The organism is Paenibacillus sp. J31P190 (genome assembly GCF_059692075.1).
Genome location: NZ_JCAUAS010000011.1, coordinates 1 through 55,269, shown reverse-complemented (window position 1 = coordinate 55,269; position 55,269 = coordinate 1). Strand labels below are relative to the sequence as shown.

63 protein-coding genes, 6 pseudogenes and 1 riboswitch (1 of these 70 only partly in view) are annotated in these 55,269 nt (G+C 43.5%); of the genes and pseudogenes, 46 read left to right on the top strand and 23 right to left on the bottom strand.

The features are described 5' to 3' along the window. Positions 1-273: the 5' portion of an SRPBCC domain-containing protein gene (locus tag AC58U0_RS19890; RefSeq protein ID WP_497380716.1), read on the bottom strand. It extends 24 nt beyond the left edge of the window; 273 of the gene's 297 nt are visible here — the first part of the coding sequence; it begins with the start codon at positions 271-273; its stop codon lies off the left edge, out of view. A 260-nt stretch (positions 274-533) separates the two neighbouring features. Between AC58U0_RS19890 and AC58U0_RS19885 the strand changes: the two genes are divergently transcribed. Genes AC58U0_RS19885 through AC58U0_RS19875 form a run of 3 tightly spaced genes read left to right on the top strand, consistent with a single transcriptional unit; the run spans position 534 to position 4,363 of the window. Then, positions 534-2,048, top strand: coding sequence for a spore germination protein (locus AC58U0_RS19885; RefSeq protein ID WP_497380715.1), 1,515 nt, complete (start codon positions 534-536; stop codon positions 2,046-2,048). Position 2,049: 1 nt separating this feature from the next. Then, on the top strand, positions 2,050-3,240 hold the full coding sequence (locus tag AC58U0_RS19880; RefSeq protein ID WP_497380714.1) for a Ger(x)C family spore germination protein: 1,191 nt from the start codon (positions 2,050-2,052) through the stop codon (positions 3,238-3,240). A gap of 31 nt (positions 3,241-3,271) precedes the next feature. Next, complete coding sequence (locus tag AC58U0_RS19875; RefSeq protein ID WP_497380713.1) at positions 3,272-4,363, top strand: GerAB/ArcD/ProY family transporter; 1,092 nt, start codon at positions 3,272-3,274, stop codon at positions 4,361-4,363. Positions 4,364-4,525: 162 nt separating this feature from the next. Here AC58U0_RS19875 and AC58U0_RS19870 read toward each other — a convergent pair whose 3' ends face one another. From AC58U0_RS19870 to AC58U0_RS19860, 3 genes are all read right to left on the bottom strand, one after another. Beyond that, the gene (locus AC58U0_RS19870; protein ID WP_497380712.1) at positions 4,526-4,894 is read right to left on the bottom strand and encodes a nuclear transport factor 2 family protein; all 369 of its coding nucleotides are present in this window, start codon (positions 4,892-4,894) and stop codon (positions 4,526-4,528) included. 103 nt (positions 4,895-4,997) lie between these two features. Next, a complete protein-coding gene (locus AC58U0_RS19865; RefSeq protein ID WP_497380711.1) occupies positions 4,998-5,339 on the bottom strand; it encodes an antibiotic biosynthesis monooxygenase family protein in 342 nt (113 codons plus the stop codon). A gap of 342 nt (positions 5,340-5,681) precedes the next feature. Next, the gene (locus AC58U0_RS19860; protein WP_497380710.1) at positions 5,682-6,029 is read right to left on the bottom strand and encodes a winged helix-turn-helix transcriptional regulator; all 348 of its coding nucleotides are present in this window, start codon (positions 6,027-6,029) and stop codon (positions 5,682-5,684) included. A gap of 236 nt (positions 6,030-6,265) precedes the next feature. On the opposite strand from AC58U0_RS19860, the pseudogene AC58U0_RS19855 reads away from it, so the two are divergent. The 5 genes and pseudogenes from AC58U0_RS19855 (at position 6,266) to AC58U0_RS19835 (ending at position 10,924) form a co-directional block, all read left to right on the top strand. Next, positions 6,266-6,626 (top strand): annotated as a pseudogene (locus AC58U0_RS19855) (NADPH-dependent FMN reductase family protein). A 79-nt stretch (positions 6,627-6,705) separates the two neighbouring features. Beyond that, positions 6,706-7,164 carry a cupin domain-containing protein gene (locus tag AC58U0_RS19850; RefSeq protein WP_497380709.1) on the top strand — a complete coding sequence of 153 codons (459 nt, stop codon included), beginning with the start codon at positions 6,706-6,708 and terminating at the stop codon, positions 7,162-7,164. 534 nt (positions 7,165-7,698) lie between these two features. Beyond that, positions 7,699-9,018, top strand: a complete 1,320-nt coding sequence (locus AC58U0_RS19845) for an MFS transporter (RefSeq protein ID WP_497380708.1) — start codon at positions 7,699-7,701, stop codon at positions 9,016-9,018. 58 nt (positions 9,019-9,076) lie between these two features. Then, entirely contained in the window at positions 9,077-10,279 is a 1,203-nt protein-coding gene (locus tag AC58U0_RS19840) for a macrolide family glycosyltransferase (RefSeq protein WP_497380707.1), read from the top strand. 198 nt (positions 10,280-10,477) lie between these two features. Beyond that, the gene (locus AC58U0_RS19835; RefSeq protein WP_497380706.1) at positions 10,478-10,924 is read left to right on the top strand and encodes a GNAT family N-acetyltransferase; all 447 of its coding nucleotides are present in this window, start codon (positions 10,478-10,480) and stop codon (positions 10,922-10,924) included. A 165-nt stretch (positions 10,925-11,089) separates the two neighbouring features. Here AC58U0_RS19835 and AC58U0_RS19830 read toward each other — a convergent pair whose 3' ends face one another. After that, entirely contained in the window at positions 11,090-11,968 is an 879-nt protein-coding gene (locus AC58U0_RS19830; RefSeq protein WP_497380705.1) for a sigma-70 family RNA polymerase sigma factor, read from the bottom strand. A gap of 249 nt (positions 11,969-12,217) precedes the next feature. Between AC58U0_RS19830 and AC58U0_RS19825 the strand changes: the two genes are divergently transcribed. The 7 genes from AC58U0_RS19825 (at position 12,218) to AC58U0_RS19795 (ending at position 16,016) form a co-directional block, all read left to right on the top strand. Further along, positions 12,218-12,643: a VOC family protein gene (locus AC58U0_RS19825; protein ID WP_497380704.1), complete on the top strand. Its 426-nt coding sequence runs from the start codon at positions 12,218-12,220 to the stop codon at positions 12,641-12,643. Positions 12,644-12,681: 38 nt separating this feature from the next. Next, positions 12,682-13,032: a DoxX family protein gene (locus AC58U0_RS19820; RefSeq protein WP_497380703.1), complete on the top strand. Its 351-nt coding sequence runs from the start codon at positions 12,682-12,684 to the stop codon at positions 13,030-13,032. A gap of 621 nt (positions 13,033-13,653) precedes the next feature. Further along, the gene (locus tag AC58U0_RS19815; protein ID WP_060649235.1) at positions 13,654-13,983 is read left to right on the top strand and encodes an ArsR/SmtB family transcription factor; all 330 of its coding nucleotides are present in this window, start codon (positions 13,654-13,656) and stop codon (positions 13,981-13,983) included. After that, on the top strand, positions 13,980-14,399 hold the full coding sequence (locus AC58U0_RS19810; RefSeq protein WP_497380701.1) for an SRPBCC family protein: 420 nt from the start codon (positions 13,980-13,982) through the stop codon (positions 14,397-14,399). Before AC58U0_RS19815 ends, AC58U0_RS19810 begins: the two co-directional genes overlap by 4 nt. Before the next feature lie 22 nt (positions 14,400-14,421). Next, on the top strand, positions 14,422-14,772 hold the full coding sequence (locus tag AC58U0_RS19805; protein ID WP_497380700.1) for a DoxX family protein: 351 nt from the start codon (positions 14,422-14,424) through the stop codon (positions 14,770-14,772). Between the two features lie 437 nt (positions 14,773-15,209). Continuing rightward, entirely contained in the window at positions 15,210-15,302 is a 93-nt protein-coding gene (locus AC58U0_RS19800) for a YjcZ family sporulation protein (protein ID WP_497380699.1), read from the top strand. A 231-nt stretch (positions 15,303-15,533) separates the two neighbouring features. Further along, positions 15,534-16,016, top strand: coding sequence for a hypothetical protein (locus AC58U0_RS19795; RefSeq protein WP_497380698.1), 483 nt, complete (start codon positions 15,534-15,536; stop codon positions 16,014-16,016). Between the two features lie 127 nt (positions 16,017-16,143). Here the strand turns inward: AC58U0_RS19795 and AC58U0_RS19790 are convergent, their stop codons facing one another. From AC58U0_RS19790 to AC58U0_RS19780, 3 genes are read right to left on the bottom strand one after another with little or no spacing between them, the layout of a single operon-like run. Next, positions 16,144-16,473, bottom strand: coding sequence for an ArsR/SmtB family transcription factor (locus tag AC58U0_RS19790; protein ID WP_497380697.1), 330 nt, complete (start codon positions 16,471-16,473; stop codon positions 16,144-16,146). Between the two features lie 46 nt (positions 16,474-16,519). Beyond that, positions 16,520-16,918 (bottom strand): DoxX family protein, encoded by a 399-nt coding sequence (locus AC58U0_RS19785; protein WP_497380696.1) that lies wholly within the window; start codon positions 16,916-16,918, stop codon positions 16,520-16,522. A gap of 42 nt (positions 16,919-16,960) precedes the next feature. Then, complete coding sequence (locus AC58U0_RS19780) at positions 16,961-17,446, bottom strand: SRPBCC family protein (RefSeq protein ID WP_497380694.1); 486 nt, start codon at positions 17,444-17,446, stop codon at positions 16,961-16,963. Positions 17,447-17,642: 196 nt separating this feature from the next. On the opposite strand from AC58U0_RS19780, the gene AC58U0_RS19775 reads away from it, so the two are divergent. Then, positions 17,643-18,356, top strand: coding sequence for a 2OG-Fe(II) oxygenase (locus AC58U0_RS19775; RefSeq protein WP_497380693.1), 714 nt, complete (start codon positions 17,643-17,645; stop codon positions 18,354-18,356). Between the two features lie 146 nt (positions 18,357-18,502). Here AC58U0_RS19775 and AC58U0_RS19770 read toward each other — a convergent pair whose 3' ends face one another. The 5 genes from AC58U0_RS19770 to AC58U0_RS19750 all read right to left on the bottom strand — a co-directional run bounded on the left by AC58U0_RS19770 (position 18,503) and on the right by AC58U0_RS19750 (position 22,526). After that, complete coding sequence (locus tag AC58U0_RS19770; protein WP_497380692.1) at positions 18,503-20,041, bottom strand: multicopper oxidase family protein; 1,539 nt, start codon at positions 20,039-20,041, stop codon at positions 18,503-18,505. A gap of 497 nt (positions 20,042-20,538) precedes the next feature. Next, positions 20,539-21,201, bottom strand: a complete 663-nt coding sequence (locus tag AC58U0_RS19765; RefSeq protein WP_497380691.1) for a PspA/IM30 family protein — start codon at positions 21,199-21,201, stop codon at positions 20,539-20,541. Continuing rightward, the gene (locus AC58U0_RS19760) at positions 21,188-21,493 is read right to left on the bottom strand and encodes a hypothetical protein (RefSeq protein WP_497380690.1); all 306 of its coding nucleotides are present in this window, start codon (positions 21,491-21,493) and stop codon (positions 21,188-21,190) included. The genes AC58U0_RS19765 and AC58U0_RS19760 overlap by 14 nt, the downstream gene beginning before the upstream one ends. A 250-nt stretch (positions 21,494-21,743) precedes the next feature. Further along, a complete protein-coding gene (locus AC58U0_RS19755) occupies positions 21,744-22,115 on the bottom strand; it encodes an aldo/keto reductase (RefSeq protein ID WP_497380689.1) in 372 nt (123 codons plus the stop codon). Positions 22,116-22,196: 81 nt separating this feature from the next. Next, on the bottom strand, positions 22,197-22,526 hold the full coding sequence (locus AC58U0_RS19750; protein ID WP_497380687.1) for a carboxymuconolactone decarboxylase family protein: 330 nt from the start codon (positions 22,524-22,526) through the stop codon (positions 22,197-22,199). Positions 22,527-22,998: 472 nt separating this feature from the next. On the opposite strand from AC58U0_RS19750, the gene AC58U0_RS19745 reads away from it, so the two are divergent. The 6 genes and pseudogenes from AC58U0_RS19745 (at position 22,999) to AC58U0_RS19720 (ending at position 27,388) form a co-directional block, all read left to right on the top strand. Beyond that, on the top strand, positions 22,999-23,328 hold the full coding sequence (locus AC58U0_RS19745) for a PadR family transcriptional regulator (RefSeq protein WP_497380686.1): 330 nt from the start codon (positions 22,999-23,001) through the stop codon (positions 23,326-23,328). Between the two features lie 16 nt (positions 23,329-23,344). Next, entirely contained in the window at positions 23,345-24,211 is an 867-nt protein-coding gene (locus AC58U0_RS19740) for a pentapeptide repeat-containing protein (RefSeq protein WP_497380865.1), read from the top strand. A 13-nt stretch (positions 24,212-24,224) separates the two neighbouring features. After that, complete coding sequence (locus AC58U0_RS19735; RefSeq protein WP_497380685.1) at positions 24,225-24,986, top strand: ABC transporter ATP-binding protein; 762 nt, start codon at positions 24,225-24,227, stop codon at positions 24,984-24,986. Beyond that, the gene (locus AC58U0_RS19730; protein ID WP_497380684.1) at positions 24,987-25,754 is read left to right on the top strand and encodes an ABC transporter permease; all 768 of its coding nucleotides are present in this window, start codon (positions 24,987-24,989) and stop codon (positions 25,752-25,754) included. It begins immediately after the preceding gene. A 293-nt stretch (positions 25,755-26,047) separates the two neighbouring features. Continuing rightward, the gene (locus tag AC58U0_RS19725) at positions 26,048-26,908 is read left to right on the top strand and encodes a hypothetical protein (protein ID WP_497380683.1); all 861 of its coding nucleotides are present in this window, start codon (positions 26,048-26,050) and stop codon (positions 26,906-26,908) included. Positions 26,909-27,009: 101 nt separating this feature from the next. Next, positions 27,010-27,388, top strand: a pseudogene (locus tag AC58U0_RS19720) (class I SAM-dependent methyltransferase). A gap of 209 nt (positions 27,389-27,597) precedes the next feature. On the opposite strand, the gene AC58U0_RS19715 reads toward AC58U0_RS19720, so the two are convergent. Next, a complete protein-coding gene (locus tag AC58U0_RS19715) occupies positions 27,598-27,801 on the bottom strand; it encodes a hypothetical protein (protein ID WP_497380682.1) in 204 nt (67 codons plus the stop codon). Between the two features lie 587 nt (positions 27,802-28,388). Here AC58U0_RS19715 and AC58U0_RS19710 point away from each other — a divergent pair. Then, positions 28,389-28,649 carry a dehydrogenase gene (locus tag AC58U0_RS19710; protein WP_497380681.1) on the top strand — a complete coding sequence of 87 codons (261 nt, stop codon included), beginning with the start codon at positions 28,389-28,391 and terminating at the stop codon, positions 28,647-28,649. A 322-nt stretch (positions 28,650-28,971) separates the two neighbouring features. On the opposite strand, the gene AC58U0_RS19705 is transcribed toward AC58U0_RS19710, so the two are convergent. Both AC58U0_RS19705 and AC58U0_RS19700 read right to left on the bottom strand, forming a co-directional pair. Further along, a complete protein-coding gene (locus AC58U0_RS19705; protein WP_497380680.1) occupies positions 28,972-29,679 on the bottom strand; it encodes a DNA alkylation repair protein in 708 nt (235 codons plus the stop codon). Positions 29,680-29,820: 141 nt separating this feature from the next. After that, positions 29,821-29,992 (bottom strand): annotated as a pseudogene (locus AC58U0_RS19700) (helix-turn-helix domain-containing protein); the annotation flags it as partial. Between the two features lie 122 nt (positions 29,993-30,114). Between AC58U0_RS19700 and AC58U0_RS19695 the strand changes: the two are divergent. From AC58U0_RS19695 to AC58U0_RS19675, 5 genes and pseudogenes are all read left to right on the top strand, one after another. Then, a pseudogene (locus AC58U0_RS19695) lies at positions 30,115-30,231 on the top strand (SDR family NAD(P)-dependent oxidoreductase); the annotation flags it as partial. 196 nt (positions 30,232-30,427) lie between these two features. Next, positions 30,428-30,601 carry a VOC family protein gene (locus AC58U0_RS19690; protein ID WP_497380679.1) on the top strand — a complete coding sequence of 58 codons (174 nt, stop codon included), beginning with the start codon at positions 30,428-30,430 and terminating at the stop codon, positions 30,599-30,601. Then, positions 30,601-30,804: a VOC family protein gene (locus tag AC58U0_RS19685; RefSeq protein ID WP_497380677.1), complete on the top strand. Its 204-nt coding sequence runs from the start codon at positions 30,601-30,603 to the stop codon at positions 30,802-30,804. Before AC58U0_RS19690 ends, AC58U0_RS19685 begins: the two co-directional genes overlap by 1 nt. A gap of 208 nt (positions 30,805-31,012) precedes the next feature. Beyond that, on the top strand, positions 31,013-32,488 hold the full coding sequence (locus AC58U0_RS19680) for an FAD-dependent oxidoreductase (protein WP_497380676.1): 1,476 nt from the start codon (positions 31,013-31,015) through the stop codon (positions 32,486-32,488). 67 nt (positions 32,489-32,555) lie between these two features. After that, positions 32,556-33,170, top strand: coding sequence for a TetR/AcrR family transcriptional regulator (locus AC58U0_RS19675; protein ID WP_497380675.1), 615 nt, complete (start codon positions 32,556-32,558; stop codon positions 33,168-33,170). Positions 33,171-33,354: 184 nt separating this feature from the next. On the opposite strand, the gene AC58U0_RS19670 is transcribed toward AC58U0_RS19675, so the two are convergent. Then, positions 33,355-33,495: a hypothetical protein gene (locus AC58U0_RS19670; RefSeq protein WP_497380674.1), complete on the bottom strand. Its 141-nt coding sequence runs from the start codon at positions 33,493-33,495 to the stop codon at positions 33,355-33,357. Between the two features lie 235 nt (positions 33,496-33,730). Continuing rightward, positions 33,731-34,291, bottom strand: coding sequence for a DJ-1/PfpI family protein (locus AC58U0_RS19665; RefSeq protein ID WP_057305204.1), 561 nt, complete (start codon positions 34,289-34,291; stop codon positions 33,731-33,733). Positions 34,292-34,487: 196 nt separating this feature from the next. Between AC58U0_RS19665 and AC58U0_RS19660 the strand changes: the two genes are divergently transcribed. The 5 genes from AC58U0_RS19660 (at position 34,488) to AC58U0_RS19640 (ending at position 38,158) form a co-directional block, all read left to right on the top strand. Beyond that, the gene (locus tag AC58U0_RS19660; RefSeq protein WP_057305205.1) at positions 34,488-34,715 is read left to right on the top strand and encodes a YolD-like family protein; all 228 of its coding nucleotides are present in this window, start codon (positions 34,488-34,490) and stop codon (positions 34,713-34,715) included. Between the two features lie 237 nt (positions 34,716-34,952). Further along, positions 34,953-35,825 (top strand): DMT family transporter, encoded by an 873-nt coding sequence (locus tag AC58U0_RS19655; RefSeq protein ID WP_497380673.1) that lies wholly within the window; start codon positions 34,953-34,955, stop codon positions 35,823-35,825. A gap of 56 nt (positions 35,826-35,881) precedes the next feature. Continuing rightward, on the top strand, positions 35,882-36,832 hold the full coding sequence (locus AC58U0_RS19650) for an ABC transporter ATP-binding protein (RefSeq protein ID WP_497380671.1): 951 nt from the start codon (positions 35,882-35,884) through the stop codon (positions 36,830-36,832). Continuing rightward, complete coding sequence (locus tag AC58U0_RS19645; RefSeq protein WP_497380670.1) at positions 36,829-37,929, top strand: ABC transporter permease; 1,101 nt, start codon at positions 36,829-36,831, stop codon at positions 37,927-37,929. Before AC58U0_RS19650 ends, AC58U0_RS19645 begins: the two co-directional genes overlap by 4 nt. Positions 37,930-37,954: 25 nt before the next feature. Continuing rightward, a complete protein-coding gene (locus tag AC58U0_RS19640; RefSeq protein WP_497380669.1) occupies positions 37,955-38,158 on the top strand; it encodes a hypothetical protein in 204 nt (67 codons plus the stop codon). Between the two features lie 83 nt (positions 38,159-38,241). Here AC58U0_RS19640 and AC58U0_RS19635 read toward each other — a convergent pair. Then, positions 38,242-38,370, bottom strand: a pseudogene (locus AC58U0_RS19635) (GNAT family N-acetyltransferase); the annotation flags it as partial. Positions 38,371-38,473: 103 nt separating this feature from the next. On the opposite strand from AC58U0_RS19635, the gene AC58U0_RS19630 reads away from it, so the two are divergent. After that, positions 38,474-39,082 carry a transglutaminase-like domain-containing protein gene (locus tag AC58U0_RS19630; RefSeq protein ID WP_497380668.1) on the top strand — a complete coding sequence of 203 codons (609 nt, stop codon included), beginning with the start codon at positions 38,474-38,476 and terminating at the stop codon, positions 39,080-39,082. A 236-nt stretch (positions 39,083-39,318) separates the two neighbouring features. Here the strand turns inward: AC58U0_RS19630 and AC58U0_RS19625 are convergent, their stop codons facing one another. Then, a complete protein-coding gene (locus AC58U0_RS19625; protein ID WP_497380864.1) occupies positions 39,319-39,528 on the bottom strand; it encodes a hypothetical protein in 210 nt (69 codons plus the stop codon). A 429-nt stretch (positions 39,529-39,957) separates the two neighbouring features. Here AC58U0_RS19625 and AC58U0_RS19620 point away from each other — a divergent pair, with 429 nt between their 5' ends. Beyond that, positions 39,958-40,965: a DUF3231 family protein gene (locus AC58U0_RS19620; protein ID WP_497380667.1), complete on the top strand. Its 1,008-nt coding sequence runs from the start codon at positions 39,958-39,960 to the stop codon at positions 40,963-40,965. A 261-nt stretch (positions 40,966-41,226) separates the two neighbouring features. Here AC58U0_RS19620 and AC58U0_RS19615 read toward each other — a convergent pair whose 3' ends face one another. Beyond that, positions 41,227-41,631: a CBS domain-containing protein gene (locus AC58U0_RS19615; protein WP_497380665.1), complete on the bottom strand. Its 405-nt coding sequence runs from the start codon at positions 41,629-41,631 to the stop codon at positions 41,227-41,229. 111 nt (positions 41,632-41,742) lie between these two features. Then, positions 41,743-41,910 carry a hypothetical protein gene (locus tag AC58U0_RS19610; protein ID WP_497380663.1) on the bottom strand — a complete coding sequence of 56 codons (168 nt, stop codon included), beginning with the start codon at positions 41,908-41,910 and terminating at the stop codon, positions 41,743-41,745. Positions 41,911-42,030: 120 nt separating this feature from the next. Between AC58U0_RS19610 and AC58U0_RS19605 the strand changes: the two are divergent. Continuing rightward, positions 42,031-42,183 (top strand): annotated as a pseudogene (locus tag AC58U0_RS19605) (isocitrate lyase/phosphoenolpyruvate mutase family protein); the annotation flags it as partial. A 202-nt stretch (positions 42,184-42,385) separates the two neighbouring features. Here AC58U0_RS19605 and AC58U0_RS19600 read toward each other — a convergent pair. Next, entirely contained in the window at positions 42,386-43,069 is a 684-nt protein-coding gene (locus AC58U0_RS19600; RefSeq protein WP_497380662.1) for an AlkZ-related protein, read from the bottom strand. A 198-nt stretch (positions 43,070-43,267) separates the two neighbouring features. Beyond that, a riboswitch (Lysine riboswitch) is annotated at positions 43,268-43,456 on the top strand. A 165-nt stretch (positions 43,457-43,621) separates the two neighbouring features. Here AC58U0_RS19600 and AC58U0_RS19595 point away from each other — a divergent pair. The 10 genes from AC58U0_RS19595 to AC58U0_RS19550 all read left to right on the top strand — a co-directional run bounded on the left by AC58U0_RS19595 (position 43,622) and on the right by AC58U0_RS19550 (position 54,981). Further along, positions 43,622-45,013 (top strand): amino acid permease, encoded by a 1,392-nt coding sequence (locus tag AC58U0_RS19595; protein WP_497380862.1) that lies wholly within the window; start codon positions 43,622-43,624, stop codon positions 45,011-45,013. Positions 45,014-45,229: 216 nt separating this feature from the next. Then, complete coding sequence (locus AC58U0_RS19590) at positions 45,230-45,676, top strand: hypothetical protein (RefSeq protein WP_497380660.1); 447 nt, start codon at positions 45,230-45,232, stop codon at positions 45,674-45,676. Between the two features lies 1 nt (position 45,677). Further along, positions 45,678-45,893 (top strand): helix-turn-helix transcriptional regulator, encoded by a 216-nt coding sequence (locus AC58U0_RS19585; RefSeq protein ID WP_171641852.1) that lies wholly within the window; start codon positions 45,678-45,680, stop codon positions 45,891-45,893. A gap of 12 nt (positions 45,894-45,905) precedes the next feature. Continuing rightward, positions 45,906-46,628: a DUF4386 domain-containing protein gene (locus AC58U0_RS19580; RefSeq protein ID WP_497380659.1), complete on the top strand. Its 723-nt coding sequence runs from the start codon at positions 45,906-45,908 to the stop codon at positions 46,626-46,628. Positions 46,629-46,891: 263 nt separating this feature from the next. Continuing rightward, complete coding sequence (locus AC58U0_RS19575; RefSeq protein WP_497380658.1) at positions 46,892-48,595, top strand: amylo-alpha-1,6-glucosidase; 1,704 nt, start codon at positions 46,892-46,894, stop codon at positions 48,593-48,595. 163 nt (positions 48,596-48,758) lie between these two features. Further along, positions 48,759-50,549: a cache domain-containing sensor histidine kinase gene (locus AC58U0_RS19570; protein WP_497380657.1), complete on the top strand. Its 1,791-nt coding sequence runs from the start codon at positions 48,759-48,761 to the stop codon at positions 50,547-50,549. Then, positions 50,527-51,750, top strand: coding sequence for a response regulator transcription factor (locus AC58U0_RS19565; protein ID WP_497380656.1), 1,224 nt, complete (start codon positions 50,527-50,529; stop codon positions 51,748-51,750). Before AC58U0_RS19570 ends, AC58U0_RS19565 begins: the two co-directional genes overlap by 23 nt. 118 nt (positions 51,751-51,868) lie before the next feature. Next, positions 51,869-53,149 carry an ABC transporter substrate-binding protein gene (locus AC58U0_RS19560; RefSeq protein WP_497380655.1) on the top strand — a complete coding sequence of 427 codons (1,281 nt, stop codon included), beginning with the start codon at positions 51,869-51,871 and terminating at the stop codon, positions 53,147-53,149. A 69-nt stretch (positions 53,150-53,218) separates the two neighbouring features. Further along, a complete protein-coding gene (locus AC58U0_RS19555) occupies positions 53,219-54,172 on the top strand; it encodes a carbohydrate ABC transporter permease (RefSeq protein ID WP_497380860.1) in 954 nt (317 codons plus the stop codon). After that, the gene (locus tag AC58U0_RS19550; RefSeq protein WP_497380653.1) at positions 54,169-54,981 is read left to right on the top strand and encodes a carbohydrate ABC transporter permease; all 813 of its coding nucleotides are present in this window, start codon (positions 54,169-54,171) and stop codon (positions 54,979-54,981) included. Before AC58U0_RS19555 ends, AC58U0_RS19550 begins: the two co-directional genes overlap by 4 nt. Positions 54,982-55,269: the final 288 nt, after the last annotated feature.

Genomic DNA, 55,269 nt, shown 5'->3' with positions numbered 1-55,269 from the left:
GTTTGCAGGGGTGTCATCTGTGCCGGAGAGACCGCTCCAGTAGTCATACGAGAGAACTTTGGCAGCTTCCAACTCCAATAGATGTCCTTTATCTTCGAAAACTTTACCATCCCAACTGAAGGAAAAGGAAATCGGATGGCCGATCTTCCAATCAGTCTTGATGGTGACTCCCAGCCATTGTTTAATAAAATAAGGGTCAGTTAAGACATTCCAAACAGTCTCTGCTGCTGCAACAATTTCTCTTTGTTTGTCAATGGATAACATGTTGCTCATAATCTCAAACCTTTCTTTATTAAATTTAGGTCAATATAATCGTTCCAATATGAAATATTACAGCATGAGGAAGGGGAAGTATCGTAAAAAGCGACAGGAGGTAAAATAATGGACTTTTAAGGTAGTGGCTTGATTTTAACTACCCAGAATCCGTAATGGCAAGAGAGGACTTTTCAATAGATCATTCAGTCCTACATACATGAAACAATAGGAAACTGGGTAATTTAGGAATACTATTATTTTGTTAGGGAGGGGGATACATGCTGTCGTTTCTATGGCAAAGTCTTTGGAAGGGAACTGAACTAAAAACGGAGAAAACCTTTGAAGAAAGTTCGCATCAGGACAATAAGGATCTGTTGGGTCAGAATTTAAAGGAAAACGAGCAAACGCTAAGGGGAGTATTTAAATATTGTTCGGATGTGGTGTTTCGTTTGATCCCCAATGATGACCAGCCCGAAATTATGATTATATACGTGGATGGTCTAGTGGACACAAAAGTGTTGGAGCAATCCATATTAAGACCCATAATGCTAAAAGATAGTTCGGTAGCACAAGGGATACAATGGAACTTTGGAAAATTAATCGAAGAACACCTTATCTTCATTGGACAAACTAAGATCGTTAAAAATGTTCAAGAGGTAGTTAATGAAGTATTTAAAGCCCATGTTGCAATATTAGCTGAAGGTGAAGGCAAGGCATTGTTAGCTGATGCTAGTGGTTTCGATAAACGTGCCATAGATGAGTCAAAAGTAGAGAACGTTATCCAGGGTCCAAGGGACAGCTTCACTGAGACTTTGCGTACCAATACTATGCTTTTAAGACGAAGAATTCCCAGCTCTCGATTAAAAATGGAATCTTTCACGATCGGAGAATTAACTCGGACAGATATAGCCCTAGCTTATGTTGAAGGACTTGCGGCCCCTGCTTTGTTAGAAGAAGTACGGCAAAGACTCCATCGTGTTCGACTACAGGGGATTTTGGATTCCTCCTACATTGAAGAATATATTCAGGACAACCCAAGGTCACCTTTCCCTCAAGTTCAGAAAACGGATCGCCCGGACACAACGGTAGCAAGTCTTCTGGAAGGTAAAGTTGCGGTCCTAGTCGATTGCACCCCAGCCGTGCTGATTCTTCCTGCAACGTTATGGGTTGGTATACAGTCTGCGGATGACTATTATGAACGATTCGATTTTGTCGTTGCCAGAAAAGTTGTGAGATACGCCATGATGGTCATTTCTCTGATCCTCCCAGCGTTATATGTTTCCTTATCAACTTACAATCCGGATTTGTTACCTGGATCGCTTTATATTAGCATTGGAACGGCTCGCGAAAAGTCCCCTTTTCCGACAGTCATTGAAGTAGTTATCATGGACTTCGTGTTTGAAGGTTTGCAGGAAGCGGGTATTCGTATGCCATCTCAGCTTGGTCCAATAGTTAGCATCGTTGGAGCACTCGTAGTCGGCGAAGCCGCTGTGAGAGCCAACATCATATCTGCGCCAATAGTTATTGTCATAGCGTTAACTGGAATAGCCTCATACGGAATTCCTCGTTATGGGTTTTCAATTCCGTTTCGGCTTCTTCGTTTTGTTCTTGTTATTTTAGCGGGGATATATGGATTATATGGGCTCTCTATAGGTTTGATAGCTATTCTAATCCATTTAGTGACCCTGGAATCGTTCGGAACACGCTATCTTTCACCGATTGCACCGCTCAATTTTAAACATTTGAAAGATGTCTTCCTTCGAACAACACGTTGGCCGCGGAGGAATTCCTAATATGATGAAAAGCATAAATCTAAAGATTTGCCTGGCATACGCCATCGTGTTTGTTATATTACTGTCTGTTACTACAGGGTGCTGGGATATGGTTGAGCCCAATCAACGTTCCGTTTGGGTTGGAACAGGACTTGATTGGGCTCCTGAAGGGCACCTCCAACTCAGCGCGCAAATTGCCATACCTAAAGCTGCAGGGGAAGCTGGAGGCGGTGGAGGAGGCGGTAAGGACGAAACTTATTTAGTGAAATCGGCAACAGGCAAAAATTTAGAAGATACTTTTCAAAGAATACAAGCAAAATTGTCGCGAAAAGTATTCCTTGGACAACGGGATGTGATCTTCATTGGGGAAGAATTGGCCATGCACGGTTTTAAGAAGATGCTTGATGAATTTGGCCGCAACCCGATTAGTAATATTCGAGCAAAACTATTTTTTATTAAAGGTGCAAGTGCTTATAGTTTTCTCAAAGAAAGAGCGGAACTTGAGCAATTTTCATCTATTGAAGCCATACGTCAAATCCATTTCAATGGAATTAAAGACAAAATGACCACGATGCTCTATTTCAAGGAGGTCATGAAACGTGACGGAATGAGACCCATTTTACAAGTCATCAGTTCCAAAAACGGTGCAAATAATAGGCAAAAGTCGAAAGCAGAAGGAGAAATCTCAACCACCCGTGAAATTGCATTATTCAATAAATCATTACATTCAGTTGGTTTTTTGCAGGAAGAGGAAGCCATCGCGGCGCTTTGGGCGTCTGGGTACCTCGAGACTCAGATGATAACGGAAAATATGACTAGAGGAGGCGGTCTTGCTACCTTTGATTTACATCATCTAGGGCGTCATATTGAATCTACGCTAATAGGAGATACCATAAAAGTAAGCCTTAACTTGAGTGGTAAGGGGCTACTGGATGAAAACGATACCAATCTGGATTTAATAAAAAAATCGGACATCCAGGCATTGGAGGAAGAATTCAACGAGAAAACCAAACAACGAGTTGCCAATGTGATTAAAATGGTTCAGAAGAAGTATGGCACCGATGTTTTTGGGTTTGGTGAAGACATTCATCGCAGATTCCCGGATCAATGGAAACACATGAAAGATGACTGGGATAAGCGTTTTCCCGAGGTAGAAGTTACAGTTAACAGCGATATTTCCTTACGCCATATTGGTGAAAAACGCTCCAAATAACGTTCTTTTATGTAATGAAGGGAGTTATTTCGTGAAGATCTCGGGCAATCAGTTGTTTTGGATCATGTTTTGCTTTCAAGTGCATTATGCACTGACTCCGGCTCTACTTTATGGAAAACAAGACGCATGGATCATTTGTGTGTTAGGTGGAATTGGAGCGGTGTTCCTTACAATTATAATAGTAAAGGTTAGTTTGATGTCGCAAGATGAATCCTTCGTTGTATATTGTCAGAAGTTGTTAGGTAAATGGTTGGGAAAGGGCATTGTCCTTATCTATTTACTTGTCTGGTTCATGCTAACCGTCGTAACTCTTAGAGAATGGGCGGATTATGTCTTTCTCAAATTGTTACCCAAAACACCAATATTTATGGTAGTGTTACCCATCATTCTTCTTGTGATTTACGTAAACCTGAAAGGGGGAATTACTGCTATTGGCTTTTGCAGTCAAATCATAGGGCCTTTATATTTCCTCATCAGCTTCATACCGTTTTTCCTGATGTTTGGAATTATAGATTGGACGAATCTGCAGCCGGTCTATTCAGATACGGGGTGGCAAAATTTAATGAGAGGAACTATACCCACTCTAGCTAACATCATGGGAGGAACCATGATTCCGTTAATGGTAACTGGATTAAATTCTGAACCTAAGAAAGTGACAAAAGGGGCTTTATGGGCAATAGGATTATCGTCTTTATGGGTCATACTTGCTTCAGTGGCCACCGTATTGGTGTTAGGCGCTCATCAAGCACCAGAGCTGTTCATTCCCTGGGTTGACACTATTCGATCAATCTCCATCCTTAATTTCATTCAAAATGTGGATGCCTTTGCTGTATGTATTTACGCCTTCGCCCATTTTATATCCATATCTGCAAGTTTGTTCGGGACAAGTTATGGATTTGCTCAATGGTTCAATGTGAAGAACTGGAAGAGGGCTGTATGGCTTGTTGCTATTTCTGCATTCCTATGTGTTCTCTTAACGTCCGACATCGGCCACATCACAAACGCATACAGAAAATCGGTCTGGATATCCTGGGTATTGCCTTTTAATATGGTTGGCGTTCCTCTCTTATTATTGCTAGTTGGTAGCATTAAGAAATGGCGAGTTCATAGCGGCAAGTCATAAAAGAGAATAAGTGAGCGATTGCTAGCGAACCCTTTTAACATTTCAATAATTAATCTAAGCGCACAATAAAGAAGAGTCGCCTTTGAGACGGGCGGCTCTTCTAAAATCATGGGGATTATTAATAAATAAACTCCTGTAATCCGGTTCTTGAATGAAGAGGATTTATTCGCCGGGAGTTTCAATAAATACAGTCATGGAATGGATCAAACCATTTTCAACGAGCATGAAATCCTGCCCGGTGATAGTTTTTGGCTGGTCAGACGGTCCGTAATACCAACTAGTTCTAGCATGGCCATGGTGCTCATCTAAAGATCCAGGAATTATAGTGAAACCAAACCCCGGAAATTTCCCTTGTACTTCATCGATCAAATCCATGAGAGCATCGTGGCCAACGAATACATCTGCATAGAAAGGGTCATACACGCGGCAGTTCTCCGAGTATACCTCGGCGATTGCCTTTCTTCTTTTTTCGGGGCTTGTTTCACTCCAGATTTCGATGTGTTTTTGTATTAACTCATGTATTGTGCTCATTCGTAATATCTCCCGACATCAAAATTCACAAAGTGAAGCAGTATCATTTTCGCGGAGCTGTTGTGCAGGCGGTGTAGGTTAGAATGCATATTTTGTTGTTTAATTAACGAGTCACATTTGTTAGTTTGCTTCCCCATTCACCGATAGGTTCAAGCCAGCTTACTATTCTATCATCAATTAAGCTTGTAAGTGCCCCTTCGTACTCAGTACGATAAGACTTGGGAAGCTCTTCTTCTATCCAACTATCTCTAGTGCCTTGCCAAATCTCATAGATGACAAGATCATGGGGATTATCTAGATCATCAGAGACAATTGCATTTACAAAAGTAGGTTCATTTCTAAAATTGTTAATCATTGCAAAGAGACTGTCGCGGAATGTCTCTTTCTTACCGGGTTTTATTTTAAAACGGATATTGAGAATGACTTGATTTAAATTTGTGGACATAATCACACACTCCTTGGATTTGTATATTTTTTTTCATGCTTTCGTAGCTACAAGTGCCATTATGGATCAAAAGTAACAATAAAAAAAGTACATACTTTTTGGTGATATAGTAACTGAAAAGTGATATTTGAGGCCTAATATATGCAAAATCTTAATTGGAAAATTTTACGGGCAAACTGAGGCACAACAATGTTTACTAGTTGTCTTTAATATTATTATTTGGAAATGTAAGAAGGAGTATACCTAGGTTATATGACCATGTATGAAATGAAAATCCCAAAGGATGTCATCGTAAAAATGACATCCTTTGGGAAAGCAGTACATGGATATATTATTATTTTCTTAATCTATATACAAAATTTGATACTCACCTTGAGCAAACGTTTTCTCTGCATAATTTCCTCCCCAACTGCAGAGCTCTCTCAGGATTGGTTCAAGCGATTGACCAAGTTCTGTAGTTGAATATTCAACTTTAGGAGGCACTTGATTGTACATCTTCCTACGTATGAGTCCGTCAGTTTCTAGTTCTCGAAGTGTTTGAATGAGCATTTTTTGAGAAATACTGTGCACAAGTTTTTTTAATTCACTTGTTCGTTTAGGGCCTTTTATCAAATAATACAAAATAAGTCCCTTCCATTTCCCTCCGATTATCTCCAAAGAAACCTCTAGGTCACAATAATAAGTTTTCATGTTTGATAACCATCTCCCGATTTCAATTATCACTTTTCCGTTACTATATAACAAAAAGGTGCGTACTTTTCAAAATGTTACTTTTGATTCATAATAGCATTTGTTCGCGGACAAGAATAGTACAAGCTTTAATCATATAATTTCAAATACTAGTTAACCACGAGGAGAGAAGATCATTCATGTCGATCGTATTATACGTAACTGCACATCCACTAGATGATCGTGTATCCTAAAGTTTGGCTGTAGGGCACGAGTTTATTCAGGCATACCGTGAAGCAAATCCTAAAGATGAAGTTATTCATCTAGATCTATATAAAATGGATATACCGCAAATTGACGCTGAAGTACTCAAAGGCTGGGGACTATTGCGAGGTGGTGCTTGTAGGATTAGCATCTGACAAAAAGCTGTTGCATATTCAGGCTTCCGGTAGCGTACTCTCTGAAGGGCCTGCGGCAGGCTTCGAATTTAGCCATCGCTACCTGACAGCTATTTCGACATTCAATGGTATTCCTTCAATTAAGGAGAACGCCATTCAACAAGCAATTAACTGGCCCAAAGCTTCTAAATTGACACATTTGGCGGCGTGCAGCGTATGACTGCGGCAACTAGCATTGTGCATTCTGAGATGAATCCGGTGAAGATAAAAATTTATGTTTAAATAGGAGGTTAATATTTATGTCAACATTTTTGGATGTAATGGGACCACGTATTCAACTCTTAACGGAGTTATCAGAAAATAGGGATTATTCCATTATGAAGGCTGAAGTTCCACCAGGTGTTATTGTTCCTGTTCACAGTCATGGAGATCGCGAAACCTTTGTTGTTCTCTCAGGTGAACTCGAAGCTTTCACGGAAGACAGTTGGAAAGCTGTTAAGGCTGGTGATACTGTTGATATTCCGGGAAATGTAAAGCACGCTTGGAGAAATTCCTCTAACGAAATAGTAACATTGTTAGTCGTATCGACTGTGAGAATGGGAGAATTTTTTAATGAAATTGGCCGTCCCGTTGATACTGTACCACCGGGCCCTCCGGCGCCAGATGTTTTACAACATTTTGTTGAAGTAGCTTTAGCTTATGGCTATTGGCTGGGTACCCCCGACGATAATGCTTCGATTGGTATCTCGCTGGGCTAATACTTTTCAACTGGAAAAGAAAAGAGCTTTTGCAAAATGTTCGGCGCTGATAAGCACCTACTATTGGTTATTGTGTCAGCTATTAAAACGAAGGAAGCCTGCTCTAAAAAGCGGGTTTCCTTTTTTTGTCCCCGTTCTCGATTCTCCATGGCCAATGTAAAGTCTAGCAGCAACCGAAATAGACGTCGAGGTTGAAGAAAGCTTTAACCGGACGGAGCGGATTATTGCCGAACCTCCACCGACAAAGAGAAGCTTCATCGCATAGCCGATTTCTCTATGGTGATGTTTGATGTCTCATTGGAGCCCCACCAACGGCGAACTTTGTCACGCTAACGGAGAATAATAGTTCAAATTAAAGGGCAGTTTAATTGAATGAATTAACAAAGTAAGGGAATTGCGTTTCACGATCGAACTATAGCATCTTAGGTTGACTATTATACATCTTGTATATAAAGCGCTTCCAATTGATTAAAACCTTGTTATAATGAGCTCATTAGTGATCTAACACCGACAATTCAGGAGGAGAATATAACTATGACTCAATCCATTGAGCGCGCAAAGACACGAAGCATCACAGGCAACATCTTCAAAGGATCGGTTGGAAATCTGATAGAATGGTACGACTGGTATGTCTATACTGCTTTCGCAGTGTATTTCTCGTCCCAGTTCTTCCCCAAGGGAGATCCGACTAGCCAACTGCTAAACACAGCTGCGATCTTCGCCGTCGGCTTTTTAATGCGCCCGATAGGGAGCCTGCTGCTAGGCCGCTATGCTGATCGTAATGGCCGGCGTGCAGCGCTGACGCTTTCCATCTCCGTCATGGCCGGTGGTTCCCTGATCATTGCCTGCACCCCGAGTTATGGTACCATTGGCGTGCTGGCTCCTATTATTCTGGTTCTTGCTCGTCTGCTCCAAGGGTTGTCGCTAGGTGGAGAGTATGGAACCTCGGCAACGTACTTGTCCGAGATGGCCAGCAGTGGCCGCCGAGGCTTTTACTCGAGCTTCCAGTACGTCACACTTATTGCCGGACAGCTGGTGGCACTGGGGGTGCAGATCATCCTCCAGCAAGTACTCAGTGAACCTGATCTGAAGTCTTGGGGCTGGCGTATTCCTTTCGTCATCGGAGCATTGGGAGCTTTGGCCGTATTATGGCTGCGCCGCACGATGGATGAATCGGAACAGTTTTCAAAAATGAGTTCTGAAAGCCGGGCTAACGCTGGAACGGTTCGGGCTTTGATGAAGCACCCTAAGGCGGTGCTGACAGTAATTGGACTAACACTCGGCGGAACCGTCGCCTTCTATACCTACACGACGTATTTACAGAAGTACATGGTAAATACTGTGGGGCTCCAAAAGGAGGTTGTCAGTTGGATCAACTTTATTGCCCTGCTGGTATTCGTCGTACTTCAGCCGCTTGCTGGCATGTTATCCGACCGGATTGGACGGCGCCCGTTATTGCTCTGTTTTGGAATCTTTGGAACATTGCTGACAGTGCCACTGTTCCTGATCCTGGAGGATGCGAAGAACCCTATAGGTGCTTTTTTGCTTATGCTGGTGGGTCTCATTATTGTCACTGGATATACTTCCATTAATGCAATCGTGAAAGCCGAACTCTTCCCGACAGAAATCCGTGCTCTTGGCGTGGGTTTTCCCTACGGACTCACCGTCGCGGTATTCGGTGGGACTGCGGAGTTCATTGCATTATGGTTCAAGAGCATTGGGGCTGAGTCGCTTTTCTACTATTACGTAGCTGCTTGCATTGCCATTAGTTTTTTCGTCTACTGGCGTATGGGGGAGTCTTCAAAAGTCTCCCAAATCGAAGCAGAACTCGACGCTAGTAAAAAGAAGAAATAATATTGATACTTGAACCAGAGGGAAATGTGGAAGAGGCATACCCTAAGGAGTGGTAGAAATGGCGCGTGTTTTATTTATTAATGGTGGATCAGAGGGACATATCAATCCAACTATTGGTGTTGTGCAAGAGCTTATTTCGCGTGGAGAAGAAGTAGTGTACTTTTCTATAGAAGCTTTTCGGGAGCGTATTGAGAAGACGGGAGCTTCAGTACGAACATTTGACGATCAAAAATTTATAAAAGCCTTTATCTCAGGTGGAAGAGATTATTTACTCGAAAGAATCAACGGTCTTTTACTTACGGCAGATATCGTCATACCTAGCGTTCTTGAACAGATCAAAGATGAGCATTTTGATTACATCATCCATGATTCCATGTTTGGTTGTGGAAGTTTACTTGCTCAAATTCTTAAGCTTCCTGCCATCAACTCTTGTACTTCTTTTGCACAGACAAAAGTTTCATTCGATAAGATGTTGGAACAATTTTCCGTAAAAGTCCCTACAGAAATAGTTAACCCTATAAACAATAAATTTCAAAGCCTGACAGTAATGGTGAAGGAAAAATATGGTGTGGAGATCCATTCTCCTTACGAAGTGTTTTGTAATCCTGCACTACTAACAATCGTTTATACAACAAGGGAGTTTCAACCTTATGGAGAAGCATTCGACCAAACTTATAAATTTGTAGGTCCATCCATCTCTCCACGATTAACGCAAGAAAACTTCGACTTTACTGCAATCAAGGGGAAAAACCCAATTTACATTTCACTGGGTACTGTCTTTAACCAAGCAATCGATTTCTATAAGCTTTGTTTTGAGGCATTTGGGAACATGGATCATACCATCGTCATGTCAATTGGAAATAAAATCCAAATTTCCGACTTAGGGGAAATCCCCAAAAACTTCATCGTAAAAAATTATGTTCCACAAACGGACGTCCTGCAATACACTAAATTATTTATTACACATGGCGGAATGAATAGTACCCATGAAGGCCTCTATTACGGGGTTCCGCTAATTGTAATCCCGCAAAGCGCGGATCAGCCGATCATTGCCGGGCAAGTCGCAGAAATCGGAGCAGGCATTCAATTACATATGCAAAGCTTGACTGCATTTCAACTATCGGAATCCGCAGATCAAGTGTTAAGCCTCTCATCTTTCAAGAAATCTGTTGCGAATATGAGGGAATCCTTTCGAAAAACAGGCGGGTATCATCAAGCTGTTGATGAGATTTTCGAATTTAAAAGTCAATACCATATCTAAATATAAAATTTTCATTTAAATCTTTTCTTGAATCAGGTACCCTTTCCGGCTCTCACACGGGGCATAGAAGCAGCTCTTTTTAATCTGATTGAAGTCATAGGTAGGCTAGTTCAAGAGTAGGGTCTTGCCAAAACATGCAAAAATGTCTAGCATTATTTCAGATGTTCATGCTGATAAGACGAATTGAGGCGTACAAAAATGAGAGAAAAAAACGTTAGGGAAATTAGGGTAACTGATTATCAAGATATTTATTTGTTAAACCAAATCTTTAATCCGAATTTATATTTCTTTTCTGAAGAAAAAGTAAAAGAGAAGATTGAAATCATCACAAAGAAAACAAAAGATATCATCTATGTTTATGAACAACAAAACGAGGTAATTGGTTATATTCATGGTAGCCCATATGAATTGCTTTTTTCTGACTCTTTAGTAAACATCTTAGGATTTGTTGTTAAAGAAGAGTATAGAAATCAAGGTTTAGGCAGCATGTTGATAGGGCGTCTTGAGCAGTGGGCAATGAATAATGGATATTCTGGGATTAAATTGTTATCCCATCCAACTCGATTACATGCTCACCAGTTCTACGAACGACGTGGCTATATGTTTACAAAGGACCAAAAAAATTTTATAAAGAAATTCAATTAGTAATATATAAAGTATTCACACGAACGAGTCATCGGTATAAGTAGTAAAAACATTGTCTACTGAACAAAGCAAAAAAACGCATTGTCTGCGGTCTGCGACAGAGCGTTTTTTTATTTTGTATTTCTATTTTATTGTTATTATCGCTGCTCTTTGAAGCTAGCCCTATCAATCGTTCATTTCTGCTATGTCGAGCTGGCGAAGACGAGTTTGTTCGGCTATCATGTCGATCTCGGTGATCTTCCCATCCACAATCTTGAGTTCGAGTACGAAAAGTAGTCGACCGCGAGGAGCCACGACTGCGCCCACAGATCCATTCACGAGCACCGGCCGTGCACCTTGGGCACGACCAACGAATCCCATGGCCACATCATGCGCACCGTGAACAACTGGCCATGCGGCGACCGGTGGAAATGCAGGGTCGTTTCGGAGCACGACATCGGGGTCTAATACCGTAAGAAGTTTCTCAAAATCTCCTGAGCGCGACGCAGCTAGGAAAGCATCTACTAGCTCCCGTTTTCGCTTGAAATCCTCTGAATCAGCAGTCGTTTTTGCTCCCTGAACCCGACGACGCGCACGACTCGCAAGCTGTCTTGCTGCAACCTCGTTACGCCCTATGATCGGGGCGATGTCCGAGAAAGACAAGGCGAAAATATCGTGCAATACGAACGCAATGCGTTCGGCGGGATTCAAATTTCCGAGGACCATAAGCATCGCAAGACCAACAGAGTCAGCCAGCAGTGCTTCGTGCTCGGGATCGCTTCCATCTTGGCGGCTAGCAACCGGCTCAGGTACACTCACCAGCGTAAGCTCTTCACGCCGCGATTTGCGAGATCGCAACATATCCAGACACACCCTGGAGACTATTGTTGTCAGCCATCCTCCCATATTCTCGACTCCACTCGTATCGGAGCGGCTAAGGCGTATCCATGACTCCTGTACAGCGTCATCCGCTTCGCTCAGAGATCCGAGCATCCGGTAAGACACCGCTTGCAGGTGATTCCGATGCGCCTCGAATTGTTCCAAAAGCCAATGATGATCGTTCATACATTACATCCCTTCCTTCGTTTTCATATTTACTTATATGTCGTATGAAACTCAATAGATGTGACAGAGATGTACGATATCTGCAGTTTTTTCTGAGCTACGCATCTTAAAAAAAATTTCCACCGAATCGGTCACGTTTCCTCACTGACTTCCGACATAGTTAGTGACAAGGGAAATCGGCCACTACGAAATAAGAGGCCACACCGGGTTTCCTGGCAAAAAAACATTTAAACTAAGGAGATGATTGTTGTGAGTACGAGTTTGATCCCTTTTCTTGAAATGAACGGCAGCGCTAATGAGGCTATTGATTTTTACGTGAAAGCGCTGGATGCCAAGGTTGTCTATACGTTGCGATTCGGCGATTTGCCGGGAAATCCGGAATCTCCGCTGCCTCCAGAAAAGAAAGATTTGATAGGCTACGCCATCTTGAAAATCGGCGAATCGGAGCTTCAGCTCACTGATAATGTTACCGGCAGCAGCTACCAGAAGGGAACGCAAGTGACCATAGTTGTTCAAACCAATGACAAAGACAAGGCTACCCAATATTTTGAAGCACTGAAGCAGGGCGGTCAAGTAAATGAGCCGCTGCAGGCAAGTTTTTTCAGCCCCGCTTACGGCAATGTAACAGATAAATTTGGCGTCACGTTCCGAATTCTCACAAGAGGACACCAGTGATCAATCACTGTTACTTAAAATAAAGGGAGGAAATCCTAATGACTGTTCTTTTCATCATTCTTCAAAGCTTGCTGGCCTTATACTATGTATTTTCAGGCACTGCAAAGACCATAGGGGCCAAATATTGGGTCGATATTTTCAACAATCTTGGAATACCACAGTGGTTTCGTGTCGTCACAGGCGTCGTACAGTTAGTCGGTGCCGCTATACTCATCATCGGCTACTGGTATTCAGAGGCGGTCACGTGGGCTTGCATTTGGCTTGGAATTACGATGTTACTGGCGTGTCTCGCGCATTTCAGGGTCAAAGATCCGATCGGCAAAACGGCACCGGCCCTCCTGTTTACTGCGTTAATTATCATGCTAACCATCGTGAATGCGGCGGTCTGATACTTCCCTTTTCTAAAGAAAGCATCATCTAAATTTATTAACTCTTAAACCATGAGCTTGCCCTAAGTCGGGTAAGCCTTTTTGTTTTCTAAGTCGAGGGGTTGAGAGAATAGTAACCCTGTAGTGTTGGCTGATAGCACTTTTGTATTCTCAATGCATCAGGGTTATGAAATCATCTTGCTAGCTTGGTTTCATTCTTATCCAGCCCGGAAGCAAGCTATATTACCGGTGCGTCGCTCGATATTAACGGAGGCTTTATGATTTAAACATGGGTAAGGGTAAGCGTAGCTTACCCTTATTTTTATTTTCGTTTTGAAATTTGAAAGTGATTAACAGTTACTCTAACGGTGAACAATAGCACAATATCCAGGCTGCCGGCTTACTCGGCAGCCTGTTGTTCATTTTGGAGTTTAAAAATGTTGTTGACATGACACCAAATGGTGACCTATAATCAAAGTGTCACCAAATGGTGTCTAATTATAAGTTAGCCATTTGGAAAGTTTGGAGCCTGAATAAGTTTCACTTGAAATAATTAGGAGGAGGTGGAAGAAATAAACGGCGGTCCCTTCATACATCAATAGATTTATAATACAGAAAATAAGATTTTTAGGAGGGGGCGTTATGAGCGAGAACAACCAATTGCGGGATGTTTTTGACGCGATTGCAGATCCGACTAGGCGCCGGCTAATTCGTCTGTTAGCAGAGGCAGAGGAGATACCGCTTCATGAATTAACGGCACAGTTTCAAATGGGCCGTACAGCGGTATCCAAGCATTTGACAATCCTTAAAGAAGCTGGACTGGTACTTGACCGAAAAGTCGGCAGAGAAACGCGATTTAGGTTAAACGCCTCTCCACTCAGAGAAATTCAAGATTGGGTGGCTTTCTACAGTAATTTTTGGCGTACGAATATGTTGCGCTTGAACCAACTATTAGAGGAGGAAGAAGAATGAGTTTAGCATTATCCTTGGATTTTCAGTACACGACATCGATCGAGAAGCTTTGGTCCGCCTTAACCGATTCAAGCAAGCTTGGCAAGTGGGTGGTCAACATCCACACCGGTCAGGCGATGGATAATGATTTTGAGCCCGTCGTAGGACACCGTTTTCAGTTTCGTACTCAGCCGTCCGAATATTGGGATGGCATTATTGACGGCGAAGTGCTTATCGTGGACGCACCAAACCGGGTGTCCTATACTTGGGCCAGCGGAGGGGAGAAGCATACGGTCACCTGGACGCTGCAGGATTTAGGGGACGGCAAGGTTAACCTTCATCTCGAACAAACCGGATTCGCCAATGTTCAAGGTCTCGAAGGCGCTAGGTATGGCTGGGGTAAATGGTGCGGAGAGCTTGAAAAGGTATTGGCCTAGTTGTAAAAGGAAGGAGAGCCATATGAATATCATTTTTGTTATTTTACAAAGTTTTTTGCTCGTCTCCATGGCCTTTGGCGGCGGAAGCAAGCTGGCTGGTGCGAAAAATTTTGTTGAAATGTTCGAGTCGATTAAACTGCCGCATTGGTTTCGAGTTGTTACTGGGCTCGTTCAACTAGTCGGGGCAGCCGGACTTGTTATCGGATACTGGAATCCGGTAGCAGCCGTATGGGCGGGCATTTGGATTGGCATTACGATGCTGGTGGCATGCCTTTCACATTTCAGAGTCAAGCATCCTGTTGGGAGTGCGATACCGGCCTTTGTGATTACTTTGATTGCAGTGACTCTGGTAGTCGTGCACCAGGTAGCATGAAGAAGAGCGGGTCAATGAAACTCGACTCGCCATCAGAGCTGATAGACGCAAAAATCTGGGAGCTAGGCGACTGGATGAGGATGCTCTAATGGCTCTCGTCCGTGCCGCCATTGCAAGTATGCAAATCTGTGATAGCAAAATGTAGGAGAGCCCACTACGCAGGGCTCTTTTTCATTTCCAAAAAGGAGGCGTCAATTCGAGTTCGCCTTAATAGTCGTCAAGAAAAGTCGGTTTCCCACCATTGGGGCGCCGTTCTACATGTCGCCCGTCGAAAAGATTGACAATGGATATAATGGCATTTCATCGTTAAGCTAACGCGTAGGCAATGGTATGTAAGACAATTGGCGATTGCCTCCGTGGCATGTATACAAGCATACCCTATGTACCGAACGTATAATTATACCGTAGGGAACAATCAATGAAGGGAATGAGTATACATGAGTGAAGGTTATGGTATGGGCCGCAACGTAGCATTTATTTTGGTTCTTTTTATTCTTTTGGTTATCATCACATCGGCTTTTGTAATTTAAATATTCCTTAATCCAAAAAGAAAAGACGGAAGCCAATAAAGGCAGCCGTCTTTCTCTTTTACATACCCTCAATACCAGAAAGCTTCCTTTGATAGTTTGATAGCTCTCCATTCACCGTGATTGGGCAGTTATCAAATTATCGGAATGTTCCAGAGAGCATAGTCCAAACATGTCGAATCAACATAAGATGACAAGAAGTATGATTTCATTTAAAAGGATGAGTGAGCTGGAATGAAAACTTTACAGCAGCGTAATAAAAAGCACGGACGCGTGAAAGTCGGACAAAAAGCCATTCCTGCAGCATCGCCCTCTATCTCTTCGCAAGTTAAAGACAACTTAGGAACACCAGTATGTGTAGTGCTCAAGAACGGTTCTTTGTATTACGGAGTTCTAAACGAAATACAAGGCAACCAAGTCATTCTTCAAGGCTTCAAGGGAGATCAGAAACTCCCCCGAAACAAAGCCAAAGCCAAAGCGCAAATATCCAATTTAGGAGGTTTGGGAGGCTTACTTGGCGGAGGTGGATTAGGGAGCATGCTTGGTCTTTTTGGTGGCGGGGGTTCTGGGGGATTATTGGGGGGACTTGGTAAAGGTGGTGCTGCTACAGGTAATGCTGCGGGTGGAGGTTTCTTTGGTAACATAGGCAGTTTTTTTAAATTGGGGATGGGAGTAATTTCTTTTATTATGCCATTGATGAAAAATTTTTCGATTTAAGGAGTAGTATGCGTCATTAGCGAGTTTCTGCTGTCTCCGGTGGGGTATTTGCAATATTTGTATATTAATAGACGAAAAAGACACCTGAGAAGGTGTCTTTTCTTATGCGGGTACGGGGAGAAAACTCCTACTGCTTCCCCTTTCCCTGCAATTCATTCAAATATTCGTCCAATCGATCGAAGCGCTCCTCCCACATGCGGCGGTAGGATTCCAGCCAGGTGTTCATTTCTATGAAGGGCTGGGCCCGAAGCTTATAAATGCGCCGATTGGCGCTGGGCTGTACTTCAACAAACCCCGCGTCGCTTAGGACGCGGAGATGTTTGGAAACTTGTGGCTGCTGGAGGCTGAGGCGTTCGGCGATTTCTCCTACGGTGAGGGGACCGCCCCGCAGGAGTTCGACGATGTACAATCGGTTGGGCTCTGCTAGTGCACTCCAGGTTGTTGTGATCAAGCCCATGTTCATGCGCTCCTTCCTTCAACATATACCAGGCAAGGGAGTTTTTTTATGCCGCTACGCGTGGTGGCTGACTTAATGATACAGCTCTTTGTTTCCTATGATAGCATACATAGGACCCGCCGATGATAACAAATCCGATGATGAAAAATGCCAAGCCGCCGACAGGATCGCCCACCGCGATACCTGAATACATCGCACCTACAAGGTCAAATGTAAGCCCGGCATAAGCCCATTCCTTCATTCTTGGAAATCCGGGAATCAGTATCGCTACAAGACCTAATAATTTGGCCACACCTAGAAAAGGCAGGAGGTAAGAGGGATAGCCTAAATGAGCGAATAAGGCAACCGCATCTGAAGCATAGAGGATATCCGGGATAGCACCAATGCCCATCAAGGCTACCAACAAAGCTGTAAAAATCCAATACATAACTTTGGTTTTTTTCATGAATTAATTACTCCCGTCCATTTATAATTTGATTTTGGTCCTTTACATAGTGGCCAGTTGTTCCTCGAGACGATTGAGTGTCGATTTAGCACCTTCGATAGCCCCGTATTCCTTGACCACTTTTTCAAGGTCAGCAGCTGATTTAAATCGACTTATCATAGTGAGCTCTGTCGTCGAATTAGCTTGCTCGGCAAACGTGACCGTCACATGAAATTGTTCGTCCTCATCGCCGTCGCCATGGGAGTATACGAGTTGCTCTGGGCTTACTATCTTGTGGTAGGTGATTTTATTATCATAATCGACGCCGTCCGGACCGTGCATAACGTAGCGCCATACCCCGCCTGGTCTAATATCGATTTCTTGAACCGTATTCGTAAAGCCCTTGGGTCCCCACCATTTCGGCAAATGCTCCGGATCTGTCCAAGCCTTGAAAACCAGTTCCCGCGGAGCATGAAAGATACGGGTGACGCGGAGTTCCTGACCTTCGATTGACGTGAGCGTGTTGTTTGTGTCCTTAGCGTTATTCATAATAATCATCCTCCAAATTGTTTTTGTTCTTTGTGTTTTGAATATACCACAATAGGAATATTCCTGTAAAGGAATATTTAGAAGTAATTTCGTAATCTTGCTGTTACATTCGAGAATACGTACAAAAGCTCATTTTCGGGGTTATACTGTTCACAGAGGTTAACAAATATGGCGAAGCAAATAGGAGGCTTACAGCATGCCTGAGAATCTGTCGCAAAGATTAGCTGATCTGGAATGGAATTTCATCCAGCGGTTGCTGGACGAGCACGGTTATGCCAAATTACCTGGCTTGTTAAGTGATACGGATTGTAAGGAGATCATAAGCACTTACGAGGATGAGAGCCATTTTCGAACGACCATTGACATGGCTCGGTACCGCTTCGGGATTGGGGAGTACAAATATTACAACAATCCCCTTCCATTGTTGCTTCAACAGCTGCGCGAAGGATTGTATCCGGAACTTGCCCTAACAGCTAACCGCTGGCTAGAACATTTGGGCCACAAAGCTTCTTATCCGGCAACATTAGCTGAATTCCTCGATCAATGCCATCAGGAGGGGCAGAACCGTCCAACCCCATTGATCCTGAAATATGAAGCTGGGGGATACAATTGCCTGCATCAAGATTTGTATGGGAAAGTTTTCTTTCCCTTTCAGGTCGTATTCGCTCTTAATCAAAGAGAAGAAGATTTCACAGGCGGGGAGTTACTGTTGGTGGAGCAGCGTCCGAGGGCGCAAAGTAGAGGCCATGTCATCACGCTGAAACAAGGAGAGGGTCTGATTTTTCCAACCAATCATCGTCCGGTCTTGGGAACGCGCGGTTATTATAAAACGACTCTTCGACACGGTGTAAACACAGTTACCACAGGTACAAGATACAGTTTGGGTATTATTTTTCACGATGCGAAATAAAGAGCAAAAATTTGTTAGGATCGAATATCGGTGAGATGATATGATGTTATGCATAATGAGAGCGAACACTCCATTTTTTTCCTTTAATCGTTTTGCGGTTTATGTATTTAAAATAAAAAAGAGCCAATGGCTCTCTGTACATGCCTTCACCTGTGTGTTCTAATAACCTCAAAGGGACGCATCATTTCGTAATCTTCATGCTCCAGCATGTGACAATGCCATACATAACGCCCAGTGAAGGGGCCGAAACGGGCTATAATGGATGTAACGTAACCAAAAGGGGTCCGAACCGTATCTTTAAATCCCATTTCATAGGAATCGGGAGGAGCAGGAGGTCCCGTGAAAATAAGGTTTCCGGTTTTATGAAAATGAGAAACATCAAAAGGCTGGCGATCAAGAATTTGAAAGTCAACTAAATGGATGTGGATGGGATGAGGATCATCATCGATCAAATTGATGATTCGCCAAACTTCAACGGTATGTAATTCAATTCTCTCGGATATTCGATCCATCCACATTTTTCCATCTAACAAATTCAAGGATCGACCATATTGATCTTTGAGTCGAATGAGTGTTAAATCTCTTGTCCTATTTGCCATACTTCTTTGGAGTCGGATGATTCCCCCTAAATAAAAAGGAAAGGAACTGGTATCTTTACTTTTTAACGGAACGGTTACCCTGAATTGCATGACGTCTGTTGTTTCAGAGGATGCAGTCTTCGTGACATTTTTTAGAATAATGCTTTGACCGGAATATTGAGAAAAGTCAATGATCACATCTACACGCTCGGCACTCATAAGTATAAATTCATTTAGTTCTACCGTCGTCTCAAGAAAGCCGCCATCGGTTCCAATTTGATAAAAAGGCTGATCAGAGGACAATTTTAATGTAAGGATTCGCCCATTGGAGGCATTTAGAATACGAAATCGGTATTTTCTTGGTTCAACCTCCAGAAATGGCCAAACTTTCCCGTTTACCAGAATGGTATCCGCATCAAAAGGAGGGACAAGAGATGGATGAGGAAGACCTGCATCGTTTTGATCCGGTTTGCTGGGGTAATAAAGTGATCCGTCTGGGTTGAACGAGCGGTCCACAATTAATAGTGGTATTTCATATTCTCCTCTCGGAAGATTAAGAGATTGTTCATGCATGTCGCGAATGAGATATAATCCCGCCAGTCCCGCGTAAACGTTCAATCTTGTAATTCCTACCGTGTGGTCGTGATACCATAACATGGTGGCTCGTTCAATGTTTGGATACACATAAACCTCTCGTTCAAACAAAGGCCCCGTTTGTTCAAAATTCCTCGTAAACCATGCTTCGGGGTAACCATCACTATGGGCAGGCGTTCTTCCTCCGTGCAAATGTACAACGCTTCTACCCTCTGGAAGAGTGATTTCGGAACCATGAATCGTTGTATCAACGGGAAGAAAGTGCTTATTTGGCAGATCATTCATCCATTTAACAAACACGGTTTCATTCTTCATCACATCAAATGTAGGACCTGGAAATGTTCCTTCATAACCCCATAAACGGGTTGGTCCGAGGTCTCTGTGCAGCTTCTGAGAAAACTCCGTCATGGTCACTTCATAGTATGAACGGTTATAGGTTCGCTTTTTGGGAGACAACGTGTTTGGAATAGGCAGTTCATCCACGAATTTTTGCAGCTTTATCTTCTCAGGCATAAGAATTCCTCCCCATTGTTAGGATCAATTGAGTAAGTTTATGAATATGAACTTGTTCATTATGTTTGTTATACGTATTTTAAAGTCGTTGACATTAAACTTACGTCATAGTTTAACCTCCTAATTATCAATAGATAGTAGGAGGTTTTCTTTTGAAAACATTAATTAAGAATATAAACATACTTACGATGATCGAGGATGATCAACCCTTGGTTGCAGAAATTAGGTTATGGCAACCCGACAGTGCTTCCCGCAAGTTTTGCGCAGCCTATCCATAATTGATACAACGATAGTTAATGGTAAAGTGCTCATGAAAAATCGTAAATTAATAACGATTGATGAAGATGAACTTTTAAAACAAGTCAATGTTCGTGCGAAAAGGATCGTATAGGGAATCTAAGTATGGAATGATTTTCTGGTTTCAAATGTAAAAAGACGACACTCTTCTTGAGAGGTCGTCTTTATTTAGTACTTTGTTGATAGGTAGGTAAAATAACCTACTTTCTTTCAGCTTTAAGCCGCTCCAGTTCTTGCTGCACCTCGTTCTTGATAAGGGTATTCGTTCCAGCCGAAGCGTGGTTGTGAAAAAAACGATCGACCTGAGCGTCTGCGGCGGCTCTCGCTTCCATCTGCCACACCTGCTCCTCCATTCTGGAAAAACCTTTTCGAATCGTATCCGTATCCACGGAAGCGACGACACGGTTCAGGTCTTGCATAGCCCGAGCGCTATTTGCTCTGGACATTAGAAACCACTTTTGACTTTGCAGCTCGTCGTACAGCGCCTTCGAAGTATGAAGCGTTTCTTGCAGCATTGCGATTTGCTGCTGCACAGTCTGATACTGCTCTCGATACACGTGGAGCCTCTTTTCGCAAATGAGCTTTTCTTCTATTGCAACCTGTGCGATCGTTTCATCTTCCCGATCGAGCGCTAGATTCGCTTGTCGGACACGTTTTCCGATGACCTGCTCAAGCTCGCTGATTAATGCTTCAAACTTGCGTTCTGCGATCAACTGATTCGCTAGCGCGTCCTTAGCGGTAGCGATTTGTTCCTCCAGCTCCCTAAGGTACTGCTTAATCATGTAGATCGGATTTTCCATTTTATCGAGAATCTCGTTAATATCGGCCAATGCGATGTCTTTTACTCTTTTAAATATTCCCATTTGGTTTCTCCTCCTTGTGAATATTACGCTCCCATTCGTCTAACATGCTCGCCCTGTGACTTAAGGGAATTTGATAATAAACCTGCGACGTGGGAGTATCGATATGTGTAAACTGGTTGCTCTGATTATGTGCTCGAAATCTTCTCCACAACAAATATCCAATAAAAACGACGACAAGCATCAGTACGATGCCCAGAAGTGGAGATCCATGAAAGCCATGATGTATGCCTTCATAGGAGTTGCCTTTGAATTGGTGCCAATTTTCCGAGCCTCTTATATGCCCTTCTCCCATCTCTCATTCCTTCCTCTCTATTGTTTTACTTACATTTAGAAGTATAGGCTTGGTTGCTTAAAGACAGGTGAAAGCCAACTGAATCTTATTTGAAAGGTTGCTGAAAATGCGCTGAACAAATTGGATATTTATGGTAAAGTAGTGTCTGCTCTCATTTTTTATGCTGGGACGCAATGGTCGAGGCTGAAGTCACCTGTGAAATACGCATTCTCCATCGCCTTTCCGCTGCTGCTTAGCGTCGTTCTCAACATCAGTCGAGATAGTCCGTTTTTAAGCGGCGGAGGCTATCCTCGACGGATGTTATGATATGCTTCCTACTCAACCCACGATCATTTACTCCGGGTCCCATCGCACCAAAACATTTTGATGCTAGCACTACTTTGTCTCTTTTACCCTCTAGCCATTCCCCGATAATCGACTCGGTTGCACCCGCAATGGCATACGAAGCTCTCCCGATGGGATACACATCTGCCGTGTCGATGAAACTCACTCCAGCGTCGAACGCCTTGTCAAGTATTTCGAAGGAGGTTTTTTTGTCTGCCTGATTGCCAAATGTCATCGTGCCCAGACACAGATTCGTTACTTTTAATCCCGTTTGTCCTAAAGAACGAATTTCCATCATAATTCACCTCTCCAAGAGCTTTTTTATATTCGTTTATGGATATCCAAAAATTACTGCTCCTAGTATTTCCTTTCGTTATTGTTATTCTTCTGTTGAGAATACTTCTTTTGCAACCGTCATAGCCGACATTGCCTTCGGCCAACCTGCATAGAAAGCAAGATGGGTCATTACTTCGATTAATTCTTCTTCCGTAAGACCGTTTTGTTTTGCTAAGTTAAAATGGGATCTCAATTGTTGCACATTCCCGCCAGTAATTAAGCTAGATACGGTAATTAGACTACGGTCACGTGGAGAAAGCTCCTTACGTTTCCATACATCTCCGAATAAAACATCATCAGTTAATTCAACAATCTTTGGTGCAAAATCTCCGAAATTTTTCTGTGCGACAGTAAGTTCTTTTGAATCTGACATTTAATATCCCTACTTCCACTTTTGATCTACTTATTAAGCCTTAGCCTTTTCACGGTTCTGAATATATTTTAAAGTATAATGAGTCCCGCAAATATAGATCCCCATCATAGATAGGTAATCTAATACAAACCTTAAGGCGGTTTCATCAAAGCCCCAATACCCAAATGGATTATAAATGAGCAATCTAGAACCCATATCTCTTTCAAAGGAAATCTGCACACCATAAACAACAATTAATACCGCCAAGAAACCAACTGACTACATTCATACCGATGCCTACACCGATGTATAAGTCGGAGTGGGCATCGGTATATTTATGTTCTTTATACTGGCTGATAAAGCACAAAAAAATAGAATGTCCGTTAGATATCGTTTTGAATAAACCCAATTTTTCAAACAAAGTATTTTATTTGAAATACTACCTTGACAGTCATAGTAGTATGTCGTATTATAAAAACACGGAGGTGATGAAATGAGCGAGAACAAAATTACATCCGACCTGCTGCGCGGACATACCGATACGATGATTTTAAGGCTCTTATCCGAAGCTGACCGCTACGGGTACGAAATTGTTAAACTGATCGCCGAGCGCTCGGGCGGCGAATATGAGTTAAAGGAAGCCACGATGTACTCCAGCGTCCGGCGGCTTGAGACAGACGGCGATATCGAGTGGTACTGGGGCGATGAATCTCAGGGCGGACGTCGAAAGTATTTTAGGATTACCGAAAAAGGCAAAGGTGTTTACGCACGCAACAAAAGCAATTGGGAGTATTCAAAGCGCGTACTAGAAAATTTATTATAAGGGAGAGATTATTATGATGAATCCGAAATTGACGAACTATTTGAACGGCGTGTTTACGCCATACGATGGGGTAAAAAGCGTTACCGAATTAAAGACGGACCTGCACTCCGATTTGCAAGAGCGATATCGTGAGCTCAAAGCCGAGGGCAAAGACGATGAAACAGCGTTTAAGATGACCATTGAGAGCATCGGCGACATTGAACAAACGATTCTAGAGGTCGCAAACCTCTCCCGCTCGCTGGAACGGCAAGTAGTGACAAACTTTAGCGCAAGCAACTTGGCAATGGGCGACTTTGCAGGCGTTAAGGCCCATAAAGGTCAATTTAATGCTAGCGCGTTACGCGGTGCCGACTTTGCGGGTGCTGACTTGACCGGAAGTTCGTTTAAGACCAGTGATTTACGTGATGCCAATTTTGACGGCGCAAATCTGACGGACTGTACCCTAACAGCAAGTGACCTTACGAATGTAAGCTTCAATGAGTCGATCCTTGTACGCACCAACTTCAGTGTTTCGGGGATGGAAGGTGCCAAATTCACAGGTGCAAAACTGACCGACGTCACGCTAAGCAAGATCGACCTTAGAAAAACAAGCTTTGAAGGTTGTATCTTTGACGGCGTGGATTTCGAATATTCCGACCTGAGCGGGCTGCGTTTTGACGGGCAAACCTTTATCGGCGTTAAGTTTGACAAATCGGCAGTAAACGAAGTTTCATTTAGGGGCGCTATACTCAAGAATGTGTCTTTTCAGGCGTTCTTTTCGTTGACCAATAAGTATTACCGTGCATTCAAAACCATCTGCTTTGACGGCGCAGTCATGGATAAGCTGACTTATGCTTCGCTTAAAGGCATGGGGGCTGATTTGTCCAAGGTAACTATTCGATAAGGAGGGGGAAGTTATGCAAAATAATTCGATTCAAGTCAGAGGACTGCAAAAGTCTTACAAGCAGCATCAAGTCCTAAAGGGCGTTGATTTCGAGGTGGAAAAGGGCAGTATTTTCGCCCTGCTTGGCTCCAATGGGGCGGGCAAGACAACGGTTGTCAAAATCCTCACCACGCTGCTCAAACAAGACAGCGGAACCGCCACCGTAAACGGATTCGATGTTGCGTCAAAACCCGAGAATGTGCGGCAGGCGATCAGTCTGACCGGACAATTTGCCGCCGTGGACGAAATTTTGACCGGACGGGAAAATCTAATTATGATTGCCAAACTGCGATACCTCAAAAATCCGCGTCAGGTTGCGGACGATTTGCTTACACGTTTCGGCTTGACAGACGCCGCCGACCGCAGGGCGTCTACGTATTCGGGTGGTATGCGCCGCAGGCTCGACATCGCCTTGAGCCTTGTGGGAAAACCGCAGATCATTTTCCTCGACGAACCGACCACTGGACTTGATCCCGAGTCGCGTATCGAGGTTTGGAAGATTGTCAAGGAGCTTGCCGACGGCGGCACGACGGTACTCCTAACCACGCAGTATTTGGAGGAGGCTGAACAGCTTGCCGACCGAATTGCAATTTTACATGAGGGTAGGATTATCGCTAGCGGCACGCTCTCGGATCTAAAAAAGCTGTTTCCATCCGCAAAGGTGGAGTATGTCGAAAAACAACCGACATTAGAAGAGATTTTCCTCTCAATCGTCGGCAAAAAGGAGGCAAAATAAATGGAGACGGCAAAGAATCATTTCTTCACCGATATTAGCGTTATGCTTGGACGTTCTATGCGCCATATTTTCCGCAGTATGGACACCATCATCACGGTCTGCATCACTCCAATTGCGATGATGCTGCTGTTCGTCTATGTGTTAGGCGGTGCCATTCAAACCGGAACGGATAACTATGTGAATTACCTGTTGCCAGGCATACTGCTTATGGCGATCGCAAGCGGAATAGCCTATACCGCTTACCGCCTGTTTATGGATAAGCAGCGGGGCATATTCGAGCGGTTTCACACCATGCCGATTTCACGTTCCGCCTTACTTTGGGGGCATGTGCTGACCTCTCTCGTGTCCAACGCCATATCGGTGATCGTCATCATTCTCGTAGCGTTGATTATGGGTTTTCGTTCGTCAGCGGGAATACTGCCATGGCTTGCCGTAGCAGGCATACTCGCGTTGTTTACACTGGCCTTAACTTGGGTCGCGGCGATTTCCGGACTGTCCGCAAAAACGATTGAAGGTGCGAGCGCGTTTTCCTATCCACTTATCTTCCTGCCGTTTATTAGTTCGGCGTTTGTGCCGACTGAGTCGATGCCGTCGGTCGTTCGCGCCTTTGCCGAAAACCAGCCTGTGACCTCGATCGTGAACGCCATCCGTGCGCTACTGGCAGATCAGCCGGTGGGCAATGATATATGGGTCGCTCTTGCTTGGTGCGTCGGGATTTTGTTGGTAGCCTATTTCTTTGCAATGAGGGTGTATAAAAAGAGGGTGTGAAAAAGATCAGCTTTTTCTGAATCGTTAAAAAGAGAAGACAGTCCTGAAGAAAAAATTCTACATCTATATAAAGGCGCAACTGATTAGCAGTGTAAAAATACGAATATAGTAATAATAAACATTTATACTGGGCTTAGCCGTTAGTTCAATGAAATCAACAACTAGGATTAACAGATTAGTTGAATATAGGAGCAGTTTTGCCGCGGCAGCAACTCCTTGTATAATAATTGGAAAATCTCCAATAATAAAAAGATATTTCATTTATGTATTCGGCTATTATTGGAGTGAACGATGTGCATAATTCTTATTGGTTTTTTGCCCTACTTATTTCAAACACAATATTATTTTGGTTTATAATATTAAAAAAAAGAAACACGCAAACTCTGTTTCTTTATTTAACAATGGTTGGATATGGTTATATCATCGAGACCACGATTTTTAATTTCTTAGGAAGCTATGATTATAAACCCAATATTATCAAGCATAATTCTTTTTATGACAGTGAATTGGGAGCATTTTTCTCTAACGCATTATCTTTACCGATCACAGCAACTTTGATAGCAACTTTCAACTTAAATTGGCTTTGGATCGTCTTTTTTTCAGGATACTTTGTAGGGGTTGAATGGTTATTTTTAAAGCTCCATATCTATACACAACACTGGTGGAGGTTAGAATATACCGGATTAAGTCTCCCTGTGTATTTTGTTTTGGCCAAGGTCTTTTATAAATGGATTTTACTTCCTTCAAGAGGATTCAAACATAATTTGATGCTTTATTTAATAACTGGTTCCATTTCTGCCAGTGCCCATATTCTTCCAATGCTCTTTTTCTTGAACCGATTCTATCGTCCAGGATGGTTTGAAAATGTAGGTCGCGATTCCATCGCCTTCTCAGCAATTTACTATTTGTGCGCAAGCTTTTATTATTGTTTAATTGTTAAAATCAATTGGAAAATGAGGTGGATAAAATATATTTTAACAGGTTTAATTATTTATACAGTGAATCAAGTTCTTATAAAGATTGGAATCCTTCACAGCCTTGTATGGTGGGACCAGATGTACTATGTTTTTTTAGCCTTATTTATTATCGTGCTTGTTAAAATCATAGATAAAAGATTATCTAAACAAATATTGTCCGTTAAAAATCCATCCTAATGAAAAACGGGTAACTATAGTTGAGGGGCTTGCTTTGTGGCAGCTCCTCTTTGTTTATTAAAATAACGGGCAGCATAGCGGAGTAAAGAATCTGTTGGAAGATGTGGGGATTTGAACCTACAGACTCCGCAATCGTGACAAAGGACTTTTTCCTTGAAAGGAATGTTAAGGACATACTGGTAACAGGTATTGAGATTTCAAAGACAGCGATTGATTTGGCGAGGCTATAATCAGTTAAAGCCAAATGGATATATGATTTTTACAACTGTTTCAAAAAAAAGCCCCAATGTATGGAAAGGGCAACCAATTGGATAAAGACTATTTCGAGATAATGGAAGGCGTGAAAATGTTTTTTTTGATTCTGACTCCATAAAACAAGAATTTGAGAAATATGGACTGGTAGAGTTTTCAGAAATTGACGAGCCAAGTAAGAACATGAAAAATAAACCTCCAGTAAAAAACACGTGTCCTACGATTTGACCTGAATTGTTCCAGTATTGGTCTGCTTTTTGTTCGACGCATCCAAGAATACATTGAATACATGTAAACAATGTGCAGACCTTTATGTTTCAAGCGGTTTTCACACTCTCGTTTAGATAATTAACGAAAACATACGCTAAGGTATATGTATTGGTTCTTCCGCCATACGCACGCAAAAAACCGGACGTAGGAACGTCCGGTTTTTCTTCTTAATAGGTTGGAGGATTATGGTAAGTTAAATACATTGGGGGATTATGGGTAATAATTATGGGAAATTGACGGATCTCGGTGTTTTGCGGAGTTGTGGACAAGAACTCGTCTAGCGAGGGAGTTTCAGCACTTACCACCACCGGTAAAGCCAAGATAGCAGAAGCTACAGCACTTATTAAACCTAATTTGATTGTTTTCTTCATGATAAAACGCCTCCTGTTTTTCTTTTTCCCCATTTGGGGTTTTCATGCTACAAATTCATCATAAGCCATATCTGAGGGGGAAAATATACTCGAAAATTGAGTATAGAATAATATTAGAAGTAAATTAATTCAAGATAGCAGCATGTTTATAGATGGAGGGACCGAAAACTTAGACAGAGAAAAGAAAGTTGTGGCTTTTGTTCTATCGGTGAGATATTACATAATGAAACAATACATTGGCTGAAGAAGTAGTTATTGAAGAATATAAAACAGAGTGGCTCCAGGAGTTTGAGGATGAGAAAACGAAGAATATGTTCCAAAAGTGGATTTTCCCAATACAAGAGTTAAGTAAATGTAACATGATTGAAATTTTATTTTCATGTGGCATTAATGAATCAAGCTTATAATAAAAGTCGACCCCCTTTAAAATATAAAACTTAGACCCTCAGCCCGTTGCTGTAGGTCCTTTTTTTGCTATTCAACTAATGGGAGAATAGCGTAATGATAAAGTCGAATTTATCAGATATAAATATGGATATAAATGTATCTAGGGTGCAAGAGGTGTGTAAATAGGACGAAGCGGAGCTTTGTTATTTACAACTGGAGGGTCAGCAATAACGCCTGTACCAATGATGGGGAATGTAGGAATTGCCGGTTCTGGTTTTCGCAACTATATTTTTAATTTAAATAGCGAATTGAAAGATAAAGGCATCTATGCCGGTCATGTTTCTATCGGAGTCTGGATGCAGCCGAATTCAGGCGTTCAAGATAAAATCGCCGACATTTGGTATGACATGTATACCAAAAGGGATAGAGTCGAAGAGTTTATTACGGAAGATAAAATTTAAAACCATTTACTACCAATGGATGGCGATTCTTCAATTTGAAGGATCGCCTTTTTCTATTTTATCTATAGTCTTAAGAGTGATTTATTTGAAGGAAAACGATGTACCAGTGGAATGAGGTGGGAGGAACCGTATCACAGAAAAAACTATGTCATTGCGCTAACGGAAACGATTGCACAACGACAACAGGCTGCCGATATCTTCGGCAGCCTGTTCGGCTAACGGCAAGAAAAGTTTTGGGCCATGATTTCTACTTGATCGGATTTTCCGGGAGAAGCCTGAATGGCTTGACCGCACAAATCGTTTCTTGTGGCGAAGCCATAGTTTAACACCTTACATGTTTGCGTTTGAAACCAAGTTGCCCTCTATCTACTCCCTTTTGAATATTTTCGGAAGCCTGTAGGAAACTGCTTTTTTTCTTGTCCCGCTTGACTTCTACTGGGCCTACTGCCATCGCGGTCTCGACCGCCTTATCATGGAGCGGCATATAGGATACCCCCACTGTGTAAATAAAACTATTCATAGCGTATTTAGTTCTTTCAGGAGAATCGTGAATCGTATTTCTCACAATTTCAAGCATATTGGCAATTTTGCTTTCGGAAAATTCACCGTCCGGGCGATTACCTAAAAGCCAGCAGTAACAACTCCAGCCCGCTGACATTCGCAGCTCTTCGCCGCTTGCGATCCATTTATCGGCAACTTCTTGAGCAATATCTGTTTCTGCCAAGGTTACTGCAACCACAAAATCGGACAGCATATAAAAATAAGCCGCATCCATCCAACGCTCAAAATCCGCTTCAGTCATTGCTTTTGGGTCTGCAATTATGCCGGCAAAGTACATTGCGTCGTAATTCCCTGTGTTGTAAAGCTGCTCAGCCAAAGGTTGATTTATTTTAATTTTCTTGGCGATGGGCTTCATATCGCCTGTAGCCACGCCAAAAAGCGGTTCGTGCGCTCCATTGGATACGTAAATTTTCTTGGTTCGTTCCTTGCCGAGAGCTTCAAGCTCCTGCATAACCATCTCTACATTCATTGTCTAACACTTCCTTCTAACTGGAGGTTTTTCCTTGCAATTTGCAGCCCTGAATGCAAGATATTCAATAACCATGCTACCCATAGGATGATGTGAAGGTAATCCATACCAAATTCCGTTCACGCTCATTCATTAGCTGGTAATCCCCATACACAGCCTATCCAAAACTTCAGCAGAAACTTGGATATCTCTTCCCTGTTCAAGATACGTATACCACTCAAGACTCATTCCTGCTAACATAGCGACTTCTCCCCGCCTGAGACCCGGTGTTCTTCTTCGATTTCCTTTGTGGAATCCCCACATTTTCAGGCAAAAGTCGGTAGTAGTAGTTCTCCTAGGATAACCATACCTCTCGTTAGCATTTTCCATCCATTATACAGTATTAGTGAGGCCAAGAGCACTCACAATGATTACTAATTAACAGGAGATTTTTATATGTCAACGCAAAACATCAATAAAATAGCGCTTATTACAGGGGCAAATAAAGGAATTGGATTTGAGACTGCGCGTCGCTTAGGCAAGCAAGGTTATACGATTTTAGTCGGAGCTAGGTAAGGAGAGGGGAAGAGAGGCAAAAGCAAAATTGCGATTTGATGATGAAAATGGAGCAAAAGCACATAAATTAATTTCCATATATTGTGCTAGAATGTTATTTGAATCGAGTTATTGTTACCCATTCCACCCCGATTTTGGTGGGGCTAGAAAGGTAGGGAATACTAGAATGAGCGAAAAGCACGGGGAGTTGGACATGGTTGAGTTGCAACGTTTGTTTATTTGCGTGGAGATTCCGGTATCGAATATGGAACGGGCCAAAACGTTCTATGAGCGGGTTTTTCGAGTGGATATGCAGTCGATGCCCATGGGGGATGATGAATACGCGTTTTTTCCGGTTCAGGAACAGCACAACGGAGGGGCGTGTTAGTGAAGGGTCCCCATCGTAAGCCCTCTGTCGATGGCGTCACGATTTACCTTGACGGAAGTCCAGACCTGGCGACCATTCTTTCAAGGGTCCCTGAAGCGGGTGGACAAGTGGTCATGGAGAAAACCTATGCGGGCAATAACGCAGGATATTTGGGGATGTTTTTAGACAGTGAAGGCAATCGCATTGGCCTTCAACATTTATAAGTAAATTGGCAACGGGTAACTAAAGTTGAGGAGTCTGCTTGGCGGCAGCTCCCCACTTAAAAACATGTTGACAAAAATTGGGGATTATCGCAAAATTACATTGACTGAACCGTTCAATCTATAGTTCAGCCGGAATCGAAATCCATAATTGTTTTTTTGTAAAATTATCGACTGAATGAGTCAATCTAAACCAAGGAGGAATTATAAAATGACAACAAATCCTAACAAAAGCAAGGCCATCATCATTGGTGGGGGTATGGCCGGATTAATGACCGCACGCGTACTCTCGGATCATTACGAAGAGGTGCTGATCGTCGAGAAAGACGACTTCCCCTCAGGGCCAGACCTCCGTCCTGGAACTCCGCAGGCATTCCATCCGCATCGCTTCACGACGCGCGGGAAATCGATTACGGAACATCTTTTTCCGGGATATGAGAATGACTTAGTGGCGCAAGGTTCTCCTTCGTCTCTGAACAAAGTCGTTTATTTCATGAACCAGCACGGGAGCCTGGAAATGAAGTATGACCGGAATGATATCAAATTTAGTCGAGCAGTACTTGAGTGGGTCATCCGTCAACGCGTAAAAGCCATTACTAACGTACGCTTCCTGCCCAGACACGATGTGGTCCAGTTGTTAACGACCCCTGATAGGTCAGCCGTTACCGGCGTTCTAGCTAGAGATCGAGATCAATCCAAGGAGGAGAAGGCTCTGACAGCCGATCTGGTTATTGATACGAGTGGACGTTCCTCGAAACTTTCGGGATGGCTTACGGATTTGGGATACGAGGTGCCGAAGCCGGATCTTCTGAAAGTTTCGCTCGGATACAGCACTCGCCGATATAAAGTACCTTCTCATCTGACCCACATAATCGATAAATGGGAAGTTATCAACCTCCAGGGTCAGCCTGCAGGCGGCACTTACACGGGCGTGTTCTCCTTTATCGAGAACCAGATTGCCGAAGTGCTGCTATACCGCCCGGGCGGGAATTACCCTCCGACGGATGCCGCAGAATTTGAACTGGCCGTGGAGCAGCTTCCGAGCCCGATCATTTCGGAAATCGTACGCGATCTTGAACCCATCACCTCTCCTCGAGGCTTCCGCGTTCCAGAATTGTACTGTCATCGCTACGAACTGATGTCTCGCTGGCCTGCAGGATTGCTGGTCTTGGGAGATGCTTACTGCATCTATGATCCGATCTTCGGGCAAGGCATGACTGTGGCCGCGATAGCTGCCGAAATACTGCAAACTTGTCTGCTAGAACGACACGGCGATTTCCGGCCTGATTGGGAGCATGGTGTACTTCTCCGAATCAAAGAAGCCATCGAACCGGCCTTCTGGTTAAACTGCACGGCCGATCTGCGATGGGAAGGTGTCGAATACGAAGGTTCGGATTCAAGCACAGGGAATGCATTCAGCCGGGAATATATGGAGCTGTATCTCAAGCACGCTACAAGCAAGCCCGATTGGCAACTATACGGTCTCTATTGGGCCGTGAATACGTTGTCCGTATCACCCAGTCACATTTTCAACCCGCAGACAGCCGTCCAAGTTCTATCCGCTTCAGATGAAGGTAAGCGACTGCTCGCCGGGCTTCAGGTGAAAGACGGCCAGTCGGTCGAGGCAGTTCTGGAAGATCTGCTGCCCCGATTCTCGGAAACGCCGTTCGCGCCGGCAAGGCAATAGTGATTTTAAAAATCGGATTTGTTATACTGATAGATATCTATATCGTCCGGCAAAGGAGCACTCGACATTGGCACCATTAAACGATGAACAATTGCATCAAATCCGCGATGAACGAAGAGAACAAATTAAGGCGGCGGCCATCCAGGTGTTTGCCCATAAAGGTATCGTTAGCGCGAAGATGAGCATGATCGCAGAAAAAGCAGGTATTAGCAACGGGCTGCTCTACCATTATTACAAATCGAAAGATGAGTTGTTTATGTCGCTTGTTCAAGAGGCGATGGTCGAAACGGAAGCGGCCATGCGAAGCATCTATGAAATGCCGGGAACGCCAATCGAGAAAATTAGGGCTTTGACGGCGGAAATTCTCGATGAAAGCGGAGCACCGTACTTCATGCTCATCCACCAGGCGCGTACGTCCGACGGTGTGCCCGTAACGGTTAAGCACCTTCTGGAGCAGTATTCGATGGATACTTTTATTGAGATGCTGCTTCCGTTATACCAAGAGGGACAGCAGGTCGGAGAATTGGCGGCAGGAGACCCTAGAGAGCTTATCGCCTGTTTTTTATCTGTCCTTACCGGTATCATGGTCATCAATGCGAACGGGATTGATGACTATCGAATTCCGAAGGTCGATATGTTGATGCGGTTAATTGCCCCTCTGTATCGAGTAACAAATAATTAATTTAATATTCGTATGAAAACTAATCTTGAATATAGAATGTCTCCCTACACGCAAAACGAGCCTTAGAAGTGATTCTAGAGGCTCGTTTAATTTTATTATTTTGGAATCTAGAAATATCGGACTTTTTCAGTTCTCTCTTGATTCTGCATCAGTTTAGAACTGTTCAAAGAAATCTGGGCTAGACTCAGCACCAACCTCTCTCAGGCCAATCATCCGCATAAATCGTTGGACCCGGCCAGTCATTTGCACTGGCTGCTCCCGAGAATGTTAGTAACATACAGACTACTAAAAACCCCGTAATAAAACCTAATCTTAATTTTCTCATCAATATTTGCCTCCTTTTTTGTGTGTTTATTAAGCGAAAATCCTTGGAAAACATATCTTAACAGAGATAGGTAATATTTTACAGAGTTAAATAGACCAATACTTTATGCCCTCAAATATTTGAGATAACTTTTAAATATGGGATAAATTACCTATATCCGGTAAGCTTGTAGAAAAAAATACGGTAAGGCCAAGCAGACTGCAAAAAACGAGGATTATTATAAAATCAACGTAAGTTATTTGGAGAGCAGTTTCAAAAACTCGCGCATGAAGCCTGGTAAATCCGGCCAAGCGTGACCAGTGACTAATTTCCCATCCACATGAAGTGAATCTGTCGTATATAAGGCTCCGAGCTGCTCAACATCTAAACGGCAAGCGTTATAGGCAGTCATGGTGCGGCCTTCAAAAAAGCGGTTGTCTTTTAAAGCGGAGAATACCTGTGCAGCATGACAAATAGCGCCGATTGGTTTATCAGCTTCAAGAAAGTGACGAATAATGCGCGGAACATGCTCGTTCGAACGAATGTATTCTGGGGCTCTGCCTCCAGGAATGATTAAACCATCATATTGACTAGGATCTACATCAACGAAAGCGATGTGTGACGGAAGCAGATGCCCTGGCTTCTCTGTGTAGGTCTCCCAATCGTCGATAAAATCGTGAACAACTGTACGAAGAACTTTCTTAGTCGGTGAAGCAATTACGGCCTCGTATCCTTCCTCTAATACACGAAAATAGGGGTAATACACTTCCAGAACTTCTGCAGCGTCACCGGTTAGAATTAAGATGCTCTTTGACATGGAATCACTCCTTGGAAATAGATGGTAACCCACATACAATTATGAATAAACCTCGTTTCGTTGTAAACGGGTGGAATTTGATACGATTTGTCGAATCCAACGAATGAAACTCTATATCCAAAGACTCTTTACCACTCGAACTACTAAAAGTATAATAAGTACAGAACAAATGTTCTGGAAGTGGAGTGGAGTCATAATGAGTATTAGTAATCGTGAGAATAAAAAGATAGCCAACGTAATGGCTAATGCCTTACTTAGCCAGCAATTTATTAGTGTAAAGATTTATAATGAGGCTGGGGATGGGCAAATTACAGGTCTAATCACCAAAATTGATCAAGAGATAAGAAGAGTAAAGCTATCCCACGAAAATGGTACGGATTGGGTAGCATTTGACGATATTTTGAATGTAGAATTGGTGGAATAAAATACGCACTGGTCGCAGTGGCACAGCATGTAAAGCGGTATTTTCTTAGTTGAACTTTGGTGCCTAAATCAACCCTATTGTTGTATAATCAATTAAACGTTTTGAAAGTGAGCTGAAGCTGATGATGTGGTCACCATTATTTGAAAATGATGTACCTGTAGTTATTCTCCCTTAACGGTAGAATAACTACAACTCCGTTAAGGACAGGAAATGTCTTGAAAAAACGGAGGGTACAACATGAAAAAAACGTTATTAGGTTCTTTATACTTATCACTCGCTGCTAGTATTTGGGGCGGGATGTATGTTGTGGTAAAAGTTGTGGTAGACGTTATACCACCCCTTGAATTAGTATGGCTCCGCTATGTTATTGCGATTTTTGCATTGCTAGTTATTGGCGTCGTAACAAAACAATCATGGCGGATTGCTAAACGAGACTGGCCATTAATTTTCATTATTGGGCTTGTTGGAAATACAATTTCTATCGTAACCCAAGAAGTAGGTACGATGCTCTCTAATGCACAAATGGGTGCCATTATTACTTCAACGACACCCGCATTTATGGTGCTGTTTGCGCGTATCATCTTAAAAGAAAAAATTACATTTAAAAAGGCAATTTCTATTGTTTTAGCAACAACAGGTGTCTGTGCGATTGTTGGAAATGCCCATATCGATTTATCTCATCAACTTGGTGGCGTATCACTGCTTATTGCAGCACTAACATGGTCGCTTATGTCTGTTCTTATTAAACGTGTACCAGAGCATTATTCACCAATTGTCGTAACGAGCTATGCTACTCTTGTGGCAATCGCCTTACTAACGCCTTATACAATTACTCGCTTAGATGAGCTCGATTTTCAAGCCATGATGCATCCAGCTATTTGGGGTGGTCTTTTATTCTTAGGCGTTATTTCCACTGCATGTGGGTTTTTACTTTGGAATCGTGGACTTCAAATGCTTAACGCTTCAAGTGGCGGATTATTCTTCTTTTTTCAGCCTATAGTAGGTACTTTTTTAGGGTGGCTATTACTAGGTGAGCAAGTTGGCCTGTCTTTTGGGATAGGTACCTTATTAATTTTTATTGGTGTACTATTGGTCATTCGAGAAAAATAAGTGTCAAAAATGGCACAAGAATCACTAGTAGGAATATCGAAAGGGAGGAACCAACCTTGGTTAACGCCATCATAGAAGTGGACGGACTCGTCAAAAGGTATGGCAAATTCACTGCGGTGAATGGAATTAACTTCCAAGTGCGTGAAGGGGAAGTGTTCGGACTGCTCGGGCCAAATGGGGCAGGCAAAACGACAACGATGGAAATGATCGAAGGTTTGCGGCGTCCGGACGAAGGGAGGGCACTTGTTGCAGGCTTCGATACGAAAAAGGATTTGAATAAGGTTAAGGAAATCATCGGCGTTCAGCTCCAATCGACTTCGCTATTCGACCTGCTCCACGTCCACGAGATTATCCGCATGTACGCAAGCTTTTATCCAAGCTCAGTGCCGATCGAGCCGCTGCTCGACGACATGATATTGCGCGAAAAAAAGAATGACCGCGTCAAAAACTTATCCGGCGGTCAGAAGCAGCGACTCGCCATTGCGTTGGCGCTCGTGAATGATCCGAAGGTGGTTTTTCTGGATGAGCCGACAACCGGACTCGATCCTCAAGCCCGGCGTACGTTGTGGGATATCGTGCTCCGCCTGAAGGAGCGCGGTAAGACGGTGGTGATCTCAACGCACTACATGGAAGAGGCTCATGTGCTTTGCGACCGCATCTGCCTCATGGATAAAGGACAAATCGTTGCGCTCGATACGCCGGAGCAGCTCGTCCGCAGCCTGCAGTCAGACAGCGCCATCGAGTTTCGCTTGCCGGAGCCGATCCGAGAAGATGAGGCACGAAAGAAGGAAGTGCTGACGCTTGTCCAGTCATTGTCTGATGTGAAGCAAGTTGAACAGCGCAAAGACACGTTTGTGTTGTATACGGATCATTTGCAAAATGCGCTGACCGCATTTGTACAACAAGCCGCTGAGCAAAACATCAAGGTTTCTGATCTGCAAACGCGCACGGCAACGCTCGAGGACGTGTTCATCCACATGACGGGAAGGAGTCTGAGAGAAGAATGAAGGCGTATCGTCAATTGACCTTAGCCCAGTTACGACTTTTTGGGCGAAATCGGCAAGTATTATTTTGGACGCTCGTTTTTCCGATCTTTTTCATGGTGATACTAGGTTCATTCTTAGGAAAAGGGGACAACACTTCGCTCTCCGTCACCGTTATCGACCAAGACCAGACGACTGCGTCGAAGGCGCTTCTATCCTCTATGAAGCAGCTATCCATTTTAAAATTAACTGAGAGCACAGATCTCAATGCGGCGATGAAAGATCTTAAGCATGGCGATCGGCAGCTTGTCGTCGCAGTTCCAAAAGGGTATGAAGATGCTGTGAGCGCTAAATCATCCTCTATGCAAGGTTCCAAACTCACCGTTTACTACGATGAGACGAGCCAAACAACCAATCAGATCGGGCTGCCCATCATGTCTCAGATCGCCGATGGCATAAGTAAGCAGATTGTTGGTTATAACCCTGTCATCACGATTCAATCACAAGCTGTCCAATCCCTTAACCTGAAGTATATCGATTTCCTCGTTCCAGGCATCGTCGCTATGATGATTATGAATAACAATCTGAACGGGGTCGCCGGCCAAATCGCATCTTGGCGCGAGCGGGGTATCCTTCGGCGTCTTCAGAGTACGCCGCTCCAACCTCGCAGCTTCATTGCCGCGCAAATCACGGCCCGACTGGTATTGAACGGCGCGCAGGCGATAATCGTATTGCTGATCGGTAGCCTGATTTTCGGAACGCAGGTGAACGGTTCGTGGATGCTTCTGCTCATGTTCGTCATAATCGGGACATTGACGTTCATGTCGATCGGCTTTATCATCGCCGCGCTTGCCAAAACGCCAGAAAGTGCTGGTCCGATTGCCGGATTCGTCTCCTTCCCACTTCTTTTTCTAGGCGGCGTCTTCTTTCCGATCAAGAATATGCCTGACTGGCTGCAGCCTGTAGTCAATTTGCTGCCCATCTCGCATCTGTCCACAGCGCTGCGCCAAATCATGAATGTCGGAGCCTCGCTTGCCGACGTGTGGCGTGAAGCCGCGCTGCTTGGCGGCTGGATGCTCGTAGCCTTCATTATCGCCAGCCTAACATTCAAGTGGGAGTAACCAAAAATATTGGCAGCCGGTCAGATTGGATCGGCTGCCTTTTTCATTTAAACGGCAGATCCCGAGTTATTGGAGGGTTACAACAAACGGTAAACTAGTCCCTAAAAAAGAAGGGGAAACGACGATTCAATATAGGAATGGCAGCTTAACGGCCGCGCTGGATGTTAACCGTTATCCCCTATATGCAGGCTTAGAACTGCCGATGATTCGTCAAGGACTGTATGGTTGAAAGGCTAAGGAGTTTGTTGTTTAGATGAGTGGACTTTTGGATACTCAACATTCTTGTCCCGAAGATATACCAAGAAGTCTTGATTAAAGGTAGTCCTCTTTTAAAATACCGAACAGTTCTAAATCGATGACGCCCTTTCCAGACCAAAGAGCAGCTTGTCGCAAAAGCCCCTCTTTAATAAATCCATTTTTCAGCAGCACTTTCTTTGAAATTGCTAAATGCGATAGTGTTTATTTTATTGAATAATAATTCAATGTTATGTATTATTATACACGCGTTCGCATGATGTTATTAATCGATTGAGGGTGAACTGGAATGATGTTATCTTGTGAATCAAATTTTCTAGAAGATTATCTAGTAGAAACAGAGGAAGTTGATTATAGTCACCTTTCCATTCAAGAAAAAGCAGCAGAATTATATGACGAATCGTATAACGAAGATGATTTTGTGAAAAAAGCTTATGAATTTGTTCGTGATGAAATATCTCATTCTTGGGATATTCATAGTTCACGAATTACATGTAAAGCCTCGGAAGCGCTATTCTTTAAGGAAGGTATTTGTTACGCTAAGTCTAATCTGTTGTGCGCCATATTAAGAAGCAAAGGGATTCCAACTGGTTTTTGTTATCAACGACTTACAATAGGTGACACACCAGATACCGGGTACTGCATCCATGCTTTAAATGCAGTTTACCTTACATCCATAGGAAGATGGGTTCGCCTAGATGCACGTGGAAATAAAGTTAATGTTAACGCGGAATTCTCCACAGACGAAGAAAAGCTGGCTTTTTCGGTACGGGAAGAATATAACGAAGTGGATCATCCAGAAATATTTAAACGGCCAAACTTAAAAACAATAAATGCATTAAAACAAAATACAGATTGTATAAAAATGTATCTTCATGGTTTACCGTCTAATTTATAATCATGTAGTGAAAAAAACTTATCCATGTATACTTTGCTTTTTATTTGGCAATACTAGTGTTTATTGCGTTAAAAACGGAAAAGAAAGAAAACCTGTTTACCGGATAATGTTCGAATTAAAAATGTATCCATAGTGGAATTGAAAATAGAATGAAGTATCGCCTGCGATATGGTTAATTTCTCCTTTCAGGTAGACGCAAGAACGAAGAAGCTGAGATCAATGATCCAGCTTCTTTTTTACGTTTCAGCACGAAATAGGGTCCCATCATCACGGAAGTAATATGCGATATCATCCGTTCTCGTACTCAGTCTCACAGATTTATTAGTGAACTTTTCGATGATTCCGCGATCTACTTCGCAGTAAACACCGTCAGCGTCCGGCTGCCACACGGAAACCGGAGTTTGTGATAATGCTGCAGTAAATAGATCTGCATCGGATTCCAGCATCTTAGGCACTAGCTCGACCTCACCTTCGGATAGGTCAATTGCGACCGGCCATATACAAAATAATACTTGCGTATATGTAATAGCTTATCATGTAATAACAGCGGTTATGTTAAAATAATAACATATAACAGGTTGATGAAAGTTTGTTTTGGAGTTGAAATTCATGTACTAGCGAAGCCTTGAAAAGCTTTTCTTTCTCTTTTTAAACATCGTTTTAGAAAAAAGGCGATTTACCTTACAATTAACGAAAAACTACTTTAACTGAAGCTGCTATGATGCGGCTTCTTTTTATTTCTCGCTAAAGAAACCGCACTTAATACTAAATCACGAAGTTGGAGGGAATAATAGCCACAACAAATTGTGGGGGACTTGGGAATTTAAATTGAGTTAATGGAAAAGAATAATCATTAAAACAAGGGAGTATAGCCAATGAATTCAAACCATGTACCATTGACGTCATCAGAAATAGGGAACTTGTGGATGACTTATCAAGAAAAAACAATGTTATTGAGATTCTTAGAGTATTTCCTTGAACACGTTGAGAATGAAGAAATTCAACAAATCTTAAAGTCAACTTACGATTCATCGGAACAAATTGTAGAATCCATAATAACTATTTTCCAACAAGAAGGAGCCGTTATTCCACTTGGCTTTACAGCGAACGACGTTAATAAAGGAGTTCCTAAGTTATTTGATTATCTGTATGAACCCATGTTTTTGCATATGATAAGCAAGATTGAAGCTAGTCTTTTTGCGTTGTACTCAACGATGTCCTATCGTAAAGATATAAGACAACTATTTAAGCAATTAACAGCAAACGCACAAGAGATGTTTGAACAATGTACAGAGTTTCTTTTAGATAAAGGTGTTCTTGTCCGCCCGCCTTTTATGACAATGCCCAAAGAAATTTCCTTTATTAAGGATAAAAATTATTTATCAGGGTTTAATTTGTTAAGGGAAACAAGATCATTAAATGCAATTGAAATTTCCCTTATACATCATGCCATTGAAACAAACCTTACAGGCATGCAATTAATGATTGGATTCGCCCAAGTAGCAAATGATAAACATGTCAAAGATTATTTTATTGAAGGAATGAAATTATCAAAGGACGTTGAAACCACTTTAGGTGAATTTTTACGTCAAGATTACATAGAGCCGCCAGCTACTCCTGCAGGGAAAGCGACGAATTCTACTGTTGCTCCATTTTCGGATAAGTTAATGATGTATATCACTAACTTGTTAGGATCATTTAGTATTGGGAGCAATGCACTTGGTGGAGCATTTAGCTTACGAAATGATTTGCTGTTGACATTGGCTCGACTTACTCAGAAAATTGTACCCTTTGTCAAAGACGGTGGCGAACTAATGATCAAACACGGTTGGATGGAGGAACCGCCACAAGTAGAAGATAGAAAACAACTAACTAAATCATGATGAAATATGTTGTGCATTCTTTAGCTAACGAAGAGCAATGCTCAATATCACAACTAGGCTGCCGCAATTTAATTGGGCAGCTTGTTCTGTTAACGGACAATTTAACACAATAAACGTTTATTTGGGATTGATTGTTCATTCGGCAATGTATGGAGGCTTAGTGTCTTGAATAGAGATTTCGATGTAGTAGCATAAAAGGGGAAAGGTTATTGCCTTGCCAAGTCAATCCTCATGGAACTTGAATCATGGGCACTGGGTTCATTAATCGGTTATATTTCTCATATAGTATTCAATAATATCTTTTCGACGAATAATGCCTATGAAAATATGGTCATCATCAACAACCGGAACAAAATTTTGATCGGCTGCTAACGCCAGCATATCCTCCATGTGTGCATTAATTGACACAGACTCATTATGAATATGCTTCTCGATTTCGCTCACGGGCACTTGATGGATATTATCAAAATGAATCCCAGGTGTATTTTTTAACGTCCACAACAGGTCACCTTCCGACAATGTGCCTACATATTTCCCGTCACTATCAACTAGGGGAAGTGCTGTGTAATAGTGATTTTCTAATTCTTCTAAGGCTTCCCGCATGGAAGCAGACGATGTGATAAAGGCAACCTTCTCTTTGGGTAATAGAAAAGAGGCTATTTTCATAGTTATTAACTCCTTTTCTCTGAAATTTCAATTAACTATATGTTCATTAAAACATAAATGTCTTACAAAGGCATTGAAAGATGTTTCCATTTTAACAAGTAACACCAGTATTTAATAAAAGATTTCATCCAAAACTTGCGTTAGCCTAACCAGATCCTCCCTAATATCCCGACAAGACCTACTGATCATACTCAACTCTCTCCAGCCTTCCTCTATCTCGGCAATCATCAGGTCAATATCTCCATTAGTGATTTTTCTTTCCTCCATATTGGTCAGCATTCCGATGCTCCTTTAATCATGTTAATTGTTTCAATAGTATAAGTTTCGTTATGCAGTTCACGAATGAGGGTGTAGAAGAGAGTCGAATTATGAGCAGGACTAGTTCAGGAGTTTAACGCGCTGCATGAATCCAATGAAGTTTTATTGCTGGGGAACGCCTGGGACCTACTCTCCGCTCTGTCACTTGAGAAAGCCGGATTCAAAGCCATCGGTACAACGAGTTGGGGAGTAGCACAAAGCTTAGGATATTCAGACGGCGAAATGATTGAATTTTGCGCCGCTAAATATTATGTCTTTGCCGGGACTCACTAATTGCAATAAGCTCAAGGAGCTTGGAGTCAAACGGTTAAGTATTGGAGGTGCGTTATATCGGAAGGTTAACAACTTATTGGATCATTGCGCGGCTCAAATTTATGAGTCTGAGGATACATCGATATTATTTAATTGATTTATAATTTAAAATGTTAACCTAAGACTAGGCTTCGAACTGAAACAGTTTAGTGAAAAATTTCATTGAATCGGGACTACAACTGTTTTTTAATCGAGCGTGCAATTTTTCTTTGGCAATCTTAGGGTCAATGTCGAATTCATGTAATCCAACGCTCTCCATCCAATGATCCGCTGTTTCGAATGAAGTGCTTTGCCATGCGCTGTTCTCATTTAACGATATTCTGCTTTCTTTGACACCGGAAATGACGATATCCAACGTGCCTTGTAAATCCAATAAATCTTGTCCAAAGGTTTTTTTCATTTCTTTGGCGTTCATGCCCGATTTAAATCTTAACGACCTTGTTTCAATCCCTTCGTCTTCTTTGATTTGCTGGAGAAGCTCTACAGAAGTTTTTGAGACAATGCCGTTCTTATAGCGTTCTTCAATGGGTTGAGGGCTTCCTAATATGGCTTTGATCCATGGAAACAGTTCGCGTGAAATGAAAACTGATTTTTTCTTTAGGAATTTGCCATAGGCAGCCGTACCGTCGCTCGGAAACCGTGCTCGCCACACCCAAGGATCTAAATCAGTGCCAGTTAACCACGGTTCACCGTGAGTGACCTGATAGAGTGAAGGGTGATCTGGAATTAAGGGAGCTAAAGGTAGAATACCGACTTCATGAATTAGTTGAACGGCCTCTTCATACGTATGTATTTTTTGTTCTTTCATAGCAGTTCACCTCAACCAGTCGATTTAATTTGAAAATAAAGGCTTATCCATATAAATATGAATCACGTGACAGTAAAACACAATATAAATGTCTAGAGCTATCCTATTCAAATTGGAATAAATATCTATTGATTAATAACCTGAAGCTAATTAAAATAGTAAAAGTTATGAAAACTAAATATGAACCCTCATCAACCTAGATGAGGTAGAGGTCGCGATGTTGAAGAGTACGTCGGAGGAAGTCCAGTAAAGACTGTTGATTCCGATGAAAAGGCAACATTGCCGAAGCCGCACGGTATACTGACCGCGCTTGGCTGGGGCCGTTTCCGAAAGGAGCGGAACTGTCATACTGTTGAATCCAAAACAGTGTGTTGTGCTATCTTGAAACAGGATAAATGAGGGAGTAGAAGCGGCCTAACTTTATTTATGAAGAGAGGCGGCTTTTTTGCGTTGATAGTCTTCTATTTAAAGAAAACTAATGGAATACATGTAAAAGGGAGCGTACAGAAATTGAAAGAGAACAAGTTACGTAGAGGTCTAAAGTCGCGCCACATGACGATGATTTCACTCGGCGGATCGATTGGAACAGGATTGTTCCTAGCCAGCGGCGGGGCGATTCATACGGCAGGACCAGGCGGCGCGCTGTTAGCATACTTCATCATTGGAATAATGGTTTACTTCTTGGTAACAAGCTTGGGAGAAATGGCGACATATATGCCGGTATCTGGAACCTTCAGTACCTATGCAACGAAATTCGTAGATCCATCCTTTGGCTTCGCGCTAGGGTGGAATTATTGGTACAACTGGGCAATTACAATCGCGGCAGAGTTGTCCGCGGCGACATTAATTATTAAGTTCTGGCTGCCTGACAGCCCCTCGTTCTTATGGAGTGCTTTATTCCTTGCCTTGATGGTTGGTCTTAATTTATTGTCTGTTAAAAGCTATGGCGAGTCGGAATATTGGTTCGCTATGATAAAAATTGTAACAATTACTGTGTTTATCGGTATCGGATTGCTAATGATCGTCGGCATCTGGGGCGGAGAAGTGATTGGATTCAGTAATTTTACAGCAGGTGACGCGCCGATTTCGGGCGGCTTGCTTGCCGTACTTGGGGTTTGTATGGCTGCTGGCTTCTCCTTCCAAGGAACAGAACTCGTCGGTGTTGCAGCAGGGGAGTCCGAGAATCCTCGGAAGAGCGTACCTCGCGCGATCCGCAGCGTGTTCTGGAGAATTCTATTGTTTTACATCTTGGCGATTTTCGTTGTTGGCATGCTGATTCCGTATTCCACAGATACACTCTCTAGCGACAGCGTAGCGGCAAGTCCGTTTACGATTATTTTCGAAAAAGCAGGCTTAAGCATAGCAGCTTCTGTGATGAATGCCGTTATCCTAAGCTCGGTTTTATCCGCAGGTAATTCAGGGATGTACGCTTCCACACGCATGCTGTGGGTATTGGCGAAAGAAGGAAAAGCGCCTAAATTGTTCACGAAATTAAATAAAAGCGGGATTCCAGTTTACGCCCTGCTCGCGACAGCTGCAATCGGAATGCTCGCGTTCCTGGCCTCTTTCTTTGGTGATGGCAAAGTGTACATTTGGCTATTAAACGCATCAGGTATGTCTGGATTCATCGCATGGCTTGGTATTGCAATTAGCCATTACCGTTTCCGTAAAGCTTACGTTGCACAAGGGTACAAAGTAGCTGATCTTCCATACCGCTCCATGTGGTTCCCTTTCGGGCCGATTTTGGCAGGTGTAATGTGTATGATTGTCATCATTGGCCAAAGCATTAGCGCGTTTTCAGACGGTCAGGTGGACTGGATGTTCTTACTCGCTTCCTATATTGGAATTCCATTTTTCTTGATGTTGTGGCTGGGCTACAAGTGGAAATACAAAACAAAAGTGTTAAAACTGGAAGAATGCCATTTGGATTCTACAGTAGATTAATTGCAAAAAGAGCAAGGGCTAACTGCCTTTGCTCTTTTTGCGTAGGGACTGTTCCCAATTGTCGCACAGTATATCTCTCAGTCATCTTCGACTATTTTTTGCACAGGATCTCTCCTATTTATGTAAAGAATACTTGACATAATGTATAGTTAATAATATGATATGTAAATAATACTTTACTTATTTATAAATATTAACAGAAAAGGAGAGGTGAATATGTCCTTTCAAGAAAAGAAAAACATCGTATCTTTGTTTACCACTTTACTCATTTTTTCTATCTATAGCATGTATGTGTATCAAAAGTATCAAGAAGGGAGCTTTCACACCTCGAATACATTTAGCTTCTGGGGAGCCTTCATCTTAATCTTAATCCCGGTGTCGATTATAGCAAAAATCATCATTCATATCGTATTCAGTATGATCAATACCATAGCAACGAATGAGAAAGAACCTCGAGTTACAGATGAGCTGGACAAATTAATTGAATTGAAATCCACGAGAAATTCTCATTATGTATTTATCATTGGTTTTCTTCTATCCATGATACCGCTGGTCATGGATCAACCACCCTATTTTATGTTCATCATACTGATTAGTTCAGGGTTATTGTCAGAGGTGATTGGAATCATCACACAGCTGTATCTCTATCGGAGAGGAGTCTAAGATGGGCAAAGCACATATTAGCAACAAGATTCGAACTTTACGCTTTAATCATGATGAAATGACCCAACAACAATTAGCGGATAAAGCAGGGGTGACACGACAGACGATTGTTGCAATTGAGAAAGGGAATTACTCCCCTTCCCTAGAATTGGCTTTTCGTATTGCTCGCGTCTTCGGCTTAACGTTGGAAGAAGTGTTCTCTTTTGAGGAAAATTAGGAGGGGTTAGAAATGATAAACCGTAACACCGAAGCTTCACCGCTTTTTTATGCTAGAGTCGCTGGGTTCGGGCTTATACTTATGGCTATACTTGCTATGTTTTCAAATTTTTCTGTTCTTGAGGGTCTTATTAAACCGGATGATGCAGCAGCTACTGCTAATAATATCATAGCCAATGAGATGTTATTTCGGAGTGGATTTATCAGCTTTGTCATCGTGCTTATTCTTGATGTGCTGGTAGCTTGGGCACTGTATGTTTTGCTCAAACCCGTTAATAAGAATCTTGCCATGTTCGCGGCTTGGTTTAGGTTGGTATATACCGCCATTTTTGGAGTCGCCTTGTCTAATTTGTTGAATGTTTTACCACTTCTAAGTGGTGCTAATTACTTCACGGTATTCACAACAGATCAGTTAAAGTTATACGCTCAGCTGATGTTGCTGATCGATGCATTTAAAAATGGATGGCTGATTGGATTAGTATTCTTTGGATTTCATTTGTTAATCGTTGGTTATTTAATCATCAAGTCAGGAGGCTATATACCAAAAATAATTGGGATCTTCTTGATCCTTGCATCTGCTGGATATGTCATAGATAGTATTGCACATTTTCTTCTACCCAACTACGCCGACTACAAAACGATATTCCAGCTGATTGTAGCCGTACCTGGTGTGATTGGAGAGCTGTCATTAGCTTTCTGGCTTCTGATTAAAGGTGTAAAAGTTCAACAGAAGTAATAGCCATCCAAACAAGAAGGATACCTATTGGATTATGGTCATATTCTTAAAGCGATATTCACAAAATCAACCTTCCACGATGGGAGGTTTTTTATTTTCGAACAATATGACTAATCACGCCGAACAAAATTCCCCCTCGCCCCATCGCAATCCTCAACACGCAACAAATTACCTACCCTTCACAAACAACTGTCGGTTCTTCCTCCATACTCCATTCGGTACAATGAAAGCGCATACTGTTTTTTCGTAAAGGAGAATGAATTATGAACTTTGACCTGAACGTTGTACCTTTCAGCCGGAGAGAATCCTTCCTAGCGATCTCGATTCTGCCTGAAGCTCAAGATAGACAACAAGGCTTGTATCTGCGTACCGTTCGTGGCGGCGACGATAAATTTGGCGAGGCATTTCATATGGATATGTTGGATGAAAACGGTCAATCCGTGTCATTCCAGGCAATAGCTTGCCCGGAGCTAATCCGGCTTGAATCGACGGCAGGCTTAACGGCTGAGATTTGTATCTCCGATCGCCGAACCTTTCGGATTCGCACGAAAGGCTGTGGAATCCGCTTAACCTTCCGCACGGCTGCTTACGATTACGCTTATCAAGCAGACTCTAGCAGCTGGGAAGTGAACAGCTTCACCCATGAATGCAGGTTCATGCTGACCGCGCTGGTTGGCGACTTGAAGATGGAAGTGCCATGGGACAAAATCAAAAGCTCCTATGTAATCGCAGATTTCTTACCTGACCGCAAATCGGGTATATCCGAGTTTGCTGTAGAGGAATTCCACACCGTGTGGGAGCCGCGCGCTGCTTGGGAATCCTTCGATGATGCTGTGAAACAAGTCAAGGAAGAGTTTAACCTATGGCTTGATCGCACACTGCCACTGCCAGAACGTTGGCAGGAAAGTCGGGAACTTGCGGCTTATATCACGTGGTCCTGTCTCGTTCCGGCAGAGGGGTGCCTGACAAGGCCGGCGATGTATATGTCGAAGAACTGGATGACGAATATTTGGAGCTGGGATCACTGCTTCAATGCGATGGCGCTTGTTCGCCATGATCCGAAGCTGGCGTGGGATCAATTCATGATTTTCTTTGACCGCCAGGATGAGAGCGGTTTGATTCCTGATTTCATCAATAATAAGTATGAGCTCTGGAACTGCAACAAGCCGCCGATACATGGTTGGACGCTTTCTTGGATGATGGCCAGAACGGACTATATTAAGGATGCGCAGCTTCGGGAGGTCTATGGACCACTCTCCAAATGGACGAAATGGTGGTTCCGATATCGCGACGGCGATGGAGACGGGATTCCCCAATACAATCACGGCAATGACTCTGGCTGGGATAACAGCACAGCCTTCAATAATGGCATTCCAGTAGAAAGCCCAGATTTAGCGGCCTTTCTCATTCTTCAAGCAGAACTGCTCGCTGAGATTGCGGGACTGCTCGGGCATGCGGCAGATGCCAAAGAATGGCGGAGGCTTGCTGAGGGCACACTGGAGAAGATGATCAGTCATTTCTGGAAGGATGGCCGTTTCACGGCTTGCCGCTCCGGCACGCATGAGTTATCCGAAGGGGACAGCCTCCTCTTGTTCGTTCCAATCCTTCTGGGCAAACGTCTGCCAGAGCCTATCCGCACAGCTTTGCTGAAGGGGCTAAGGGATGAAGAGCGTTTCTTAACCATTAATGGTTGGGCGACAGAGAGCGTGAAAAGTCCTTTCTACAATCCGGATGGCTATTGGCGAGGCCCGATTTGGGCTCCTTCGACCATGCTTCTCGTGGAAGGAGCAGCCGCGGCGGGTGATCGTGAGTTGGCAGAAGAGGTAGCGCGCCGATTCTGCACCATGCTGGATCGCAGCGGAATGGCCGAGAATTTTGACGCGATTACGGGACAAGGCTTGCGTGATCGTGCCTTTACATGGACATCGAGTGTGTTCTTGATTCTAGGTAATGAGTACACAACCTAAATAAAACCTGCACTTCTCCCTGCTATACATTAGCAGAGGGGTGGTGCTTTTCCCGTTTTGGGGATCGGATCTCATAATGGAATGGTGAAGCCAACGCCGTCAGGGACTCTCTCATGGATGGAAGATACATTGTTCGCTGAAAGTGTTCCATGCTACACTTCAAATGTATGATTTTATAGAGAAAGCTCAAGGGGAGGGTGCGATCATCAAAGATTATTTGCTTAAGCGACTCAATATCCGCCTTTTGTCTGGCTCTTATAGGAGCATTCGCACGAAGCTGCTCTTCTGTTTTCTCATTGTGACGATAATTCCGCTGCTCTCGCTTGGGGCCTTGTCTTATTACCAGTCCGCTAAGGTCATTAACTCTCAGTTTGGCAAATACGGCGAGAACGCTGTGGCGCAGTTGGAGCAGCAGATGAGTTCATATTTGAATCGGATGAATCAGACGACTGAGACGGTTTATTCCTATTTACTTGATCCTGCAAGGGTTGATCTAGGGAACCAGGTTCCGACGACTTATAAAGAGATTATGGATAAGGATGATTTTGAAGTTCTTCTGAAAGCGCTTAAAACCGACCGAACGACAGGCATCTACATTATTACCAGCTCCGGTTACTATTATGGAGAAAATAATCTCGATGTGTCGAAGCTCAGCCGTATTCCGGCTTGGCAATCCATGTCTGATGCTAATGAAGGGAAGTACTGGCTGGGTTTCTATGCTCAGAATCATGGGATGAAAGAAACCGAAGATTCCGGGATGCCCGTGCTGGGCTTAGCTGTCCCGATTAACAATCCATACGGCGCGCTGCGGGGCAGCAAGATTCTTATCGAGGAGAATGCGGAAGATCTGCTTCATATGTTCAAGCTGTTCGAGAACGATACGAAGGCTCATCTAAAAATAGCAGATCCGCAGGGACGAAGTATATATGAGACAGCAACTGTCTTCACTTCGCAAACCAGTGATATTGTTTGGAACAAAACACTTGCGGCTAATCATTGGACGATCGAGGCGAGGCTGCCTGCCCAATCGTTCTATCGCTCCTCCGGCATTATTAGATCGAATACGATTATGGTTGCTGTAGCTTCATGTCTGCTAGCCTTTGGGCTTGCGTATCTCTTCTCCTCCCGATTCACAGCGCGGATTCGCCGTCTTAAGGATGCGATGCAGAAAGTCAGCTTCGGTAAGCTGCATACGAGGACTCAGGTCGAAGCCAAGGATGAGCTGGGCATTTTGGATACAAGCTTTAACAATATGGTGGGCGGCATACAGACTTTGATTGGCGAGGTTGAACGGAGCGAGCGGCTCAAGAAGGAAGCGGAGCTGAAGGCCTTTCATTATCAGATCAACCCGCATCTGCTCTTCAATACGCTTAACTCCATTCAATGGAAAGCCAGACTTCAGGGAGCTGAGGATATTCGTCAAATGCTGTACCACCTCACGATGGTACTCGAAGGTAATCTGGATATCTCGCAGGAGCTGATACCGCTTGGCCGAGAGCTGCGGATGATTGAGCATTTTCTGAAAATCCAAGAGGTCCGATATGGCCCCGTTTTCAAGTATGAACTGGCATGCGATGAACTGCTCAAGCGTTATCTGATTCCCCGCATGACACTGCAGCCTTTGTTCGAGAATATTTTCTTCCACGGCTTCGAGGACGGCAAGGGGGTAATCCGCTTATCCGTTCGGGATGAAGGGAATCATTTGCTGCTCACACTTTCCGATAATGGAGCGGGTATTCCAGCGGACAAGCTGAAGCGGCTGCTTCGGCCAAGCGATACGAATCGTAAGGGCAGAGGAGGTCTGGGCGTGCAAAATGCCGATCAGAAATTCAAATTGCATTTTGGCCTGCAGTATGGGTTAACGATGCAATCCATCCAGGGTGAAGGGACAACGATCATCATAGAATGGCCTAAGAAGGAGGAGAGTCCGCATGGAAACTATCAAGAGCATTAAGGTAATTATCGCAGATGACGAGAGTATCGTCCGTAAAGGACTTCGTTCCACGGTTCCTTGGGATAAATACGGAATGGAAGTGGTGGCGGACGCCCCGAATGGCCGCAAAGCCTGGGAAGCTTTCCTTGAGCATCGGCCTCAAGTCGTCATTACCGACATTGTTATGCCTGAAATGGATGGCATTGAATTGTCACGCCGAGTCAAGGAAGCGGCTCCCGATACGAAAATCATTCTGCTCAGCTGCCACCGGGATTTCGAGTACGCTCAGCAGGGTATGAAGCTGGGAGCAGCTGGTTATCTGCTCAAAACCGCCTTTGAGGATGAGGAGCTGGAAGGCATGCTGGCGAAGTTTCAACATGAGCTTGCGATAACTCCTTCGGCACCAAATGTCGCCACGACAGTTAGCAGCGAAGACGAAGATGAGCGGCTGGGCACCTTGCTTTATGCTTGGCTGAATGGCCATAATGACAAGCTTGTTGGGGAGATGGAGAAACGTACCCGTGAGGTGTGGTCTTTCCATGGTGAACCGGTTTATGTCTTTTTGATCAAGACTTCCGGGTGTGAGGCGTCTTGGCTCGATTTGTTGAAGGAAGCGCTTGAGGAGGATCGTCAGCTGTGTAAAGGGGCAGTCATTCCATATGGGGATGAGCGCTGCTACTATATTGTGCCTGAGTCGCTTCTGAATGCTGCGGAGAGCTTGCTTGTGGAGAGAAAGAGCGAGAATGCGAAGCTGCAGTGGGCGAGGAGAGGGCCGCTAACAAGCACAGAGGAACGTCTTGAAGCGTTGTTAGCCCTGCATAAAGCAGCGGAATTGGAGAAAGCCTATGGCGTAACAGCCGCAGATTGGCCGGAGCCGATCTGGAAAGCGGTTAAGCTTCTGCATGACAATCCGGCGGCGGAATGGTCTGTCAGCGATGTGGCTGGACAGGTTGGTCTCAGCCGAAGCCACTTCTCTATCATATTCAAGAAAACGCTGGGAGACAGCTTTGTTGCTTTTCAATACAAGCGTAAGCTCAAGCTGGCCTACTGTTTATTAAAGGATACGCCGCTCACGATGCAGGATATTGCTGAACGTACTGGGCTTGGAGACAGCAAATATTTCAGCAAATGGTTCAAGCGCTGCACTGGCCAAACGCCAAGTCAGTACCGCGCCGAACATAAAGACGGCACCCTCCGAACATATGGACACCCACCTCGGTGAATCGAACAAAAACGCACAAACATTCGAATAGTTATCGGTTTTGAACCGCTTTCATTTTAGTTATGATGAAAGCGGTTCAATTATTATATACTCATTCACGGATAGGGGAGCTGACAGAATGATCAAGAAACTTTCACTCATTGTTCTTACGAGTGCAATGGCGATGACTGCGCTCACAGCATGCACCAGTAATAACGAAGGTACGACTAGCAAGGCGACACAACCGGCGAACGGTAACAATGCTGCCAAAGAGAAGACGCTTCGATTCGCTACATGGGATACCGGGGATGCGCTGAAGATCGAGCAGGATATCGCGAAGAAGTTCGAAGCGAACCATCCAGGAACGAAGGTTCAGGTAGAAGCGTACGCAGACGGTTTCGACCAGAAGCTAGCTGCGGGTTTCGGCGCTACGAATCCTCCGGATGTGATGTACATGTGGGATTTCCCAACGTATCATCAATCTCTTGAACCGCTGGGCAGCTACGCTGATGGGGACAAGGATTTGAAAAAGGATGATTTCTACAAAGGGTTGTTCAATTACGCGACGATCGAGAACAAGCTCTATGGAATCCCAGCTGGTTTCACGACTCGTGTCGTGTATTACAACAAGAAGATGTTTGATGATGCGAAGATTCCTTATCCAAAGGACGGTTGGACATGGGATGATTTCCAGGAAATCTCCAAGAAATTGACGGATAAAGCTAAGAAACAGTATGGATTCGGTGTTCGAGCGGATAACGATACGTACGATCTGCAAGGATTTGTATGGAGTAACGGCGGCTCTTATATCTCTAATGACGGCAAAACGATAAATGGCTTCATGAACAGTAAAGCAACAGCCGGAGCTATTCAAATGTTCGGGGATATGGTCAAGAACGGTTCGGCCGTGCTGGCCGGAGGCAAAGGACAGCAAAGCGGCGAGGATATCTTCAAAAGCGGCAAAATCGCCATGTGGGAAAGCGGTATCTGGCCGCTGGAATCGTTCAAGGAAGCAGGGATTGATGTAGGGACAGTGGAGATGCCTGCGTTTCCAGGCAAACCAGTCAAAGGCGTGATTGCTGAATCTGCCCTATCTATTGCGAAGGATTCGAAACAGAAGGATCTGGCTTGGGAGTTTATCAAATATTATGTTGGGAGCGAAGCGATCAAGATGCGCGTAGCGGATTTGCCTGTCAGAGTAAGTGTCGTCAACGAGCTTAAGAAGGATCAGGATCCTCTGTACAAGCCGTTTTACACGATGCTGCAGCGCTCCGACAATTCGCCGGCATTCCTGCTCAATGCCAAGTGGAATGAAGTGAACCGGCAGCTATCTTCGGCCGTCGAAGCTACCGTGCTTGGCAGTAATGCGCAGGATGCGCTGGATCAAGCCGTCAAAGACAGCGAGCGTTATTTGAAATAAGATTTCTACAGAAAGAAGGTTAGGGAGATGGCTCAGACCTACCCGCAGCAAGCAAACGCAGGGAAACCAATGGCCAGTCTCAAGTCTAGAAGGAAACTCAGTTGGGGTGGGGTAACTCCCTACCTCTTCATTTTTCCATGGATCTTCGGATTCCTAGTGTTCACTTTAGGGCCGTTGTTATTCTCGCTTATTATTTCATTTTTTGATTGGCCGATTGTAGGTAAAGTACGCTTTATCGGTTTAGACAATTATGTGGATATGTTTACGAAAGACCCGCTGTTCTGGAAGTCGTTCGGCGTGACAATCAAGTTCGCAGCGCTGTTTGTTCCGCTCAATATAGCGGTTGCGCTTGGACTAGCGATTCTGCTTAATCAGAAAATTCGCGGCAGCGCGATTTTTCGAACCGCGTTTTACCTACCCTCTGTGATCTCGGGCGTGGCGCTAGCTATGATCTGGTCCTGGGTGTACAGCGGAGATTACGGTATTCTGAATTATTTTCTGTCAATTATCGGTGTGCAGGGTCCTGACTGGTTGAATAGTAAACAATGGTCTCTTGTAGCGATGGTCGTTGCCAGCTTATGGGGACAAGGCTCGATGATGCTCGTTTTTCTCGCAGGGCTCAAGGGGATACCAAAGGATCTATACGAATCTGCTTCCATAGATGGTGCGGGTAAGCTCAGACAATTCTTCAGCGTTACGATTCCGATGCTCAGCCCGACAATTATATTCAATCTGATTACGTCCATTATCGCGGCGTTCCAACAGTTAACCCTTGCGCTCCTGCTCACAGGAGGCGGTCCGATGAAATCAACGTATTTTTACGCGATGTATATGTACGAGAATGCCTTTAAGTTTTTTAAAATGGGTTATTCCGCAGCAAACGCATGGTTCATGTTCCTTATTGTGCTCAGTCTGACATTCCTTGTATTCAAGTCGTCAGAGGCTTGGGTGTTCTATGAAGGCGAAATGAAGCAAAAGTCACACAAGAAAGTGAAATCCGGCGGAAGGAGGCGGTCAGCATGAAACGGATCATCGTATATACGATGCTGATTGTCTGCTCACTGCTGTTCGTCGCTCCGCTGTTCTGGGCGGTGACGACGGCAGTGAAATCGCCAGCGGAGCTGTACCTTTTCCCGCCAAAATGGATTCCTTCGGTTTGGAAATTCAGTAATTTCGCCGAAGCGTGGACGATTCAGCCTTTTAACTTATTCCTGAAAAATACCGTCATCGTGACGTTGATGTCAACGCTCGGCCAATTGATATCCTGTACGCTTGTAGCCTACGGGTTTGCGAGATTCCAATTTAAAGGGCGCGATCTGCTGTTTCTGATTGTGCTTGCAACGATGATGATCCCTTGGGAAGTCACCATGATCCCGCAGTATATGGAGTTTAACTACCTCGGCTGGATTAATACGCTCAAACCGCTTATTGTTCCGTCGTGGTTCGGTTCGGCTTATTATATCTTCTTGCTGAGACAGTTCATTCTGACGCTTCCTCGCGAGCTAGATGAGGCGGCAACGATCGATGGGGCTAACAAATTTGCCATTCTTGTGCGGATCATTGTTCCGCTCATGGGACCATCGCTCATTTTAGTCGGCGTGTTTCAGATTATGAGTTGTTGGAACGATTATCTGGGACCGCTCATTTTCCTCAATGATCAGTCGAAATACACACTGACGCTTGGATTGTCGCAGTTCAAAGGGATGTTTGGCGTCGATATGCAGTCGATTATGGCGATTACTTGCTTGATCTCCATTCCGCCGCTGGCTGTGTTCTTCTTCGCGCAGCGCTATATTGTCGGTGGAATCGCGGGTACGGGGATTAAGGGATAGATTGCTGAGGAGCGGAAGGTCACTTTAAGCTTGGCGAGATCCTGTACCCTGTGGAGGTGCTGTTAAGCTTTCGTGAGGTAGATAGGCTTCAGGTGATTACCAGTGTTGTATTTCATGCAACAATTCACACGCCCAAAGTCTATTTTGCAACTTGAAGTTGCAGTTTGTACAACATTACGGTCTAACCCCCTAATACTGGACACTAGTCGACTAAAGCAACAGATTACTTATTAAATTGCGAGTTTAAACGGCTTTACTTCATTTTTCTTTAACTTCTCGAGAAATTCT

What these genes read in the sequence shown, in the direction of transcription:
- AC58U0_RS19795 (WP_497380698.1), top strand. Translation starts at nt 15,534, where the DNA reads ATGAAAACTTTACAGCAGCGTAATAAAAAGCACGGACGCGTGAAAGTC.
- AC58U0_RS19560 (WP_497380655.1), top strand. Translation starts at nt 51,869, where the DNA reads ATGATCAAGAAACTTTCACTCATTGTTCTTACGAGTGCAATGGCGATG.
- AC58U0_RS19820 (WP_497380703.1), top strand. Translation starts at nt 12,682, where the DNA reads ATGACTGTTCTTTTCATCATTCTTCAAAGCTTGCTGGCCTTATACTAT.
- AC58U0_RS19870 (WP_497380712.1), bottom strand. Translation starts at nt 4,894, where the DNA reads ATGAGCACAATACATGAGTTAATACAAAAACACATCGAAATCTGGAGT.
- AC58U0_RS19880 (WP_497380714.1), top strand. Translation starts at nt 2,050, where the DNA reads ATGATGAAAAGCATAAATCTAAAGATTTGCCTGGCATACGCCATCGTG.
- AC58U0_RS19830 (WP_497380705.1), bottom strand. Translation starts at nt 11,968, where the DNA reads ATGAACGATCATCATTGGCTTTTGGAACAATTCGAGGCGCATCGGAAT.
- AC58U0_RS19865 (WP_497380711.1), bottom strand. Translation starts at nt 5,339, where the DNA reads ATGTCCACAAATTTAAATCAAGTCATTCTCAATATCCGTTTTAAAATA.
- AC58U0_RS19620 (WP_497380667.1), top strand. Translation starts at nt 39,958, where the DNA reads ATGAATTCAAACCATGTACCATTGACGTCATCAGAAATAGGGAACTTG.
- AC58U0_RS19885 (WP_497380715.1), top strand. Translation starts at nt 534, where the DNA reads ATGCTGTCGTTTCTATGGCAAAGTCTTTGGAAGGGAACTGAACTAAAA.
- AC58U0_RS19550 (WP_497380653.1), top strand. Translation starts at nt 54,169, where the DNA reads ATGAAACGGATCATCGTATATACGATGCTGATTGTCTGCTCACTGCTG.
- AC58U0_RS19740 (WP_497380865.1), top strand. Translation starts at nt 23,345, where the DNA reads ATGAATCCGAAATTGACGAACTATTTGAACGGCGTGTTTACGCCATAC.
- AC58U0_RS19775 (WP_497380693.1), top strand. Translation starts at nt 17,643, where the DNA reads ATGCCTGAGAATCTGTCGCAAAGATTAGCTGATCTGGAATGGAATTTC.
- AC58U0_RS19575 (WP_497380658.1), top strand. Translation starts at nt 46,892, where the DNA reads ATGAACTTTGACCTGAACGTTGTACCTTTCAGCCGGAGAGAATCCTTC.
- AC58U0_RS19815 (WP_060649235.1), top strand. Translation starts at nt 13,654, where the DNA reads ATGAGCGAGAACAACCAATTGCGGGATGTTTTTGACGCGATTGCAGAT.
- AC58U0_RS19840 (WP_497380707.1), top strand. Translation starts at nt 9,077, where the DNA reads ATGGCGCGTGTTTTATTTATTAATGGTGGATCAGAGGGACATATCAAT.
- AC58U0_RS19615 (WP_497380665.1), bottom strand. Translation starts at nt 41,631, where the DNA reads ATGAAAATAGCCTCTTTTCTATTACCCAAAGAGAAGGTTGCCTTTATC.
- AC58U0_RS19595 (WP_497380862.1), top strand. Translation starts at nt 43,622, where the DNA reads ATGACGATGATTTCACTCGGCGGATCGATTGGAACAGGATTGTTCCTA.
- AC58U0_RS19570 (WP_497380657.1), top strand. Translation starts at nt 48,759, where the DNA reads ATGTATGATTTTATAGAGAAAGCTCAAGGGGAGGGTGCGATCATCAAA.
- AC58U0_RS19715 (WP_497380682.1), bottom strand. Translation starts at nt 27,801, where the DNA reads ATGAAGAAAACAATCAAATTAGGTTTAATAAGTGCTGTAGCTTCTGCT.
- AC58U0_RS19610 (WP_497380663.1), bottom strand. Translation starts at nt 41,910, where the DNA reads ATGCTGACCAATATGGAGGAAAGAAAAATCACTAATGGAGATATTGAC.
- AC58U0_RS19600 (WP_497380662.1), bottom strand. Translation starts at nt 43,069, where the DNA reads ATGAAAGAACAAAAAATACATACGTATGAAGAGGCCGTTCAACTAATT.
- AC58U0_RS19835 (WP_497380706.1), top strand. Translation starts at nt 10,478, where the DNA reads ATGAGAGAAAAAAACGTTAGGGAAATTAGGGTAACTGATTATCAAGAT.
- AC58U0_RS19680 (WP_497380676.1), top strand. Translation starts at nt 31,013, where the DNA reads ATGACAACAAATCCTAACAAAAGCAAGGCCATCATCATTGGTGGGGGT.
- AC58U0_RS19660 (WP_057305205.1), top strand. Translation starts at nt 34,488, where the DNA reads ATGAGTATTAGTAATCGTGAGAATAAAAAGATAGCCAACGTAATGGCT.
- AC58U0_RS19765 (WP_497380691.1), bottom strand. Translation starts at nt 21,201, where the DNA reads ATGGGAATATTTAAAAGAGTAAAAGACATCGCATTGGCCGATATTAAC.
- AC58U0_RS19860 (WP_497380710.1), bottom strand. Translation starts at nt 6,029, where the DNA reads ATGAAAACTTATTATTGTGACCTAGAGGTTTCTTTGGAGATAATCGGA.
- AC58U0_RS19670 (WP_497380674.1), bottom strand. Translation starts at nt 33,495, where the DNA reads ATGAGAAAATTAAGATTAGGTTTTATTACGGGGTTTTTAGTAGTCTGT.
- AC58U0_RS19850 (WP_497380709.1), top strand. Translation starts at nt 6,706, where the DNA reads ATGTCAACATTTTTGGATGTAATGGGACCACGTATTCAACTCTTAACG.
- AC58U0_RS19790 (WP_497380697.1), bottom strand. Translation starts at nt 16,473, where the DNA reads ATGGGCTTGATCACAACAACCTGGAGTGCACTAGCAGAGCCCAACCGA.
- AC58U0_RS19630 (WP_497380668.1), top strand. Translation starts at nt 38,474, where the DNA reads ATGATGTTATCTTGTGAATCAAATTTTCTAGAAGATTATCTAGTAGAA.
- AC58U0_RS19770 (WP_497380692.1), bottom strand. Translation starts at nt 20,041, where the DNA reads ATGCCTGAGAAGATAAAGCTGCAAAAATTCGTGGATGAACTGCCTATT.
- AC58U0_RS19590 (WP_497380660.1), top strand. Translation starts at nt 45,230, where the DNA reads ATGTCCTTTCAAGAAAAGAAAAACATCGTATCTTTGTTTACCACTTTA.
- AC58U0_RS19625 (WP_497380864.1), bottom strand. Translation starts at nt 39,528, where the DNA reads ATGCTGGAATCCGATGCAGATCTATTTACTGCAGCATTATCACAAACT.
- AC58U0_RS19580 (WP_497380659.1), top strand. Translation starts at nt 45,906, where the DNA reads ATGATAAACCGTAACACCGAAGCTTCACCGCTTTTTTATGCTAGAGTC.
- AC58U0_RS19785 (WP_497380696.1), bottom strand. Translation starts at nt 16,918, where the DNA reads ATGAAAAAAACCAAAGTTATGTATTGGATTTTTACAGCTTTGTTGGTA.
- AC58U0_RS19665 (WP_057305204.1), bottom strand. Translation starts at nt 34,291, where the DNA reads ATGTCAAAGAGCATCTTAATTCTAACCGGTGACGCTGCAGAAGTTCTG.
- AC58U0_RS19555 (WP_497380860.1), top strand. Translation starts at nt 53,219, where the DNA reads ATGGCCAGTCTCAAGTCTAGAAGGAAACTCAGTTGGGGTGGGGTAACT.
- AC58U0_RS19690 (WP_497380679.1), top strand. Translation starts at nt 30,428, where the DNA reads ATGGTTGAGTTGCAACGTTTGTTTATTTGCGTGGAGATTCCGGTATCG.
- AC58U0_RS19730 (WP_497380684.1), top strand. Translation starts at nt 24,987, where the DNA reads ATGGAGACGGCAAAGAATCATTTCTTCACCGATATTAGCGTTATGCTT.
- AC58U0_RS19800 (WP_497380699.1), top strand. Translation starts at nt 15,210, where the DNA reads ATGAGTGAAGGTTATGGTATGGGCCGCAACGTAGCATTTATTTTGGTT.
- AC58U0_RS19565 (WP_497380656.1), top strand. Translation starts at nt 50,527, where the DNA reads ATGGAAACTATCAAGAGCATTAAGGTAATTATCGCAGATGACGAGAGT.
- AC58U0_RS19750 (WP_497380687.1), bottom strand. Translation starts at nt 22,526, where the DNA reads ATGTCAGATTCAAAAGAACTTACTGTCGCACAGAAAAATTTCGGAGAT.
- AC58U0_RS19585 (WP_171641852.1), top strand. Translation starts at nt 45,678, where the DNA reads ATGGGCAAAGCACATATTAGCAACAAGATTCGAACTTTACGCTTTAAT.
- AC58U0_RS19735 (WP_497380685.1), top strand. Translation starts at nt 24,225, where the DNA reads ATGCAAAATAATTCGATTCAAGTCAGAGGACTGCAAAAGTCTTACAAG.
- AC58U0_RS19845 (WP_497380708.1), top strand. Translation starts at nt 7,699, where the DNA reads ATGACTCAATCCATTGAGCGCGCAAAGACACGAAGCATCACAGGCAAC.
- AC58U0_RS19705 (WP_497380680.1), bottom strand. Translation starts at nt 29,679, where the DNA reads ATGAATGTAGAGATGGTTATGCAGGAGCTTGAAGCTCTCGGCAAGGAA.
- AC58U0_RS19645 (WP_497380670.1), top strand. Translation starts at nt 36,829, where the DNA reads ATGAAGGCGTATCGTCAATTGACCTTAGCCCAGTTACGACTTTTTGGG.
- AC58U0_RS19745 (WP_497380686.1), top strand. Translation starts at nt 22,999, where the DNA reads ATGAGCGAGAACAAAATTACATCCGACCTGCTGCGCGGACATACCGAT.
- AC58U0_RS19760 (WP_497380690.1), bottom strand. Translation starts at nt 21,493, where the DNA reads ATGGGAGAAGGGCATATAAGAGGCTCGGAAAATTGGCACCAATTCAAA.
- AC58U0_RS19780 (WP_497380694.1), bottom strand. Translation starts at nt 17,446, where the DNA reads ATGAATAACGCTAAGGACACAAACAACACGCTCACGTCAATCGAAGGT.
- AC58U0_RS19755 (WP_497380689.1), bottom strand. Translation starts at nt 22,115, where the DNA reads ATGATGGAAATTCGTTCTTTAGGACAAACGGGATTAAAAGTAACGAAT.
- AC58U0_RS19805 (WP_497380700.1), top strand. Translation starts at nt 14,422, where the DNA reads ATGAATATCATTTTTGTTATTTTACAAAGTTTTTTGCTCGTCTCCATG.
- AC58U0_RS19655 (WP_497380673.1), top strand. Translation starts at nt 34,953, where the DNA reads ATGAAAAAAACGTTATTAGGTTCTTTATACTTATCACTCGCTGCTAGT.
- AC58U0_RS19810 (WP_497380701.1), top strand. Translation starts at nt 13,980, where the DNA reads ATGAGTTTAGCATTATCCTTGGATTTTCAGTACACGACATCGATCGAG.